The sequence below is a fragment of the Microcoleus sp. A2-C3 genome, from assembly GCF_036706065.1.
GTDB lineage: Bacteria > Cyanobacteriota > Cyanobacteriia > Cyanobacteriales > Microcoleaceae > Microcoleus.
This window is the reverse complement of record NZ_JAUBVX010000056.1, coordinates 1-42,074: the sequence shown is the minus strand read 5'-3', so window position 1 is coordinate 42,074 and position 42,074 is coordinate 1. Positions and strand designations below refer to the sequence as shown.

Below are 42,074 nucleotides of genomic sequence, written 5' to 3'. Positions count from 1 at the left end.
GGCATAGGGCATAGGGCATAGGGCATAGGGCATAGGGCATAGGGCATAGGGCATAGGGCATAGGGCATAGGGCATAGGGCATAGGGCATAGGGCATAGGGCATAGGGCATAGGGCATAGGGCATAGGGCATAGGGCATAGGGCATAGGGCATAGGGCATAGGGCATAGGGCATAGGGCATACCTCATCTTTCTGAGAACCGCTATATGTCGGCGTCAATAACCTAACAAAAGATATCGAAGACGGAGTACATTTGGTGTTGGATTAGATGGAAAAAAATGGGTTAATTATCTCGAACAATATTCATGATTAGGTGGAAGACTCAATGACTGTAGTTTAGACTAAAAAATGAGTGCAGCTAAAAATAGCGGCCTTTGAATATCCGGCAAGCTGTTACTCAAAAATTCACAAGGTAGAAGATTAAACAGCTAATCTTGAAGACTTTTTGCGCCCTTGAAACCAGTTTTTTCACAGTGGGATAGCACGGTGCCTTAGTACGTACCTTTCCTTTTTCCCAGCCGGGGGATTTTCCCCTATGTTTAGGGATTTTCGTAGGAGTACCAATGTCAACTAAAAGCGACAACATTGCTTAGAGGGAGCAATTTTTTCTTGATTGCCCAAGCCCAACAAGCCTGCATCATGGCGATTCTTTCACGCACTGTCACAGGAGGTTCGAGGCGATCGCTCAACCATCCCCGAAACTTTTCTGCCATCGTTTCGGAAACATCAGGAACAGATTTGTTTCGGAAAAACTCAGAAATATTGTTCTTTGTTGCTGTGTACTTAGCAAAAGTTTGAGGGCTGAGATTACGCTGTTTGTAGGCACAGAAGCGATGGCTTCGCCCCGGCTGACGCCTACGAACAGTTCAGTGACGGCTAAATTGGCCTGTTTTTCTGGTTTATATTTTGCCAGAGTTGCATCAAAATTGTTGCTGGCCATGTCAAGCTCAATCTGCCGAGCCTTGATTTCGGCAGCTTTGCAGTTGATTTGGGTGTAGGGCAAGTTCATGGAAAGCTAAAACCGCTTACCTTGCCAGCGCCAAGCCAGTCTCAACCGATCCTGAAAATTCTCAATCCTGACAGTTCCCGCCACTGGTTTCTCCTTTAAAGCAAACCTCATTTTCAGAGGTTAAAAAGCTGTAACCCGCTTCGCTGACTATCATCGCTGTTTCATCGCTAATCTTGTCAGAGCTTGTCATATTCTGTCACCCTTAATTGAGAATGTCGAATGCAAGCAAATAACTGTAGAAACAACAAAACCTTCTCGTTTGAGAAGGTTTTATCACGATCGGAGCGGCGGGATTTGAACCCACGACCCCTACTACCCCAAAGTAGTGCGCTACCAAGCTGCGCTACGCCCCGACAGCTTTAACAGCTTAGCATGGAATTCCCAAAAAAGTCAAAAAACTTTTAAAACTTTTGCAGCCTGCACCAAACTTGGAACCGCAGCCGGCGGCCAAAAACCCTCGCAGCGACGGCCAGCATTCAAGATCAACTGCACGCTGTAAGCTGCCGGATAGCCTTCTACCTGCACCCAAACCAAATCGCTTTCGGCTTCAATGGCGATTTTTTCCTCGTCCATCAACTCAGAGGCCATTTGACTCATTGTGGCTGCCAATTGTCCCAACAATCGGCAAAAATCGTTTAACTCGGCCTCCGTGAGTTCGATCGCCCAACCCTCCCCAGCCACCAAACCCTGAAACTCCTGGGCCTCTGGGTTCCATCCCAAACGCCAGCCAACACCAGTCTTAATTACACGTTCCATCGATCGATTTTAAATTTTTGATTTGGGATTGATTGGGTGATTTTAGGACTTATCCGCTGCTGTTGAGAAACCGGGTTTTTCTCGCGTTTACTTCGTACCAGGCAGCCGCCGCCCAAAAACTCGGTTTCTAGGCCTCGTCCAAGCTTACGGTGTCAGCAACTTTGCATCTCCCGGCTGCGGCTGCGGTGTTTCGGGGGAAGTCTCGCGCCCTTCGGGTTTTTGGCCCGCCGCCGGTGCGCGCGATGACCCGGAATTTTCCGTAAAAACATCCACCAAAGCTTGAACCAAAGCATCCCGCTGTTTTCTATTTAAACTTTGAATAGCAGTGCGATCGCGTTCCATCGGATTCGATCGCAAAACGTCTTTTCCCGGATACACGCCTTCCACCAAATAATCGGGAGTCGCCCCCAGATAGTCAGCTAAACTCAACTTCCAATCAAAACGGTAATTCGGCGGCCGTCCTTTGACAAACACGTGATATCGAATCAAGCGCCCGACTAAAGTATTGTTGGGATCGACTTTTCCAGTTTCCTTAGAAATGTAGTTATTCTCGATCGGGAAATCGGGCAATTTTTCATATACAAATTTCCAAGCATCTTGCACCCTCAATTGCTGTGGTGCAGATTGTTGAGCAACCAACCGCACAGACGCAGAACTCGCCAACAGCGAAGGTTCCACAGCCGACACACTTAATTTACCCGATTCCAATACCCCACTCAAAAGCGTGAGAATCGCCACACTCAAAGTAACTAACAGAAAACTTAAGCCCAGCTTGAATTTCTTTTTCACGGTTTTGACAATTTCAAAAATAGAATAATTTCATAAACTTACCTACCAGCAGATCTTCTAATTTTTTAGTTGAGAATTTTACGAAAATTAACCCAATTTAGAGCATCCCGATTTGGTAAAGATAGTTTTTATAGTTTTTTCGGAGTGCGAGGCGGAGACTCACTTTTCTGTATCTTTCTACCTCTATTCGGTAGATCAAATAAACCGGATTTTTTGCCCATCCACGCCAGTCTAGTTCAAGAAAGTTTTGAGTTTTGAGTTAACAAAAATTGCTGGCAATTCAACACTCAAAACCCAAAACTGCCGAAGTCTAGATGTCTCCGATAATTTCCGGCTGAGTCAGTTCATCCGACATCTCAAATATCGCCCGCATCACAGGCTTCATCATTTGAGTGTCATCCATATTCTCGAAATCTTCATAGCGGCGGCGTTTGGCGCGATTCGCCACCTGCACCGTGATCCGATAGCGGTTGGATGCAGCACCGATCAACTCTTCCGCCCGACGGGTTAGCTGAGTTGAATCGAAGGTTGGACGCTTAACCATGAGATTACCTACTTTATCTAATGTTACATTCTAGTCTAGTATGTCAAGATTCAAAATTACTAACTGAGTATCATTGCTTATGCAGGCAACAACAGCCTATTCCTTTGGTCACTTGCATCGGGTAAATTCTCATCCCCTCAAATTGGTTGCTTTCGGCGACAGCTTAATCTACGGTTTTGGCGACGGTGTAGGCGGTGGTTGGGTGGAAAGATTGCGGCGCCAGTGGATGTTAACGGAGAGCGCAGGACACGTTTTATACAATTTGGGCGTTCGGGGCGATCGCACCTATCAAGTCGCCCAGCGCCTCGAAAACGAGTTTCGGCACCGGGGCGAGCTCAGAAACCGCGTCCCCGATGCGATTATTCTTTCCGTAGGCCTCAACGATTCGGCGAGGGTGCAGTCGCCTACCGGGCGCAGTTATACTGATTTTGAACATTTTAAAACTGTTTTGGATAATTTGTTAAACCTGTCCCAACAACTTTGTCCGGTGATATTTGTCGGGATGGTGCCGGTGGATGAAAGTAAAATGCCTTTTCAAGATTGTTTGTATTACAGTCATGCTGACCAATATCGGTATAAAGAAGCCACAAAGTTAGCTTGTTTGGAACGGGAAATTCCCTATTTAGATATTTTTGATAAATGGATCGATCGTGGTAATATTTGGTGGCGTTCTTGTCTAACTTCGGATGGTCTTCATCCCAATGCAGCGGGCTATCAATCTTTATTTGAAGATGTGACAAGTTGGGAACCGCTACTCGCGATCGGTCATTAGTCATTGGTCATTGGTCATCAGGGCTAACTTTCCCGGCATTCTGAATGGGCGCTTAGCCTCTAGATTGAGCGAAATTGACCTGAATTGCACCGCTCAAGCGGAAGATTATCAAGCGAAAACTCAAGAAATACTAAAAAGTAACAATCGGTACTTAAAATGGCAAAATCATCCAAAAATTCCCCAGTTAGTCTAGATGCACTTATTCCCCGAGAAGCATTTGAAATTAAAGATCAGTCCGAACGCAATATGGGAAGAAGTATCCTCACTATAGGTATTCGCGATCTAGAACAAAGTTCTTTTTTCTATCCGTTTTTGCGAAAACCGGATTTTCAAAGAGAAACTAATGAATGGGATGCAGCAAAAATTTGCGAGTTTATTGAAAGTTTTTTAGATGGAGATTTAATTCCTGCAGTTATTCTTTGGCGAGGTAGTAGCCACTATTTTGTTGTTGATGGTTCTCATCGACTGAGTTCGTTACTTGCTTGGATTAATGATGATTATGGGGATGGTAAGATTTCTAAACAATTTTATGACGGCAACGTCACAGACGAACAAAAAGAGGCAGCCAAAGAAACTCGCAAACTAATTAAAGAGAAAATAGGAGCTTACAAAGATTATCAATCATTGACTTCACAAGCAGGTCAAGTTAATCCTAAAATGCTGGAAAGAACCAGGAACTTAGGAGCATCAGCGATTTCACTTCAATGGGTTGAAGGCGATGCTAGGAAAGCGGAGGAATCTTTTTTCAAAATCAACCAGAAAGCAGCCCCGATTAGCGAGACTGAGATGAGGTTGCTACAAGCACGTAAAACACCTAATGGTGTGGCTGCGCGTGCGATCGTGAGAAGTGGTAATGGCCATAAATATTGGTCGAGTTTCTCTGAAGATAAACAGGATGAGATTGAAGCAGTAGCCCAAGAAATACACCAACTTATATTTCAGCCCAAACTGTCAAATCCAATTAAAACATTAGACGTACCCATTGTGGGGAATCTTTCATCTTCGGATAAGCTGGAATTGATTTTAGAATTTATAAATATTGTCAATAACATATTAGACGATAATCAGTTGGGAGAAGATTCAACAGGCGAGCAAACTATTGAGCTACTAAAGAAGTGCAAAAAAGTCGCTCAAAGAATTAATAGCGGCGATCCTTCATCTCTCGGTTTACATCCACTTGTATACTTTTACACTCAACAAGGAAAACCCAAAATTGGTTCATTCTATGGGATCGTCAGTTTAATTTTACATTTACAAGAGACTAAATCATGGTCTAAATTGATAAAGGTCAGAAAAGACTTTGAATGGGTAATTTGGAATTATGATATGGTTCCACAACTTGTTGCAAAGAAGAGTGACGCATTACAAGCTAGAGAACTCGTCAGAGACTTCTACTTACAAGTGATTAATAAGTTGTCAGAAGGTAGAGATAAAAAAAATATTATCACAGAAATAAAATCTGGCGATAAAAAATTTGCCACTCTGAAAATTCCAAAGAAAGCCGACAATGGTGAAATTCAAAGTAAAGAATTTTCTCGCGAAACCAAGGCATCTGCTTTTATCAGACAGGCTCTACCGGGCTGCCCAGATTGTAAAATTTGTGGAGGATATCTTCCTACCCGATTTAACAGTATCGACCATATCAAAAGAAAAGCTGAGGGGGGTTTAGGAACTTTAAAGAACGCACAATTAACTCACCCATACTGCAATACTACCTATAAAAATTGAAAAAAATGTGTGTTCGATTTAATCTCTAGCCAAGATATTGTGATCGCCGATACTTAAATTTTAGCGAGAGGCTATTACTTTTTTGTTAAATCAATCTCATGCCATTTGGTATGCACTCACGAGCGCATATCAAGCGGCTTTATCCGTAAATCCTGTTAATTGCAGACACAAGGTAGATAAGGGAGATAAGGAACATAAGGCTTTTAAGGAGTTTAAGCATTTTTAAATCTACACATCGGCTTCAAAATATTTATTTTAAAAGACCCTATCTTCCCCTCGCCACAAATAAAAGCATTCCATAATAGTTACATAACTGAGGAAAAGAGTAAGTTAGGCAGAAATCAATCAGCCTAAAATAAGCTTACTTATCCTTAATAAAAAATTTGTGTAAACTGGAGAATCAAAAAATGTCTGTTTTTCAACGCATCAAATTCGGCACATCTGTTTTATTAACATTGGGAACCGTTGCTGGAACCGTAGCGCCTATCCTAAATCCCGCGCCTGCTTTTGCTCAAACAGCTTTTTCGGATGTTAATAATAACTATTGGGCAAAAGACTTTATTCAAGATTTGTCAGAAAGAGGAATTATCAAAGGATTTCCCGATCGCACTTTCCGCCCGGATGCACTGGTAACACGGGCTGAATTCGCGGCAATGATCCGTTCTGTGAAAAAGGCGAAAACTCGCGGTGCTGTAGGGTTTGCCGATGTTCCGTCTAATTTTTGGGCAAGCGGGGCGATCGCAGAAGCTTATGAAATGGGATGGATGTCTGGCTATCCCGGCAATGTGTTCAGGCCAATGCAGCAAATTCCTCGCGTGCAAGTTGTAGTCGCTTTAAATAACGGACTTGGGTATGAGCCTACTTGCAATTTTCAAGATGTTCTTAGCTACTATAATGATGCGGGTGAGATTCAAAGTTATGCTGTCAAAAGTGTGGCTGCTGCTACTGAAAAACAGTTGGTTGTCAGCTATCCCAATCCTAAATCTCTGAAACCAAATCAGTCATCCACGCGGGCGGAAGTAGCTGCTTTTATCTATCAAACATTAGTCAGTACCAATCAAGCAAAAGCAATTAATTCTCCTTATATTGCTAAGATTAATGTTAGCGATTCTGTGGCTGTGAAAATTCCTAGTGGGGTGACTATTCCTATCGAATACGCCAAAGGCAAGATTTTGCTCGCCCCCAATGACAAGTCTCCGATTACTCTGACTGTGGCTGCGGATATCGCAGGGAGTAATGGCAAAGTGCTGATACCCGAAGGCTCGAAAATTAGCGGCGAATTGCGATCGACTGCTGCGGGCGTTCAGTTTGTGGCCCAAGAATTAAGTATCATCAACGGTAGCAGAGTGCCTCTGAATGCTACTTCGCAAGTGATTACTCGGAAAGAAAGTGTGACTAAGGGCGTGAATGTTGGTAATCTGATTAAGAATACGGCTTTGGGTGCAGCAGCGGCGGCGGCGATTGCAGGAGTTACGGGCGATCGGGCGATCGCAACTGAAGAGGTACTAGGTGGCGCGGGAGTCGGGACTTTAGTCGGAGTCTTTTTGGGGCGAGATAAAGTTGATTTATATGCTGTTAATCCTGATACTGATTTAAATTTGCTGTTGAATTCTGACTTGGTATTTGGCACTGCAAACACAGGCATTTGTAGCACTCGATAGAAGGAAGTTCGGCAGCGGATTTTGTAACGGATGTAACGGATGTAAAGATCAGTGACGCACGCTGATCTCAGAAACCGGGTTTCTTTGTGGATTTATTGTTACTAAACCAAAAAACTCGTAGAAACCCGGTTTCTAGCCCCTGGCGCTATCTCAGAAACCGGGTTTCTTTGTGGATTTATTGTTACTAAACCAAAAAACTCGTAGAAACCCGGTTTCTAGCCTCTCGTACATAATTCCTGTAACTTTAAATTTCTACGGACATCCTAAACTTTCTCGCGTAGAAACTCCCGTCACGGGATTGACACCATCTGCTTTTTCGCACATCATTGTTACTTGATAAGCGTCGATAATCGCGTCTGTAAAATCAGCGCCGGAAATTGCCGCATCAAAAAACCGAGTTCGAGTCATAATTGCTTCGGTGAAATTAGCATTCGTCAAATTAGCGCCATCAAATGTAATTCTATCTGCCAAAGCACCGGAGAGATTCGCACCTGACAAGTTGGCCTTCCACAAAACTCCCTTAGTCAAAATCGCATTGGTTAAATCTGCGCCTTGAAAGTTGGTTCCCCGCATCTCAGCAGCGACGAATGTTCCGCCCGCTAAGTCAGAATTGGAGAAATCGCGATCGGACAAATTAATATTTGTATAATTAATAATTTTTTTCGGTAGCGCAAATGCCGGAGTAGCACTCAGCATTACCCATCCAAAGGCTAACGCTACACTTAAAATTAGGCTCAGCAAAACTCGGAATACACTTTTCATAGATTTTTTACTCATGGTATTTTACTAATGATTAAGTTACAAATAGACATTACATGAGAGGGCGGGTTTTGCATTGATTAACTCGCTTTTACCAGAGATTCTACGCTTAACCCGCCCCTACAATTTACCGCGAAATAAATATTTTTTTGCGTTTACCTACTTAATGACTAATGACTAATGACTAATGACTAATGACTAATGACTAATTAAAATCGCTTTACTAAATCTTCGCCGACGCGAAGTGTCAAGTCAGACTCGATTTCACCAGTAGAAGATGCTTCAATTTTACCGTCGCCTAGCGCTTTTTGCAGGAGATTTGCTGCTTCTAAATCGCCTTGCTGTACAATAATTTGACTTTGACGCTGCTTGTCGGGCCAATCCTTGACTACAGATACACTAGAAAAGCCCTTTTTTCTGAGAAATTCAGCGACTTTTTTGGCGGTTTTCGGGTTGCTAGAAGCGTTTTGGACGGCGATTTTGAGGTTGCTGGGCAAAATGGACTGGCTGGGATTGCGAAATCGCCCTTGGGCAAAATCGGGTACGCTTTGCTTGAAATATTGTGTCATAATCCGATCGCGCCCAGCAACATCTAAAATCCAATAACTCCTCAAATCCCCTTGTGCTGAACTCGAACGTCCGGGCAACATCACCATTTTAAAATTATCTCGCTCCAATTGCAAACCGAAATTTGCGATCGTCAATATTTCCTCAAAATTTAGGTTTGTATCCACATATTGTTGCATCAATCGCACAATTTGTGGCAAGCGCACCCATACTGATGGACTGGCGAGGCGGTTCCGAATAGCTTGAATTAAAGATTGCTGCCGCTGAATACGGCCGATATCTCCCAAACCGTCGTTGCGAAATCGAGCAAATTGTTCTGCTTGTTCTCCGTTGAGAGTTTGCCATCCCTGTGCTAAGTTTATTTTTAACTTTTGGGCGGTATCTGTATAGGACATCGCGCGAGGTACAAATACCTCAAGGCCGCCCAACAAATCGACTAATTCCCGAAACGCACCGCTGCTGACTCGCACGTATCTTTCTATTGTCACATTGTTCAAGATAATGCTAACCAATCGCGTCGCCAAAGCCGCTCCTCCTCTAGCATTAGCTTCGTTAATTTTGCTGAATCGAACTCCGGGGATTTGGACTTTAGTATCTCGCGGAACTGAAATCAAACTAATAGATTTATCTCTAGGATCGATGCGAAATAAGAGTATTGTATCGCTGCGACCTTCAAAAATTTTAGGGGAATTTGCAGCGGTTTCTGGTACGCGATCAATGCCCAGAATCAAGATATTCACAGGCCGCAACAGGCGGTATCCAGAAGAGTTGGATGAGTTGTAGTTAAAGCCCGCAGCGTCTAGGACTTTACTAATAAATTGCGGTTCCACGGGGGCGAAGAGGGCGGTAATTGCTCCGATTCCTGCGGAGATGGCTGCCGTGAAAATCAGCAAAAATGTCCAAAATACATACAGGACTATTTTAGGCTTTTTTCGAGTTTCGCGATCGACTGGTTTAAGAAAGTTTCTTTTAAAGATTGACAAGTTTTTCATTGACTTGCTATTGATTATTACATTTTTTCAGCTTTGCAGTAAAACTTGGGCGGTGCTTCTGCAAAGTATTTGAACAAAGCTGGACACAGCCAGCCTTCCATATTTTGGGTTTCCCACCGATACCAGTTACCGCCGTATTCTGCTTTAAACCACAGCATTTCTGCTGGATATCCGGGAAATGGATTTGCTGAAAATAAAAGTCGGAAACCTCGATCGGCATTCGGAATGTCTGCGACAAGCACTTCAATCATTTAGGGTACTGAACAAATGGTTCTCGGACAAGTCCGACTCGCTCGTCGTCAAAAACCCAGGTGTACTGTTCGCGATCGGGGTAAATTACCATCATGGCATTTGACATCGTATTCTCCTCTTTTCATTCCGTTTATTTGGGCTGGGAAATGTGATTCTGAATACATTATATTCTCCAAACTGTTTCGTAGTCAGGACTTTAGTCATTATTTATTGATGGGAGAAGACTGAAATCCTCACTACGAACCTCTGAATGTTTGTAGTTGAGTGTTATGTTTTTTGAATGGAATCTCCCGCTGAAATTCCCGTAAGCTCAACTAGCGCCTTAGCCAAATATTCATACTGTGGCAAAGTATTGTAAAACTGAGCTGAAATTCTCACCAATCGCTTGCTAGAATCCGGCCAAGGAATCACCGGTACTTCAATTCTAAAAATCTGCCACAGCGCCTCTTGTAAAGGTGGAATTCCTCCGGTTCCAGCCGCATCATAATTTTCATCTAGCAGCGGTACAACAGCCATTGAACCCACCATTTCATCGGGACAAGGTAGGGGCAAATCTAATTTATCTGCTAATATCTGTCTGCCAGCTAATGCTAAAGCATGATTTTTTGCCATCAATTCTGGCCACCCACCGCTCAACAAAGAACCCATAAAATTAATAGCTACAGGTACGCACAAATAAGGGCTTGGATCGACTGTTCCCATCCAGTCAAATTCTAGTTGAAAGCGCGATTTGTCAGCGCGCGGTGAGTTGGCTCCGTGACTGATGGTAGTTGGCCGAATGCCATCTTGTTTGTCGCGCCGCACGTACAAAAAAGCCGCACCTTTCGGGGCGCACAGCCATTTGTGACAATTTCCTGTATAGTAAGCGGCACCAATTTCTTCTAAATTCAGTGCTACCATTCCCGGCGCGTGAGCTCCGTCTACTAATACATCTACGCCGCGATCAGCTAATTCGCTGACTAACTGTTTGATGGGAAAAATTAAACCTGTTTGGCTGACAATGTGGTCTAGTAAGGCTAATTTTGTTTGCGGGGAAACGCATTTAATTATGGCTGCAATAATTTGTTCTGGTGATTCAATTGGAAATGGTATTTCGGCGACTATCACTTTAGCGCCTGTGCGCTCTGCTATGAAATCAAGTGTGTTGCGGCAGGCGTTGTATTCCTGATTTGTGGTTAGCAATTCGTCGCCGGGAGCAAAAATTAGCGATCGCAAAACTGCATTTATTCCCGTTGTAGCATTCGGCACAAAGGCTAAATCTTCCTCACCCGCGCCGATAAATGCGGCTAACTGATTTCTGGCATTATCTAACAGCGGTTCAAATTCCCGCATTAAAAAGCGCAATGGTTCTCTTTCTAGTTGTTCTCGAAAACTGGTTTGGGCTTCCAGTACGGGAATCGGACAGGCCCCAAAGGAGCCGTGGTTGAGGAATGTTATTTCGCGATCGAGTAACCAGTGTTCGTTAATCATTAGGAAGAAGGAAGAAGGAAGAAGGAAGAAGGAAGAAGGAAGAAGGAAGAAGGAAGAAGGAAGAGGAAAGAAGGAAGAGGGAAGAGGGAAGAGGAAAATAAATATTACCAATTACCCATTACCAATTACCCATTACTAATTACAGATTTTAATTTGTCAAACTCTTCTAAGGTATTGCAATTTGATAACATGATTGATTCCCGTTCCCCTACGGGTAGAGGTTTTGCCGGGATTTGATTTAACCACTGTTGAAATGAACGTCCCCCTCGGTCAATAAAACTTTGTAAACTGGGGAGAGATTGTTGGCGGTAGAAGCCGCACAATGGCTCCCAGCGCGAATTCTGATAGGGCACAACTGCTAAGGTAGATGGGGGAAACGCTGTTAGCTGACTAGCCCAATTCTGAATAATCTGGGCATCTAACAAGGGCAAATCGCAAGCTAGTAGTAAAATCCAGTCGGCGGCAATTGCTGTTAATCCCTGAGTTAATGCGACTAAGGGCCCGGAGCCCGGATTGTACTCTAGCAGAAATTGGGATTGTTGGGTTAAGGTCGATCGATAGCGATCGGGCCAAGCAGTCAGAACATACACTTGTGGCGTTACAACTGCGGCAACCTCACACGCCCGCTGCAATAGGCTTTCACCCTCAATTTCCAGCAGAGCTTTATCTCTACCCATCCGCGAACTTTGACCGCCTGCGAGCACAATTACTGCAATTTTATGGTTAGTCATTGGTCATTGGTCATTGGTCATTGGGCATTGGGCATTGGGCATTGGGCATTGGGCATTGGGCATTGGGCATTGGGCATTGGTGATTGGTCATTGGTCATTGGTCATTAGTGCTATCCCCGCTCGCGAACCTTATCATTAGTCACAAAGAAGAAATTTTTATCATTGTATTGTGTACAATACGCACCCAACCTGATTATTTATTCTCAATTTAAAGCACTAACTGCTTTGCTAACTTCCTCAAGTTTTTGCACGACTTGACCGCTGCTTAATAACGTTTCTGCCTCAATCAAACCAGAGTTTATATCCAAACAAACTCCGCTGCGCCACAGATAAAATCCACCGTTCCAGATAGCCGACTGCATCAATTCTGAGGGTTTTCCTAGCAAAACTTCCTGCATTTGTTTGAATAACTCAGATGCTGATTCAAAGGCGGGATTTGTGCTGCTAAAACCGTAATCTCCGTGGGCTAAAAGCATTCGCTCGAACTCCGCACCCGGTTTAGCAATGCCGATAATTGCAGTCCGATCGCGCGGCAAGTCGCAACTGCCCTCCAATCCCTTGACTGTGGTATAATTTTTGACTCCCCGCAACTCAAAGGCTGTTTGAAACATACCTTCTGTCGGCGGGTGCACGTAGCCGGAGATGACATTAACGTCGCCGGCGCAGGGACACCACATCAACTCCATTGTCGAAAAAGGTGGCCGTTTGCCGATTTCGCGGCGGTAGGGAACTAAACTCGCGGCTTGAGGAAAATGCTTGGGAAGGTAAACAAAACCTAAACCGGTACTGTCAAAAACTTGCTGGACTTTTTCTAAACTAAGTTTTCTCCAGTCAACTCCCAAACCACGCCAAATTTCAATCAGGGGAATACCTTCTTTGGTTGGCGTGATATCCCCTCCGTGCATGACGGTTGGGACGCCAGAGGCGGCTAATATTAGGGCGGTTAAAGGGCTAATTGGAGCGGTGCGCGATCGCCCGTCGTAGGCAACGCCAAACACTGCCACGCTAGATACGGCAAACCCTTTTTCTCGGTTGGGAGGGGCCAGCATCGGCCCCAATTCTTCATACGCATCGAGCATTCCGGCTAATTCTTCGCCGGTGGGCCGTTTGATGCGGTGGGAAATCATGAAAGCTCCGATTTGAGCTGGTGTGGCTTCTCCCAGTAGCATCATCCGCGTGGCTGCTGCTGCTTGCGATCGAGTTAAGTTTTCTCCTGTGTGTACTCCGCTGCCAATTTTTCGCAGCAATTCTCTAAATGCGTCACTCATAATTCTTGAAGTTGGTAATTGGGCATTGGGCATTGGGCATTGGGCATTGGGCATTGGGCATTAGTCATTGGGCATTGGGCATTAGTAATTGGGCATTGGGCATTGGGCATTGGGCATTAGTCATTGGGCATTAGTCATTGGGCATTGGGCATTGGGCATTGGGCATTGGGAATTGGGCATTGGGCATTAGTCATTGGGCATTAGTCATTGGGCATTAGTCAACCCTTCTCTTTCGCAAGCTGTCAACTGTCAACTGTCATTAGTCATTAGTCATTAGTCATTAGTCAACCCTTCTCTTTCGCAAGCTGTCAACTGTCAACTGTCAACTGTCAACTGTCAACCCTTCTCTTTCGCAAGCTGTCAACTGTCAACTGTCAACTGTCAACTGTCAACTGTCAACTGTCATTGGTAACGTCCTAAAATCTCAAATCTCAAATCTCAAATCTCAAATTTCAAATGGTATTAATTCCCGGATTTTCCTACCTTGATTGCATCAACTGGTGGCACAAATTCGCGTACTAGATTCCAGAAATGGGCGATCGGCGGAATTTGCATTCGATCGCGTGTTGTCACTAACACGACTTCGCGAGTCCAAGTCGGATCGATCGCCGATTGTCCGTTAGCGAAGCCCTCGAAGAGGATCGCCGAAACCTTTAAATTTGCACTTTCTTGGGCGATCGGCCGAATTGCTAAAGTGCGATCGTCCCTAGCGTCTAGCAAAGCTGAATGTGGCAGCAAAGCAATCAATTCTCCCTGGCGCACCACACCTCGAAAAGCATCGAGAGTGTTGAGTTCCAAAACAGCATGAAGTTTAGCACCGATGCGTCCGAATTGTTCTTGCACCATGCGCTGCATTCCGTACCCGTCCTTAAATACCACTTGCGGGTAACAAATCAATTCCGGCCAAGGTACTCGATCGTACTGGGCGAGGGGATGAGCCGCTGCCATCAATACCTCGATCGGCTCATTGTAGAGCACCTCAACCAACATTTCCGGGGCTTGAGTAAAATAGCGGTTGTTCATCACCACCGCGATGTCCACCAAACCGTCTTTGAGAACTTTCAAAGCTCGATCGCTCCCCAGCGATGTCACCCGCAACTGCACGTTAGGATAATCGTGGCAAAACCTTTGCAGCACAGGCGGCAAATAAGCAGCGCAAACCGAGTGAATCGCAGCCACGCAAAGTTCCGGCTGTTTTCCCGCCAACAAGTCTCCCAATTCGACCGCAGCATTTCGCCAAGTCTGACAGATTTTGCGAGCGTGAGGTAACAGGAGTTCCCCTCCCACAGTCAGCTTGGCGTAGGCGGTGCGGTGAAACAGAGATAAACCCACTTCTGCTTCTAGTCCTTGCACTTGACGGCTAATAGTCGATTGGGTAACGCCGCATTTCCGGGCTGCTTGCTGAAAGCTACCGGTTTCAGCAACTGAAAGAAATGCTTGAAGCTGCTCTAAGCGCATGGATGTTTAATTGGAGATGGTTTCAGAAATTTGACTCGGAGATCATCAGAGAGATTAACCGATTTAGTAGAAGAATTTAGTACACCTTGATACAGGTACAGATTAGTAGACAGGATTGCATAAATCTTTGATTAATACAGGAACCGCAGATGGACACAGATGCAACCCAGATAATTTCAAGATAATTTGTAAATGAGTGCAAGAGGTCTAGTTTTGATTGTGGTGCCAGAGGCGCGGATGCTTGGCTCTACGAATTAACTTGATCGGGCAGAATTTATTCAGCCCAATTAGATTTCGATTCTCTAATTGTCCAATTTTTAATCCATTTATGAGTTGGTAAATTTATCAAAAAAGCGATTTTATTAAGCTTGCTCGAAATCTTTAAATTTGTAGCTAAACAGCTTTAATGAACTGCACAGTCAAATTCGCTTCATTAATTGTGCTAACTAACTTATTTGTTGGGAAGGTTAAAACTTAAGAAATAGCATTTCTTATGGGACATCTTTGACTCTTATAGTACCTCGCTATTCCTATTGTTGTCAATAAGTGTCCGAATATTGCCGCCTGAATGAAACCTCCGATGAACTTTCATCCTCTACCTAAAATCACTGTTATTTTCTGTTGGTTTTTGTATAAACTAGGAATTGGCGGGTCAGCAAGACAAGTGCAAGTAGGATCGATCGCACAGGAAAGGCGAAATGCTGCAATTATCTCTAAAGATTATGTCATTTAACTACAAATTTATTCCCCAAGATGGATTGGAAGAGTGGCAACCTCAGCTAATGGGACTGCACGCGGTCAGCGATTTGTTAATTGCCTTGTCCTATTATTCAATTCCAGCGATGCTGATATACTACTTTGCCCGGAAGCAGCATGATGTGCTTTTGAGCAAAGGGTTTATCCTATTGGGAGCGTGGTTTTTCTGCGGCGGGACAACTCACCTGATGCAAGTTTGGATGCTGGTGCATCCCAGCTACTTGCTCTCAAGTTCGATCGCCGCCATTACCGCTATCATCTCTTTGTGGGCTGTCGCGGAACTGATGCCATCGCTTTCTCAAGTGTTGGCTGCGGCTGGGGCGACACAATTAGCAGCAAATACAGCGCTGGGAAGTGCAAAGGTCGATCGACCGCAAGCCAACTCTACCATTAAAAATCCCGCCGCCTCCCCCACCACCGAACTCCAGCAAATTAACCAGCAATTGCTCGCAGAAATAGCGCAGCGCCAGCGAGTCGAGGAATTATCACTTGAAACTGCCCGAAAGCTGCAATCAAGCGAAGAACGCTTTCGGGCTTTTCAGGAATTATCTCTAGACGGATTTAACGTGTTCCGCAGCATTCGCGACGGCTCCACAATTGTGGATTTTGAATGGGAATACGTCAATCCCGCAGCGGCAAAAATTCAGCAGAGCACTCCTGAAGAATTAACCGGCAACCGATTGCTGCAAGTGCTGCCTGGTCATCAAGAGAGCGGTTTGTTCGATCGTTACGTGCAAGTTGTAGAAACAGGAATTCCCCTCGATACCGAGATTTCTTACAACAGCGAAGGCATTGTCGGCTGGTTTCGGATTATGACTGTTAAATTGGGCGACGGTATTGCTATTTCTTTTAGCGATATTACTAGGCGCAAGCAAGTAGAAGCATCCCTGCGCGACGCGCTACAAAAACTGACTTCTCATTTTGAAAATACGCCTTTAGCAGTGATAGAGTGGGATGAAAATTTTCGACTCAGCGGGTGGTCTCCGGCTGCCGAGAAGATTTTTGGCTGGAAGGCGACAGAAGTTTTAGGCAAGCATTTTAGCGAATGGAACTTTATTTCAAACGGCGATGTTGAAGATGTACAATTGGCAATTGATAGTTTAAAAAACCAACAGGCTCCGTGCAATGTTGTTCACAATAGCAATTATGATAAGTCGGGTGCGCTGGTGCATTGCGAGTGGTACAATTCGGCTTTTTACAGCGATTCTGGACAGTTAATATCGATGCTGTGTCTGGTTTTGGACGTGACGGAACACTTTAAGTTTATGGAAGTGCTGCGACAGTCTGAAGAGCGGTTTAGGATTGCTGCTGAAAGTGCCAGCGATTTGATTTACGAATGGGATATCGAGACTGGTATTGTGCTGTGGTTCGGTCACGTAGATGAACATTTGGAGTACGAAAAAGGTGGATTTCCCAGGACGAGAGCAGCTTGGAACAGTATCTTGCATTCGGAAGATCGCGATCGAGTCGAGGCTGCGGTCGATCGCTATTTAAGCGCGTCAAACCGTTCTGCTACCCCATTTTTTCAGGAATACCGCGTGCAGTGCCAGGGCGGCGGCTTGCTCCACTGGATCGATCGGGGAAAAGCAGTGCTTGACAAACAAGGCCATCCCTGGAAATGGATCGGTGTGATTAGCGACATCAGCGATCGCAAACTAGCCGAAGAACAGCGGAATCTAGCCTTAGCGCGGGAACAAACCGCCCGCCGCGAAGCCGAAGCCAGCGAACATCTTTACCGCGTCCTCGCTGAAGCCATCCCGCAAATAGTTTGGACTGCTTTGCCCGACGGCTGGGTTGACTACTATAACCAACGCTGGTTTGAATACACGGCCTTGACACTAGAGGAAACTCAAGGCTGGGGGTGGCAGCCAGTTTTGCATCCAGATGACCTGGAAAATTGCCTAGAACGCTGGAATTACTCGGTGCAGACCGGGGGGACTTATGAGGTGGAATACCGCTTTAAACGGTCATCTGACGGGGCTTACCGCTGGCATCTGGGTCGGGCAGTGCCGGTGCGGGACGCTCTTGGGAACATCGTCAAGTGGTTCGGGACTTGTACAGATATTGACGATCGCCAGCGATCGGCCCAAACAGCCGATTTCCGCGCCCGATCCTTAGCTTTACTGTCCTCGGCTTCCCTCGATTACCAGGAAGCGCTGCAAGGTTTGGCAGATTTAGCAGTGCCAGGGCTGGGAGATTGGTGCTGCGTGCACTTAATCGAAGCTGACGGCTCGATCCGCTTGCAAGCAGTTGCTCACAGTGATCCGAGCAAAGTGGCTCTATTGTGGCAAATCGACCGCCGAATGCCCGTAGACCCCGATGGACGACACGGAGTAGCCAAGGTGCTGCGGACTGGCGAGTCGAAGCTTTACTCAGAAATACCGGATTGGGCGATCGAGGCCATTGTACCAGACAGGGATCTGCTGTTCGTGCTGCGATCGCAAGCCCCGCTATCAGCAATCTGCGTGCCACTGATCGCTCGCGGGCGGACTCTGGGAGCGATTTCGCTGCTGTGCGGAGAGTCCGGCCGCCGCTGCGAGCACGGCGATTTGGTTTTGCTCTCGGATTTGGCGCGGGATGTGGCGGTGGCGATCGATAATGCGCTGCTTTACCGGGAAGTGGCGGAAGCCAATCGGATTAAAGACGAGTTTTTGGCAACGCTTTCTCACGAGTTGCGGACACCTTTGAACGCGATTTTGGGCTGGGCCCAAATACTGCGGCAGCGCCAGTTGAGTGCCGAAAAAATGGCTGTGGGTTTGGAGACTATTGAGCGAAACGCGCGGTTGCAGACTCAGATGATTGAGGATTTGCTGGACGTTTCCCGGATTGTGAGCGGTAAAGTGTGTTTGAAGCTGCGCCCGGTGGATTTGGTGCCGATTCTAGAAACGGCAGTGAAGACGCTGAGTCCTGATGCTGAAGCTGGTGGAGTTGAATTGGTGAGTTTTTACGGCGAAGGGGTGAGAATTTTGAGGGGCGATGCTATTCGTTTGCAGCAGGTGGTGTGGAATTTGCTCTCGAATGCGATTAAGTTTACGCCGCCGGGGGGGCGCGTGGAAATCAGGCTCTCGGAAGAGGGGGAACCGCGATCGCCCGATAGCGCTATGTTGTCTATGTCTCCGGTTCACTCTCTGGCGATCGCCTTTAGCGATACGGGAATTGGCATCAGCAAGGAGTTTTTGCCGTTTGTGTTCGATCGCTTCCGCCAAGCTGACAGCAGTTCTACGCGCCATTACGGCGGGCTGGGACTCGGATTGGCGATCGTCCGCCATCTCGTGGAACTCCACGGTGGAACTGTCTGGGCAGAAAGTCCCGGCCCTGGACTCGGCTCGACTTTCGGGGTGCGATTGCCAATTGAGCAAAGGTGAAGTTGACATAAACGAAGATCAGACGGCGAATGGAATTCGCGTCTACAAATACAAAACCCGCCGACGCGGGTTGAAGAGTTTCCGGTTGAAATTACCAGAAAAAATTGGTTTAAAGCCGGAAACATTTGAGGGAGAAATTAAAATCAGACTATTCATTGCTTCAATCCTCGGACTTTTTTTGTCAACTTTTTTGTCAACTGTCAACTGTTAACTGTCAACTTTTTTGTCAACTGTCAACTGTCAACTGTCAACTGTTAACTGTTAACTGTCAACTGTCAACTGTTAACTGTCAACTGTCAACTGTCAACTGTCAACTGCCATTCTTGCAGGGCGATCGCAATTCCCTGTTTCAATCCCGGTTCGAGACTCTCTTGCTTAACTAAACCGGCTAATTTCTGCCTAACTTTACCAGTATCTAGCTGTTTGAGAGCTGATAAACTATGCAGCCTGACGCTGTTGTCAGCATCTGCCAACAGTTGAATTAGCACATCTAGCGCTCTCATATCTCCTAATTGCCCTAACGCTAAAGCTAAAGATTGTTTAATTTCCACGGACTGCACGGCGGGATGATTACTTTCAAGTAAATCGATCGCAATTTCAGCAGCTTTGGCTTTTAATTCCGGCTTTTCTACTCGCCCTAAAACAGTGACAACCTCTTGACAAACAGCAGATTCAATGTTATAGTTTTGTAGATTTTCGTCAGTAGTTAACAATTGATTGGTATTTGTCAATTCGCCAAAATTTGCGTTAATAGCCGATCGCCCAATCAGCGCAGTTTGCAAATATCCTAAACTGGCTGGCGTTTCAATCCAGCCTAGGGCGCGCACAGTTTCGATTTGCAATTGCACCGGAGTTGTGGGCGATCGCAGCAATTCAAATAAAGCAGCCGCTGCTGCATCGGTTTTCAGCCGCCCGATCGCGATCGCCGCTTCCTGACAAACTTCTAATCGAATATCCCAAAGCAAAGGTTTAAGCAACTTAACTAAATCCAATTCTGCATCTAAATAAGCACGAACTCCCAGAGCTCGCACCGCTTCTTTTCGGACTGATGTCGCCACATCTGTGAGCGCACCTACCAGTATCGGCGGAATGCGGGAGTCGTGAAAACTACTCAGCGCCTCGATTGCAGCCACCCGCACCGCAACTTGAGAATCTTTGACGACACTCAACAACGGTGCGATAATTTCGGGGCGGCGAATTTGGGCGAGGGCTGCTGTGGCAAACTGTCGCGAGTCTTCCTGCTGTAAGAGAGTTGCTAGGGATTCTATGGCTGTCGTGCCGAAATTCGCGAGGGTTTCCGCCGCAATTTGGCTCAATTCTTCATCGGAATTTTCGATTAATTTTACTAAAGCTGGTATCACTTCCGGGCGATCGAACTTTCCGAGGATGCGGGCGGCAAACCACCGGGGCTCGGTGTCTGCGTCTTCGTCTTCGAGCAGGGCGATTAAAGGTGCGATCGCGCCATTTCCCAGATTAGGCAATACTTTAGCAATTTCCCAGCGGTCTTGAAAATCCCCCAATTCTAAGGCTGCGATTGCTAAACTGACAGCTTGCTCTAAAATATGTTGTTCCGGCTGTTGGCTGCCCTTGGCTGTCACTTGCTGCAAGCATTCGACTAAAAGAGGCCAGTTTTGGCGATCGGCAGCAGCTTGCGCTTGTTCTACAATATTAGACATAATTTTAATTTAGCTTCAAGAAGGTAGATGACAGCTAGCTGAGAATGAAAAATACTTTTCAGCTATATTCTGCTAAAATTATCCATTTTTTGACATTTTTGTCAATCCATCATAACTGGCAAAATGGAAATCAAGCATTAATTTCATACAGTTAAGCAATCAAGCTATACTTTTCGTAATTTAAAACGCTCAATATCCCCAATTTGAAATTACCAGATGAAAAAAGCTCTACTTTTAGTAAACCAGCACTCCCGAAAAGGGCAAAAATCATTATCTCAAGCCACTATAAAATTACAATCACTAGGCTTTGAGTTAATTGTAGAATCTACCAACCACCCCGACGAACTTTCCGACACAATTCGGCGCTACAAAAATCAAGTCGAATTAGTCATCATCGGCGGTGGCGACGGCACACTAAACTGCGCCATCGAAGGTTTAATCGACACTAAATTGCCCCTCGGTATTTTGCCAATGGGAACTGCTAACGATTTAGCCCGCACTCTCGAAATCCCTACAGATTTATCCGCAGCTTGCCAAGTAATTGCCAGAGGTAAAGTTCGCCTCATAGACTTAGGTTGGGTAAACGGACAGCATTTTTTTAATGTGGCAAGTTTGGGATTGAGCGTGCAAATTACCCAGCGGTTGACTAAAGATGTGAAGCAGCGCTGGGGGATTTTAGCTTATGCGATTACTGCTTTACAAACAATTTTGAAATCGCGACCATTCAGAGCAGAAATTAAGGTAAATAACCAATGTTTTTATGTTAAAACAATTCAGATTGCCATTGGCAACGGTCGCTATTACGGCGGTGGCATGACAGTTGCCGAAGATGCCACAATCGACGACAGACGACTAGATTTGTACAGTTTAGAAACACAACATTGGTGGGAAATCATTGCTTTGCTGCCAGCGATGAGACAAGGAAATCATAGCAGTTGGCCAAACGTTCGCGCCTTGCACGCTCAAGAAATCGAGATTAATACTAGCAAGCGCCGTCGGATTAATACCGACGGTGAAATCACAACTCACACACCTGCAAAATTCCGAGTAATTCCCCAAGCTTTAGCAGTTATCGCTCCTGCATAACTCACAACAGCTTATTAGGGACGGGCAAGATGCCCGTTCCACAAAAAATTAATTTTCTTGTGGAATAAGCCGTTCACTTAACGCTTTTTTGTCCGAAGAGAACGTCCGCGTGTTAGCAATCGCAGTATATATTTTTCACATGGTTTGATAGACCCAACAGTCTTAAGTGAACCGTATTGAATTTTAACCGCCGCTTCTTCAACCCGCGCACCATCCGGGTTTTGTCTGTATAGACGCGGTTTCAACCGCCCAGTCTTCTAAAAATCAAATTACTGAGAATTAATAATCCCCTCCAGCGCCGTATTCCCACGCTTCAACTAATCGGTGAAAATAATATTGCTGTTCCACACCTAAATTTTTCACCTGCGGTTCTACCGCTTTCCCCAAAGGCTGCAATCCCGTATAAATCCCTAGATTAACATAATGAACCATCCAATCAAGTAAATTAGCTATTCCCACCTGCGGGATAATTTTCAAAACTAATTCAGGATGGCTAATTGCTGTTTTAAACAAAGTTTTTGACAAAGCCGGAAACAGCACGATATCCTGAAGAAATGGTTTGAGCACTGGTTCTCCCAACTCTTCCATTACCTGAAAGACAGTAGCCAAAAGTTGATTGATTTGATTGGGATCTATTTTTTGATTCATCGCAGCACTCATCGAACGCTGAAACAACCAGGTGACAGATAAATTCGGCTGGTACGGTTGCAAAAGTGCCAGGGAATTTTTGTCAAGACTTTCGCTTTTCAAAGCTTCGTCAATTCCGAAAGTTAATCGTTTGAGGTGGCGCACCATTGCCCCGAAACCACCGAAGCTGAGGGGCGATTGGCTACCACTGCTATCTCCAACTGGAAGTATCCGATTCCAAGGCATTTTTAGAGGGCTTTGGCGGTAGCAGGGAAAGAATCCGTAGAGTGCTCTTTGGAATTTTAACTGTTCGAGTTCGACGTTTTGATATTCGGGAAGCAAGCGCAAATATTCTTCAAATAATGTTTCTAAACTGAATCTTTCTGTGTCAGCGTCTATGTAGGTAAATAAGTAAGTAGTCCGCCCATCTCTGGCGGGAAATGCTTCCCAAAAGTATTGGCATTGATTTTGCATTGGGGTGAAGGATGCAAATATGTCGCCAGTCTCATTGTTGGGGTATCCTTGGGCGCAACTGCCGACTACTAAACATACTGCGTCGGGTTTTTTGCCTTGTCGGGCTTGGCGGACAATGGGCGAAAAATGTCCCATTGCATCTAATAATAATCGAGTTGCAAATAAATTGTTTTCGGTATTTTCAGATTCTACGAGAACTCCGTTGGGGTGAATTGTTGCTATTTTAAATGGTGTATTTTCAAATAGTTTGCCTCCGGCTTGGATAAATTTTTGTTTGAGGGTTTCGAGGAGGTAAACTGGATCGATTCCGATGTTGAGTACGTCGCGCACCCAGATGTCGGGGGTGTTGGTAAAGCTGATTCGGGCTGGGTTGTATTCGGTGGCTATTGCTTTATCTATCTCAGCAGCCGTCAGCAAATTTAGTTCGAGGAATGCGTCTAATTCTTTGCGAGAAATGTTCCATTCTTGTTCGCGCCCTCGCAGGATGCCGCGTTCGAGTAAGGCGACTCGCCAACCCCGCACGGCTAAGGCTGTACCGATTAATATTCCTAGGGTTCCGCCGCTGATAACTATGTCGAAATCGAGGGTTTCTAGGGGTTGTTGGCTGTGTTTGACGGCTTGGGGTGCTGGTGCGGTGTTTTGTTTGAGGTTTTCCCAGAGTCGATCGACCTTTCGCAGGCCTCCAAGGGCATCTCCCGGCACTTGGGAGAGGATTTTTTCGGTGAGGGACATCAGGTTTTAGTATTAAACAGTGGTGGATTTTATATAATTTAACTTAGATCAACATTTCGGACAGTCTCAGGGCTGATGCGCATGGGGCAAGAAACCCGGTTTCTACGAGTTTTGGGCTTCGTAACGAGAAATAGACGAAGAAACCGGGTTTCTGAGGTGTGCGTGCAAGATTAAGTTTTTATCATCACACCCAAAAACCCGGTTTCTGAAAAAAAACCGGGTTTCTACCTCTCGTTGGTAAGTCTGGGAAATTATCTTCAATCAGCCGTGCTTAATTCTTCAACTCGCAGCCGATCGCACAAAATTCGCTCGCACACAATAGCACCCGTCTCCGCACACCTGCAAACTTCTAACTGAGCTTCTGGTAATGCTTCAAACAAAAAACGTTCCCCCGGAAATACCGTCCGCTCAAAATACCAATTAGGTATATTTGTGATCCGAGCAATTTGTACTTTGCTGGTATTATTCAGATACCAACACAAAATGCGCGTATCACCTTCGCAAATTACCTCATTTAGTGTCAAATTCATATTTTTAAGTTGTTTGTGAAATTGTGCGATCGATCGGCGACGAACCTAGAATAAATATAGCATATTCCCAGTTAAAACACAATTTTTTATACATTTTTTTTTTACATTGTTTGGGTTAATTAATCAATTTCGCCGTGGAAATATCAGCGCCTTCCACGTATTCCCAAGAAGGTGCAAAAGCAGGCATTGCTAAAGTGCAAGATTTCCATCCTCCCCTCACAGGTGCGTTCAACAATTGACAGTGACCGACTGAACCTCTTGCCTGTTGGTAGTGACCGCAAAAATTACACTTGGAAGCCAGATTGCCAACGCGATCGCTAATTACAAGGCAGGGCTGGTTTTGGGTTTGGTTGCGCTCGATAGTTAAAGTGTTCATTAAATTACTTTTTAAATGTTCAGTCTTAAGTATGACGGCTGGAGTGCAGTCGTGGCCTCTATCTCAAGGCTTAGTTCGCCTTTAAGTTTTGTGTAGGGATCGATAGAAAATATATTATTTTTGACAGGATCAAGCTAGGGAGCAATTGAATTTCCTTTCGGTGGTATTGGCGGCCCCGGCTTTAGGGCCGATCGCGCTTGCTGGGGATATACTTCCTCAGACAGAGCTAATTATCCTCACCTAACTTGCTGAACAAATCGGCTAAAATTGTATTAGAAAATAAAAAACCTTCGGGATCGCTCAACCTCAAATTGCCCGAAAGTGGCAGTTTCCCGGCCTCGCCTAAAATTGCGTGAAGCGGATCTATCCCGTAGGGAATCGCCCCATCCACCGTCACAATTTCCACCCATCCTTGTCGCCAATAGGGCTGCAAACAACGCCAAATTTTATCAACCGTTTGCTGAGTAAACTTTTCAGTCAGCGCCGACAGGCTAACTCCTGCTGCTAAACGCAAACCTAGCATCAGCGTTTCCAACAAAATGTCATTTTCTGAGACTTGAAAATTTTGCTCAATTTCTCGCTTAATATCTGGCTGGGTTTCCCCACTAAGTTTTGGGGTAGCTGGAGAATTGACGGCAGAGATCGATCGCACCCACTGATAATATTCTTGAGTTTTGCGAGGCCTTGTCACCCTGCGGCCTTGTACGTAACTAGCCGCCCCCATTCCCAAACCGTAATAAGGGCGATTTTCCCAATAAACGCGGTTGTGGCGACACTGATAACCGGGCTTAGCGTAATTAGAAATTTCGTAATGTTCGTAGCCAGCCCCAGTCAAAATTGAGCGCGCCAAACGGTACATTTCAGCAGCGGTTTCATCTGCTGGTAACGGCTGCGCGCCTGCTTCAAAGTACCGCCCGAAAGCTGTTCCCTGTTCCACAATTAAGTCGTAACTCGACAGATGAGTCGGGCAAATTTCTACTGCCGATTTTAGGGAAGTTTCCCACTGTTCTAAAGTTTGGTGCGGCAATCCCGAAATTAGGTCTAAACTGAAATTAACAATCCCAGCCGATCGCACTATTTCTACTGCTTCAAAAATTTCGGCCACCGAGTGCGATCGCCCGCAAGCTTGCAGCAATTCATCCTGAAAAGCTTGCACTCCCAAACTAATTCGATTTACTCCCGCCGCTGCATATCCCCGCAACTGTTCTAAAGTAAAAGTACCAGGGTCTATTTCTATAGAAATTTCCGCCCCAGCATCAATCCCAAATTTTTCGTCGAGAGTCTCTAAAATCTGGCTCAATTGACCAACAGAAAGCAGTGAAGGCGTGCCGCCACCAAAAAAAACTGTCTTCAGAGACGCGCCGAAATTTTCAGTTTCTTGAATTTCTTGACACAGTGCGGCAACGTATTGCACGATTGTGCCGGAATTTTCGCCATTTTTGCGATCGCCCACCACAAAAACCGGAAAATCGCAGTAGTAACAGCGACGGCGACAAAAAGGTATGTGCAGGTAAGCCGAACTGGGAGTCCCCCAATTTACTGCTTGCACACTTTTTTTAAATTCAAATGTTAAATAATCTGTGGTATTGTCCATTACTTTTTAGCCCAACTTGCCAGTTCAAATCTAAAATTTTAATTAAACTGTCATAAATAATTATGTATATTATGACGAATTTTTAATAAAAGCACAATGTCACGGATGAGCTTTTCCAGTTTAACCGCAATCGGTTTTGAGTAGCAGTAATTCCCGAATTGACCGCTCTCTGGGCCGTTGGTACCAATTTATCAGAGCTAATCGGGCGCGCTGAATGCCCGAAGGCTCTATCGCAGATCCCTCAAATGGTACAAGCGCGAAATATAAATTAATGAAAATCTCTAAGTAAATATAGCGATATCCGATCGCAACTAGGAAAAAACTATCAGCACTGTAAAGATATAATGTAAACAAATTCATTAACCTAGAACTAATGCTAGACGCAATCATAATTATCTCATTCATAATCGCAGGCGGAGGCATCGGCTATTACGGAGTCGAACTCCTGCCGAGCAATCTGCTGGAGCAAGTTACAAATATACAAGGTTTAAGTTCTGTACTAGGTTCGTTTGGAGCATTAATCGGCTTCGTGATGGGATTAGTGGCTCAAACAACCTATCGACGCTTGGAAAAACAAGTCCGCGATATGCCGGTGGAGATGCTGCTGACGCGGGCGATCGGCTTAATCATCGGACTGCTAGTCGCGAACTTAATGCTGGCTCCGCTGTTCCTGCTGCCAATCCCCCGCGAATTCGGCTTCATCAAACCTCTAGTCGCAGTCTTGGGAAGCGTCATGTTCGGCTTCACAGGTGTTAGCTTAACCGACACTCACGGCCGCGCTTTCTTGCGACTGATCAACCCCAAAAGCTTAGACACGGTGTTGGTAGCCGAAGGCACTTTCAAACCAGCCGCTGCCAAAGTTGTCGATACAAGCTGCATTATTGATGGTCGGATTGAAAACCTACTAGAAACAGGTTTCCTTGAAGGTCAAATTATTATCCCACAGTTCGTCCTGCAAGAATTGCAACTGGTAGCTGATTCTGCCAACGATCAAAAGCGAGTGCGCGGGCGACGCGGGTTAGATATTCTCAACCGCATCAAAGAAACATATCCAGAACGGATTCAAATTCACTCGGCTGACTACGAAGATATAGCCACAGTCGATGCTAAATTAGTCCGCTTCGCTTTGGAGATAGACGGCGTTTTGCTCACCAACGATTACAACTTATCGAAAGTAGCTACCGTCCAAAAACTACCGGTTTTGAATATCAACGATTTGACTCATGCGGTTCGCCCGACTTATTTGCCCGGAGATACGATCGAACTAAAAATCCGCAAAGAAGGCAAAGAACCCTCTCAGGGCATCGGTTACTTGGATGATGGCACAATGGTTGTCGTAGAAGCAGGTAGCAGTTACGTCGGTGCCGAAGCACGAGTGGTAGTCACCAGCGCCCTGCAAACCAGCGCAGGCCGCATGATTTTCGCCCGCCCTCAAGAGTCCGCTATTGCTTGAAACTCGCAGACAATGGCTAGGGAAATTAGGATTAAATTTTGCGATCGTTCCAATCTGCCTCGACTCTCTACCGCGCCCGGTATGACGAGTCGGGGCAGTGTTTTTTTTGTGTCTTAACTGTTGGGAATCGGTAAGTAAAAACAATCCTTTTTACTTCTACGGCGGCACTTGGAAAGCCAGCAAGGAAAAATAATCAGCTTCTTCTTTTTCTTCTTTTCTCTTGCTTCGCGTGCTTCGCGTCTTCGCGGTTCAATAATATCAATATTTAGAAACGAGGAAGCACCCATAGCCTATCTGTATTTCGGCAAAAACACTATTAACTCTTTCTTGATTAACACATAAATTACGTTCTCTTCCTGAGTCCCTCCCTCGGACATCATTTCACCCTTGGGCGGTTTCCACCGCAGTCCGCTCTTTTAAAAATGTTACCGAACATTCTGATCACGATCGATAGCAATTCTCAATCAATCGTAAAGTTTTATACTTTTCGATCTGACCCTGCACGTTCGCGTCTTTGCGGTTTGTTACGAAAAAAAATGTTCCGATCATTGACAACTGGTATCTCTCTAGATACGATTCATTTAGCGATCGCTAAAATTTCAAATTTCAAAAAATGTTGTTTAACTCCACATTATTTTTGGTCTTTTTGGTCGTGGTGGTGTATGTCTATTACTTGCTGACACCGCAATACCGACGTTGGTTTTTGTTATTGGCTAGCTACTGCTTTTATTGGGTGTGGAGCGTACCGTACTCACTGCTAATGGTTGGCTATACCCTGCTAGCCTATATAACAGCTCGCATTATCGACTCATCAACTAAAAATAGAGACAGAACTACTGCGTTAATTAGTTTTCTAGTTGTAGTTTTAAGCACTCTGTGTTTGTTCAAGTACGCAAACTTCTTTTCGGATTCGGCTTACTCCCTGTTAGGATTTCATCCTTGGCCTCAACTGAATCTGCTATTGCCTCTGGGCATTTCTTTTTACACCTTCGAGACGATCAGCTACGTAGTCGATGTTTACAAGCGCATTACACCGGCTGACAAGTCACTTCTGGACATAGCACTGTACGTTATTTTTTTCCCTCATCTTGTGGCTGGGCCGATCATTCGTGCAGACGATCTCGTTCCGCAGTTGGCGTGTCGGGCATCGATAGATTGGGTTCGGATTCGCAGCGGCATTGCCCAAATCATCTGGGGGATGCTGAAAAAAGTTTTTATAGCTGACCCGATGGCACCCATTGCCAGCGAGGCTTTTAGCGCGCCTGAAAGTGTTTCCGGGCTGGGGCTGTTATTGGGTACCTTCGCCTTTGCAGTTCAAGTCTACTGCGACTTTTCTGGTTATTCAGATATTGCGATCGGGTCTTCTCGCCTATTGGGAATTGAACTGCCACCAAATTTTGACAGACCTTATTTGGCCTACAGCATTACTGATTTCTGGCGCCGCTGGCACATTTCACTGTCAACTTGGCTGCGCGATTACCTTTACATTCCCCTCGGTGGCAACCGGCAGGGCAAACTCCGTACTTATGTCAACCTGACGATCACAATGCTGCTGGGAGGTCTCTGGCACGGTGCTGGATGGAACTGGGTTGTTTGGGGGGGTTTGCAAGGGGCAATGCTCTCAATGGAACGAGTGTTTGGACTCGCGTCGGCGCCCAAGTCGAAAGCGAGTTATTTAATTCGCTGGCTGTTTACCTTTTGTCTAATTTCTATTTCTTGGGTACTCTTCCGATCGCCTGATTTGAACAGTGCTGGTGCGGTATTGGGGCGGATATTTACCTTTGCTGACGGCCGGATACCTATTGACTATCGCCCGCTGTTATACCTGGGCTTAGTTTTGCTAGTTGAATGGGCGGATGTGAAGCAACGGTGGATGAGCTGGGCTCAGATGCACCCAAATTTGCTCAAGTGGATTGCTTGGGCGATCGCAATTGCGCTGATGTTTACCTTCGCGGGTGCCTCAAGTTCAAATTTCATTTACTTCCAGTTCTAATTCGGATTGATAAGTTATGCTCCAGATATTTAATGACCAGGCACTTTCTCATGTAAAAACCGCATTTCGCCGCACTTCAATAGACTTGTCAAAGCTATTGTTAGCAGCTTTATTATTGGAAGGAGTTCTGCAAGTTATTGCTCCTGAGTACGCGAATAACGTGTTCGATCGCGAATTTACAGGCGGCCATCCCATCGCCATGAGCAGTGCGGGAAATCGCGGCCCGCTGCTGCCCATCCAGAAAGCTCCCGGCGAAGTGCGAATTCTCGGCATGGGGGATTCCACAACATTTGGGACTGGGATTGCAGCAGAAGATACTTGGCCAGCTCAACTAGCAACTGTTTTCCAGAAAAATGGTGCCAAGGCAACCTATCTCAACAGCGCGATAGAAGGTGTTACCCTCAAAGAAATTAACTATGTTTATCGCAACCAGTGGTCTGCCTACAAACCAGATGTAGTAGTGCTAGCAGTAGACAACAACATGGTATCGATGACGTGGTTTCGCCGGGAGGACAAAGCTGTACCGAAAAACCCCTATCTAGAGCCTGCCCCTGAATCCAAACTGGAAAATTTGAAAAACGGATTAAAACAAGTTACTCGCGTCTTAGCTTCTCCTTCCTGGCTCAGAATCAACTCCCAAAAAGGCTTGTATTTGTTGGGTTTATCCAATAACAACATCAAGCCGGAAGTTCCTTTGGGCGCAACGCTAGCCTCTGGCTGGAAGCAGGCTAATCTGCCTCCAGATCTCCCTGAACGCGCTTGGAAGCAGTTTGAAACAGATTTGAGTGTACTCCGGGACTCGATTGCTGCTGACGGTCGATCGTTGGTTGTACTTTATTTGCCGGCTCGTTTTATGGCTTTTGACGGGTTTTCTGACAATGAGCAGCAAGTGCCCAAAAATCGGTTGACTATTGACGCGGGGAAGCGACTGGGGGAAATTAGTCAGTCACTGGGTGTGCGCTATCTCGATGCTACTGAACCAGTCCGCCGCGGTAGGGCGGAAATTGCCCAAAAAGAAGGTCGTTCTGCTCCGATGTACATTAAGTTTGATAGTGTCCACCTTGACAAAGACGGCAATCAAGCTGTTGCAGAAGACTTGTTCGGGCTCCTTAGCAAATCTGAAAAAGCTCGATAAAATCTGTCTTTAGTGTTGATATCATGTCCGGTCGATCGCTATAACAAAAATGATTTGTAGTGCGGACTTTAGTCCGCTTTCATGTTGCGGACTGAAGTCCGCACTACGAACCCTAGTTTTAGCGTCGGCGCGGGGTCGGAAGCCGAATATCGCTCTTTTGCGGTTGCGGTTTTTCTTGCAGCTTCATGGTCAAACTAACCCGCTTTAACTTCTCATTAACCTCCAAAACCCGCACTTTCACAACTTGTCCGACTTTGACAATCTGGTTTGGATCGTCCACGAAGCGATCGGCTAATTGAGAAACATGAACCAAACCATCTTGGTGGACTCCCACATCAACAAACGCTCCAAAGTTAGCTACATTAGTGATGATGCCTTCCAATTCCATCCCAACTAGCAAGTCAGAGATTTCGTTAATTCCGGCTTGGAAAGTGGCATATTTAAACTCAGCCCGCGGGTCTCTTCCCGGCTTTTCTAGTTCCGAAATAATGTCTCGGAGTGTCGGTTCTCCGACTTTTTCTGTCACATATTTTTTAATATCTACAGTCTTGACTTTTTCCGATATTTGTGTTATTTCGGTCAGCGGCAAACTTAAATCTTTGGCGATCGCCTGCACAACCGGATAACTTTCGGGATGAACTGCTGTATTGTCCAGGGGGTTTTCGCCGCCACGAATGCGGAGAAATCCGGCTGCTTGTTCAAAAGCTTTCGGGCCGAGTTTTGGAACTTTTAGCAGTTGGCGACGATTTTTAAACGCGCCGTTTTCGTTGCGGTAATTAACAATATTTTTGGCAACTGTTGCTGTCATTCCCGATACAAAAGTCAGCAGTTCTTTCGAGGCTGTGTTTAAGTCAACTCCGACATAGTTAACGCAGCTTTCGACTGTTTCGTCGAGTTTCTTTTTGAGCAGTTTTTGGTCAACGTCGTGCTGGTATTGACCGACTCCGATGGATTTCGGGTCAATTTTCACAAGTTCGGCTAAAGGGTCTTGCAAGCGCCGTCCGATGCTGACTGCGCCGCGGACGGTGATGTCGAGGTCTGGAAATTCGGCGATCGCCACATCACTCGCTGAATAAATCGATGCGCCGGATTCGTTCACCATGACTTTAATCGGTTTTCTGTCCATATCTGCTAAAACTTCCGACACAAACTCGTCTGTTTCGCGGGAAGCTGTACCGTTGCCGATCGCAATTAATTCAATTTTATATTTTTCCAGCAAATGCTTGACAATTTTACCAGCTTGCTGTCTTTGACCGACCGCCTGGTGCGGGAAAATTGCTTGATATTCCAAAAACTGCCCAGTTTCGTCGAGGGCGGAAACTTTGCACCCGGTGCGAAATCCCGGATCGATCGCCAATGTGGGTTTCATTCCCGCCGGCGCCGACAGCAGCAACTCGCGGAGGTTGGTTTCAAAGGTAGCGATGGACTCGATGTCAGCGATGGCTTTGTTGTGCGATCGCACTTCCGTAATCAGCGAAGTCTTCATCAGTCGGTTGAAAGCATCCTTCAAGGTCGATCGATAAAACTCCTTAACTGCTGCTATCTTAGTTCTAATTTCCTGAGACTCCAAATAAGCCATCACCGCCGACTCATCAAAGGCTAAATCTAAATCTAAAACCCCCTCCGTTTCCCCGCGAAACAGCGCTAACATATTGTGCGACTGAACATTTTTCGCAGCAACTTGGTAATTGCGGTACATTTCAAATTTAGTGCTTCCTTCCGGGAAATCCTCTTTAATTTTCGAGACAAAAACCCCAGTTTTCATCAAAAAATCTCGCAAATAAGCTCGGTATTCAGCTTGTTCTGAAACCGCCTCCGCCAAAATATCCCCAGCACCTTTAAGAGCCTCTTCAGCAGTTTTTACGCCCTTTTCTTCCGATACATATTTGTTAGCTTCCGCTGCGATATCGGCAGGTTGAGCCGTTGGCAAGTTCAGACACTTAATAAAAATTGCCAGCGGTTCCAAACCTTTTTCTCTAGCAATTGTCGCCCGCGTCCGCCGCTTCGGTTTGTAAGGCAGATAAAGGTCTTCGAGTTCATTTTTTTGCAAGCAAGACTCAATTTTCGCTTGCAATTCTGCCGTGAGTTTGTCCTGGGAGGCGATCGTATCTAAAATTGACTTTTTGCGGTCTTCGATTTCCGTCAAATAGGTAAAGCGATCGGAGATATCCCGCAAATGAATTTCGTTTAGTGAATCGGTACGTTCTTTGCGGTAGCGGGCAATAAACGGAATAGTTGCGCCCTCGGCGAAAAGTTCCAGAGCATTATTGACTTGGGAGAGATTGATGGAAAGTTCTTGAGCAATCAGTTGAGGAATGTTGAGCATAGTGCAAATTTTAGAGTCAATTGCTGGCGGTTACTCAATTATTTATGAGTTGCGCTAATTAAGAGGGAAATGAACCGCAGAGGCGCAGAGGACACAGAGGAGGAAATGAGATGAATAAGACTTTGAGAGAGAGTTTTATCTGTGATCATAGCACTGTTACAATGATGTTAGCATAAATGCAGTCTTTTCTCAATATTATATGTTGCCTTTTAGATATCCAGTGCCGCAAAGCGATCCGCCGCGATCGCCCAGAGAAACGCTACCGACAATGTACGATTTGCCTAGCGAAGACCCGGAGGAACCTGGTTTGCCTGACGAATTTCACGATTTGCAGCCGCAGTTATTAACCCTGGCGTTTCGCCCTCCGAATTATCAGGCTTCGGAGATATTTAGCGGCACCGACATGAACCTGTATTATGACGTGCAGCACACTCTGTGGCACAAGCGCCCGGATTGGTTTGGAGTGGTGGGAGTTCCCCGACTTTACAATCGATCCGAACTACGGATGAGTTACGTTACTTGGCAGGAAGGCGTGAATCCTTTTGTAATCGTGGAACTGCTTTCGCCGGGAACAGAAAAAGAAGATTTAGGTGCAAATATCGATGAGGAAAGGTTGCCAACCCAGTCGAATGTTACCACTAACGGGCAAGTTTTACAGCCTGAAATAAATGATAAACCGCCGAGTAAATGGGAGGTTTACGAGCAAATTTTGCGGGTTCCTGTTTATGCTGTTTTCAGCCGCTATACTAACAGGTTGCGAGTGTTTGCATTGAATGCCGGACGCTATCAAGAATTAGAATTGTCTGACTCGCGAGTGTGGATTGCTGACCTAAGTTTGGGGTTGGGTTTGTGGCAAGGGGAGTTTCAGGGAATCGATCGCCTGTGGTTACGCTGGTATGATGTTGATGGCAATTGGATTCTGACTGAGGCGGAACAGCAACGGCAGCGGGCCGAGTCAGCGGAATCTAGGGCTGAGTCAGCGGAATCTCAATTGCAGTCTGTAATTCAGCGGCTGCGGGAATCTGGCATCGATCCCGATCGATTTTTAAACAGACAAGACGGCGGTTGAAACCGCGTCTACACAAACGAAGTCCACCTCCGTGGACTGAAGAAGATAACGTAATTTTAACCCGCGAAGGTGGGTTTTGTGTGTATAGCAGCGGTTTCAACCGCCCGGTTTTCTTGTTTATTACTGGCACTATTTGCGGTCAATTCGTCCGCATAAGGCGACTGATGCAAATAAGCTTTACCCGCAGAACCAAAAAGTTGTAGTTTGCCAGAAATCACCGATCGCATAGCATCGATCGCCTTTTGCATCACTTCCAACAAATCCGGGTCAGACAAAGAACTGCTAGTTTTCAAAACATCCATATAAGCATCGCGAACTTCCGTATTTACATTAAACTTAGACACACCTAATTTAATAGATTGATTAATCATTGATTCCGGCAAACCGCTAGCACCGTGCAACACTAACGGCACCGAAACTGAAGCACGAATTTTTGCCAAACGCGGAAAATCGAGTTTTGGTTCGCTGAAATATTTACCGTGAACGTTGCCAATTGTTACCGCTAAAAAATCCACCTTAGTTGCTGCAATAAACTCTACAGCTTCAACTGGATCGGTCATCTTTGCGGCTTTTTCTTCAATTGTCAAACCATCCTCCGTGCCGCTAATTCTGCCGATTTCCGCTTCAACTACCGCACCGTTAGCGTGCGATAATGTAGTCATTTCGCGCGTAAATATTAAGTTTTGTTCGTAGGACAAAGGAGAACCGTCTGCCATGATTGACTTGATGCCGGCGGCGAGGGCGAGGTGAATGTCCTTTTCTGAGGTGCTGTGATCTAAGTGTACTGCGATCGGCACTAAAGACTTCCGTGCTGCTTCCATGCAAAGCGCGACTAAAGGCGATTTTCCGTACTTAAGCGCGCTGGGGTGAAGTTGCAGCATCGCAGGACTTTGCAGCGCTTCAGCGGCATCAATCACGGCTTTTACTCCTTCGAGGTTGTACACATTAAAAGCGCCGATCGCATAAGCATTTCTCCGGGCCGTGTTCAGCAATTCGCTAGTTGAGGCGAGCATAAGTACCTGGCATAAAAAATTTTCAGAAGGAAGAAGGAAGAAGGAAGAAGGAAGAAGAAAGAAGGAAGAAGGAAGAAGGAAGAAGGAAGAAGGAAGAAGGAAGAAGGAAGAAGGAAGAAGGAAGAAGGAAGAAGGAATCCGTAGGGTGCGTCGCTATCGACAATCCCTAAACAAACATCGACAATCTCACAGCGACGCACCTTATACAATAGTTATTGTTGGGTGCGTCAGGGCTGAATAACTTGACAAAAAACCAATAATTCTCCCCCTGACGCATCCTACATTTAGCTACACTTTGTATGCGAATTCTTTGGTAATGTGCGCGCTGCACACCTACGAATTCATTTACTATTTTTGTGCATTACCAGCGTGCAAACCGCACTCTTTCATTGTCGATTCTTCCCACCACCAACGACCTTCGCGTTCGTGTTGGTTTGGCAATACTGGTTTCGTACAAGGTTCGCAACCAATGCTGACAAAACCGCGTTCATGCAGCTTGTTGTAAGGCACATCCAAAGCGCGAATGTAATCCCAAACCTCTGCCGAAGACCAGTTTGCCAAGGGGTTAAATTTAATTAACTCATGATCCGGAGTTGAGAATCCACCGTCAACTTCAATCACCGGAATACCGTTGCGGGTACTGGGACTTTGGTCTTTGCGCTGACCGGTAATCCAAGCATCGAGAGTATTCAGTTTGCGGCGAAGCGGCTTGACTTTTCGCACACCACAGCATTCTTTGTGACCGTCTTGATAAAAACTAAACAATCCCTTTTCTTCTACTAGGGCTTGTACTTCTGCTGCATCGGGAAACATTACTTCTAGTTTAATGCCGTAATGTTTTCTGACTTGATCCAAAAACTGATAGGTTTCTGAGTGCAATCGTCCGGTGTCTAGCGTAAAAACGCGGAAGTTTTTCGTAATTTTTGATGCCATATCAATCAGAACTACATCTTCGGCACCGCTGAAAGAAATTGAGATATTGTCAAAATTGTCTAGGGCAAATTTGATAATTTCTCGCGGTGTTTTTTGACTGTATTCTGCTTCTAGGGTGGCAATGTTGAGATTTCTCTGGATGGCAACCATATTTTCGCGCGATCGGTGTTCTTTTCTCTAACCCTCGATTATAGCCGATCGCAGTATCTATCTCACAGATGAATTTTACTGCATCTTGCGACAGTCTTTTCGGCTGGGCCCACGATCGAACTCAAGAATGGCGATCGCCCGTTTGTCGCAATTTGGGTCAACCCAAAACTCCTCTACCGGGGAAAATTGGACTAAGCTGTTCTACATTTAAATTGTGTGTGAAAAATCAATCAAACACTCTTGTGGTACGTTGCTCCGACGCCGTACCGAATATGTAATTTAAATGCGCGACAGCTTACCCATTTAAACCGACTGCTACATCAACATTGAATTCTGAGCCGGAGAAAAAACCTACTTGAAAATTAAATTGGCGCCTGACTTCTAATAAAATAGGTGCGATAATTAATTCGGCGCGAGCCTTTTCGGTATTAATTGCAGTGGCTAAAGACACATTTTCATTTAAGGTTGTTTGCAAATAGGAACTTGCCGGCAATTCTGGGATATCCGCAAACAAATTTAAGGGTTCCTCTACTGTTAAATTAAACGATTTTCTAACTTTGGCTATGGTTGTGAAATTACTGTATGCCATAGGTTATACCATTTGAAATTGTCGATTTGGGAATGACTTATGACATAAGGGTTAGGAGCTTTCCTGGGGTTGCATTTTTTTTTTGAAATGCTATAATTTCCTCTATTATTATTGCACGAATTAATCGGTTTTTTTTGACAAAAATCTCTCGCGAGTGCGCGATCGCTCATAATTGAAAAACCAGGTTGATTCGATCGCCCGCGCATAGCTCCTGTGATTGTAATATTTTACACAATTTTCGATTTGAAGGGAAGGCACCACTGGGAAAACTAGCTGGCGTTGCGTGTTATTCTCTCTTTCGGCAGAAGTCAATTCAGCTTGTCCGTGCCGTAGTAGCTAGCGCGCTTTCAAAAGCGAAGGACAAAAGGGCGATCGCCCGACCTGACAATCTCCCTCCCAGGTAGCATAGACTAAATTGGTAAATTGTTATTAAATTTAATTGTACGCGACAACAACTCGAAAATGAAGAGACATTGCCAACACTACCTACGGCAACAACCCTGTCTCGCGTAGCAAATTTTACAGTAGATAAAACTAGAAGGTTTGTGATGAGAATTGCCCAAATTGCCCCCCTATTCGAGCGAGTTCCGCCCCCAGCTTACGGAGGAATTGAACTGGTGGTCAGCCTCTTGACTGAAGAATTAGTCAGAAGGGGACATGAAGTCACCTTATTTGCCTCCGGCGATTCAATTACTTCGGCTAATTTAGAATCAGTTCACCCCAGAGCGTTGCGTCTAGATTCCACTGTTAAAGAATACGGCATTTACGATATGATGCAACTGAGCAAAGTATATGGAAAAGCCGGAGAATTCGACATCATTCACTCCCACGTAGGCTGCGCAGCTTTGTCTTACTCGCACTTAGTAAAAACGCCCACAGTTCACACCCTCCACGGCATTTTTACCCCAGACAACGAGAAGATGTTTAGCTTGGCCCGCACTCAGCCCTATGTAAGCATTTCCAACTCTCAGCGAGAAGATAGATTAAATCTAAACTGCGTCGCCACAGTCTATAACGGCATCGATCCGGGAACCTACGAATTTCACCCGCAGCCGGACAATCCTCCTTATTTAGCTTTTCTCGGTCGAATTTCATCGGAAAAAGGGGCGCATTTAGCCATACAAATTGCTAAGGCTTCCGGCTGGCATTTAAAGATGGCAGGCAAAGTTGATGTTGTCGATCGCGAATATTTCGAGCAAGAAATCAAGCCGCACATCGACGGCGAACAAATAGAATATTTAGGCGAAGCCAACCACGCTCAAAAAAGCGTGCTGATGGGCGGTGCAGTAGCGACATTATTTCCCATTACTTGGCGCGAACCTTTCGGGTTAGTTATGATTGAGTCAATGGTAACGGGAACGCCCGTGATTGCCATGAAATTAGGCTCGACTCCAGAAGTAATTGTTCACGGAAAAACAGGTTTTCTGTGCGAAAGCGTGGCAGAATGTATAGCTGCTATCGAACCTTCCCGGCAACTAGATCGCAGCGCTTGCCGCCAACACGCAGTCGATCACTTCAGCGTTAAAACAATGGTCGATGGCTATGAAGCAGTTTACCGACAAATTTTAAAAGAGCGCTTTTCCCAAAACGGTCATGCGCATCATTTGACAGAATTAGAACTGCACAGCAGATAGCTGCGCGAGGACAAGTTAAACGCACGGCGGCTTTAGTCATTCAAAATTTACGTACAACATTTAAAAAGCTGGGTTTTTTACTAAAAAGCCCGGTTTTTACCTGAGTTTAATTGTGATTTTAGTTGTGGTAAAGCCAGGATCAAACTCTCAGCAGCAGTAATAAGTACATGGCAGTGGCGTGTCCATACAGAATTTCATTTGATTGAAAACAGCAATATTAGTTGAGTAGATATTCTGCTGATTTTCTCCTAATCGCTTCAATTTTTGGGGGGATTAGGAGAAAAATTAAATTTATTTGATTAATTTAACTGTTAGTTGGCAGCAGGCGAAAAAAATGGTATGATGCCAAGAGTGAAGTATTACATCAGGGCGGTTCATATTTAAATGTAATGTCAAAAGTCAAGAGTCAAAAGATCTAGAAAGTTAAACTTTTGAAAAGATGGGAAGCCACTTTTAGTAACAATGATTGATACATATGAACTAGAAGGAAAAATATTTGTCGCCGCTGCCGAGGCACCTATAACTGAGTGGCCTTGCGCGATCGCCGATCGACCTCAACCAACACTCACCCTCAAAGACGACGATTTATTTCTGATTACCGACACCCTCGGCAACATCTCAGGCTGCTTAAAAGACGACAGCGTGGCCAGCCTCGGATTGTTTTGCCACGACACGCGCTTCCTCAGCCGCCTAGAATTGCAAATCGAAGGGCGATCGCCAATTTTGCTCAGCAGCAATACCGAAAAAGGCTACCTGCAAACAGTGTTGTGTTCAAATCCCTGCATTGACGATCGCATCCGCGCCGAAACCATAGGCATCAAGCGAGAAATGGTGCTCAACGGCGGTTTGTTTGAAGAAATAGAAATCACCAACTTCACCACAAAACCAGTAAGCTTTGAAATCAGTCTCAGCTTCAACTCAGATTTCTTAGACTTATTTGAAGTCCGGGGTTACGGGCGCTCCAAGCGCGGCACAATCCTGCGCCCGGTACTCGAAAAAACCAACGGATTATCCCAGGGTTCTACAGCCGAAAAACCAGCCCTTCTCGCTAACGAGAACGCCAATAGCGACGAAAATCAGGCAGCCGAAAACCCAAATTTGCCAATTTCGGCATCAGAAACAAACCCGATCGATCGATCGGCGATCGCCCAATATCCATCCTGCCACCTCCAAGACAATTTAACCCTTGCCTACCAAGGTTTAGACGGTTTGGTGATGGAATCTCGCATCGAGTTTTACAGCCAACCGCCAGCAATGCTTCAGGGAAACACAGCAGTGTGGGGCATCTCCCTAGAATCCCACCAAACAATCAAATTGGGATATCGGCTCAAAATGCTGATAGACGGCAAATCCATCTCCCAAGTCAGCACTCCCGCAACTTTAACTCAAGCCAAAGCAGCAGAACTTTTAGAAGAGCGAGAATGGCTGAGCGAAATTACCCGAATCAAATCGGGGGAAAACACCTTTAACCGACTTCTCAAATGTGCCGAACAAGACATTTATTCCCTGCGGCAAACCTTTGGTAAAGGCAAAGCAATTTCAGCCGGAGTTCCCTGGTTTTCAACATTATTCGGCCGCGACTCGATCATCGCTGCTTCTCAGATCTTAATTCTCGATCCAACTTTAGCCCGAGAAACCCTGACAACTTTAGCTCACTATCAAGGCAAAAATGACGATGATTGGCGCGACGAAGAACCGGGCAAAATATTGCACGAAATTCGCATGGGAGAAATGGCTCGCTGTCAGGAAATCCCCCACACTCCCTATTATGGAACAGTGGATGCAACGCCGCTGTGGTTGATGCTTTACGCTGAATATTATGCCTGGACTTACGACAGCCAAACTTTAGATCTTTTGTGGCCAAATGCCTTGGCAGCGATGGAATGGATCGATCGCAAATGTGCCGCAACAGGCTACCTTAGCTATTACAAAAAATCCCAGCGCGGCTTAGCAAATCAAGGCTGGAAAGATTCAGGGGATTGCATCGTCAACCGCGACGGCGTAATGGCAGAAGGATCGATCGCCCTTTGCGAAGTCCAAGCCTATGTTTACGCTGCCAAAACCAGGCTGGCAGGGATTGCCCGCATCAAGAAACGCATCGATTTAGTCGATCGCTGGGAAGAAGAAGCAAAAGACCTGAAAACCCGATTCAACCGTGATTTTTGGATCGAAGACTTAGGTTATTGCGCCCTAGCATTAGACGGCGAAGGCAAACCCGCAGACAGCATTTCATCTAATCCCGGACACTGTTTGCACCTCGGCATTTTGTCGCGAGAAAAAGCTCGCAGCGTAGCAGAAAGATTGCAAGCTCCAGATATGTTTAGCGGTTGGGGAATTCGCACCCTATCCTCAAAATCTCCCGCCTACAACCCCATCGGCTACCACACAGGCTCAGTCTGGCCACACGACAACGCTTTAACAGCTATGGGATTGCGATCGCTAGGCCGCGTCGAACAAGCCCTAGAAGTAGCTCAAGGCTTATTTGACATGACATTGCTGCAACCCTACGAGCGTCCCCCCGAACTTTTTTGCGGCTACGAGCGCAACAGCGAGAGCGATCGCCCCGTGCAGTATCCTGTAGCTTGCTCGCCCCAAGCTTGGGCAACCGGCAGTATTTTTCAACTCTTGCAAATGATGTTAAATCTAGTTCCTGATGCCCCTAACAACCAACTGCGAATTATCGATCCAGCCTTGCCAGAATCCATTAATAAATTGTCGCTAAACAACTTAAGGATCGGCTCAACTTTGCTGGATCTGGAATTTGAGCGATCGGGTTCTTCAACCGCTTGTCGGGTGATGAAAAAACGCGGTAATTTACGAGTAATTATCGAAGCTTAAATTGAAGAAATTGGGAATTAGAAATTCCCAATTTTCAATCTCCTCAAAATCGGCTAATATCAATTTAATGTGAAGTTGCACATATCTCGATCCCCCTAAATCCCCCTTAAAAAGGGGGACTTTGATCGCAATCTTGTCCCCCCCTTATTAAGCTATGCTAGGGGGGATCTAATTCTATGCACCCTCATAAAAAATCGGCTAAATCCGTTATACAATCCGTTGTCTAACTTCCCTCTTCCCTTGGGCCATGCGATCGGCTATATTATATTTAGAAGTGCATTTATTTGTTTGCTGGCGTGGCGCAGTCAAACAGCCGTAGGGAAGCGGGGCAAAAGCCATCGCACCACAAGCTTCTGAATCAAGATTGTCAGCAGTCAATAACAGCAAGGAAGTGTGGAATTATGTCAAAAATTTTAGTAGTGGACGACGTTCCCAGCGAACTGGAAATCATCTGCCGCATTCTTCAAAATGCTGGAATGCAGGTGATCCGGGCTGGCGACGGCGAAGAAGCGATCGCCCTGATCCGAAAAGTGCCCCCGGCTCTGGTCGTTTTAGACGTAGTGATGCCACGTATGAACGGATTTGAAGTGATCAGAGAATTGCGGGGCGATCGCGCAACTGCACACTTACCAGTAGTATTTTGTACTCATAAAAACACTGATATCGACAAAGCCTGGGGAACCGATTTAGGCGCAGATGCTTACGTCAGCAAACCCTTTGAACCTCAGCAACTCGTCAATATCGTACAGCGCTTGCTTTCAGCGTAAACAAAATATATCTCTTCTCAAGAGTGGGAATTGGGAATTGGGAATTGGGAATTGGGAATTGGGAATTGGGAATTGGGAATTGGGAATTGGGAATTGGGAATTGGGAATTGGGAATTGGGAATTGGGAATTGGGAATTGGGAATTGGGAATTGGGAATTGGGAATTGGGAATTGGGAATTGGGAATTGGGAATTGGGAATTGGG

At 45.6% G+C, this 42,074-nt stretch carries 37 protein-coding genes, 1 tRNA gene and 1 pseudogene; 16 read left to right on the top strand and 23 right to left on the bottom strand.

What is annotated here, in order from left to right:
- Positions 1-565 precede the first annotated feature (565 nt).
- From QUB66_RS24370 to QUB66_RS24345, 6 genes and pseudogenes are all read right to left on the bottom strand, one after another.
- Positions 566-769, bottom strand: a pseudogene (locus tag QUB66_RS24370) (hypothetical protein); the annotation flags it as partial.
- A complete protein-coding gene (locus QUB66_RS24365; protein WP_332970013.1) occupies positions 685-1,008 on the bottom strand; it encodes a hypothetical protein in 324 nt (107 codons plus the stop codon). The gene QUB66_RS24365 and the pseudogene QUB66_RS24370, both read right to left, overlap by 85 nt.
- A gap of 279 nt (positions 1,009-1,287) precedes the next feature.
- A tRNA-Pro gene (locus tag QUB66_RS24360) sits at positions 1,288-1,361 on the bottom strand.
- Between the two features lie 37 nt (positions 1,362-1,398).
- A complete protein-coding gene (locus QUB66_RS24355; RefSeq protein ID WP_332970012.1) occupies positions 1,399-1,764 on the bottom strand; it encodes a DUF1818 family protein in 366 nt (121 codons plus the stop codon).
- A gap of 144 nt (positions 1,765-1,908) precedes the next feature.
- Complete coding sequence (locus QUB66_RS24350) at positions 1,909-2,553, bottom strand: hypothetical protein (RefSeq protein ID WP_332970011.1); 645 nt, start codon at positions 2,551-2,553, stop codon at positions 1,909-1,911.
- A 310-nt stretch (positions 2,554-2,863) separates the two neighbouring features.
- Positions 2,864-3,097, bottom strand: a complete 234-nt coding sequence (locus tag QUB66_RS24345) for a DNA-directed RNA polymerase subunit omega (protein WP_106148190.1) — start codon at positions 3,095-3,097, stop codon at positions 2,864-2,866.
- A 79-nt stretch (positions 3,098-3,176) separates the two neighbouring features.
- Here QUB66_RS24345 and QUB66_RS24340 point away from each other — a divergent pair, with 79 nt between their 5' ends.
- The 3 genes from QUB66_RS24340 to QUB66_RS24330 all read left to right on the top strand — a co-directional run bounded on the left by QUB66_RS24340 (position 3,177) and on the right by QUB66_RS24330 (position 7,258).
- On the top strand, positions 3,177-3,869 hold the full coding sequence (locus tag QUB66_RS24340) for a GDSL-type esterase/lipase family protein (protein WP_332970010.1): 693 nt from the start codon (positions 3,177-3,179) through the stop codon (positions 3,867-3,869).
- Between the two features lie 156 nt (positions 3,870-4,025).
- Positions 4,026-5,597 carry an HNH endonuclease family protein gene (locus QUB66_RS24335; protein WP_332970009.1) on the top strand — a complete coding sequence of 524 codons (1,572 nt, stop codon included), beginning with the start codon at positions 4,026-4,028 and terminating at the stop codon, positions 5,595-5,597.
- 407 nt (positions 5,598-6,004) lie between these two features.
- Complete coding sequence (locus QUB66_RS24330; RefSeq protein WP_332970008.1) at positions 6,005-7,258, top strand: S-layer homology domain-containing protein; 1,254 nt, start codon at positions 6,005-6,007, stop codon at positions 7,256-7,258.
- Between the two features lie 252 nt (positions 7,259-7,510).
- On the opposite strand, the gene QUB66_RS24325 is transcribed toward QUB66_RS24330, so the two are convergent.
- The 4 genes from QUB66_RS24325 to QUB66_RS24310 all read right to left on the bottom strand — a co-directional run bounded on the left by QUB66_RS24325 (position 7,511) and on the right by QUB66_RS24310 (position 11,298).
- Positions 7,511-8,035 (bottom strand): pentapeptide repeat-containing protein, encoded by a 525-nt coding sequence (locus QUB66_RS24325; RefSeq protein ID WP_442923320.1) that lies wholly within the window; start codon positions 8,033-8,035, stop codon positions 7,511-7,513.
- Between the two features lie 191 nt (positions 8,036-8,226).
- Positions 8,227-9,576 (bottom strand): LCP family protein, encoded by a 1,350-nt coding sequence (locus QUB66_RS24320; RefSeq protein ID WP_332970007.1) that lies wholly within the window; start codon positions 9,574-9,576, stop codon positions 8,227-8,229.
- Between the two features lie 17 nt (positions 9,577-9,593).
- Positions 9,594-9,827: a DUF6717 family protein gene (locus QUB66_RS24315; RefSeq protein WP_332970006.1), complete on the bottom strand. Its 234-nt coding sequence runs from the start codon at positions 9,825-9,827 to the stop codon at positions 9,594-9,596.
- 268 nt (positions 9,828-10,095) lie between these two features.
- The gene (locus tag QUB66_RS24310; RefSeq protein WP_332970005.1) at positions 10,096-11,298 is read right to left on the bottom strand and encodes an aminotransferase class V-fold PLP-dependent enzyme; all 1,203 of its coding nucleotides are present in this window, start codon (positions 11,296-11,298) and stop codon (positions 10,096-10,098) included.
- On the opposite strand from QUB66_RS24310, the gene QUB66_RS24305 reads away from it, so the two are divergent.
- On the top strand, positions 11,252-11,437 hold the full coding sequence (locus tag QUB66_RS24305) for a hypothetical protein (RefSeq protein WP_332970004.1): 186 nt from the start codon (positions 11,252-11,254) through the stop codon (positions 11,435-11,437). The two genes, QUB66_RS24310 and QUB66_RS24305, sit on opposite strands and share 47 nt — an antisense overlap.
- Here the strand turns inward: QUB66_RS24305 and QUB66_RS24300 are convergent.
- The 3 genes from QUB66_RS24300 to QUB66_RS24290 form a co-directional block, all read right to left on the bottom strand.
- On the bottom strand, positions 11,424-12,029 hold the full coding sequence (locus QUB66_RS24300) for a molybdenum cofactor guanylyltransferase (protein WP_332970003.1): 606 nt from the start codon (positions 12,027-12,029) through the stop codon (positions 11,424-11,426). The two genes, QUB66_RS24305 and QUB66_RS24300, sit on opposite strands and share 14 nt — an antisense overlap.
- Positions 12,030-12,232: 203 nt before the next feature.
- Positions 12,233-13,297, bottom strand: a complete 1,065-nt coding sequence (locus QUB66_RS24295; RefSeq protein ID WP_332970002.1) for an anthranilate phosphoribosyltransferase family protein — start codon at positions 13,295-13,297, stop codon at positions 12,233-12,235.
- Between the two features lie 462 nt (positions 13,298-13,759).
- Positions 13,760-14,755: a LysR family transcriptional regulator gene (locus QUB66_RS24290; RefSeq protein ID WP_332970001.1), complete on the bottom strand. Its 996-nt coding sequence runs from the start codon at positions 14,753-14,755 to the stop codon at positions 13,760-13,762.
- Between the two features lie 722 nt (positions 14,756-15,477).
- Here QUB66_RS24290 and QUB66_RS24285 point away from each other — a divergent pair.
- Entirely contained in the window at positions 15,478-18,876 is a 3,399-nt protein-coding gene (locus QUB66_RS24285; protein ID WP_332970000.1) for a sensor histidine kinase, read from the top strand.
- A 296-nt stretch (positions 18,877-19,172) separates the two neighbouring features.
- Here QUB66_RS24285 and QUB66_RS24280 read toward each other — a convergent pair whose 3' ends face one another.
- A complete protein-coding gene (locus QUB66_RS24280; RefSeq protein WP_332969999.1) occupies positions 19,173-20,552 on the bottom strand; it encodes a HEAT repeat domain-containing protein in 1,380 nt (459 codons plus the stop codon).
- A gap of 216 nt (positions 20,553-20,768) precedes the next feature.
- On the opposite strand from QUB66_RS24280, the gene QUB66_RS24275 reads away from it, so the two are divergent.
- On the top strand, positions 20,769-21,638 hold the full coding sequence (locus QUB66_RS24275) for a lipid kinase (RefSeq protein WP_265234613.1): 870 nt from the start codon (positions 20,769-20,771) through the stop codon (positions 21,636-21,638).
- A gap of 279 nt (positions 21,639-21,917) precedes the next feature.
- Here the strand turns inward: QUB66_RS24275 and QUB66_RS24270 are convergent, their stop codons facing one another.
- The 4 genes from QUB66_RS24270 to hemW all read right to left on the bottom strand — a co-directional run bounded on the left by QUB66_RS24270 (position 21,918) and on the right by hemW (position 25,971).
- The gene (locus QUB66_RS24270) at positions 21,918-23,471 is read right to left on the bottom strand and encodes an FAD-binding oxidoreductase (protein ID WP_332969998.1); all 1,554 of its coding nucleotides are present in this window, start codon (positions 23,469-23,471) and stop codon (positions 21,918-21,920) included.
- 257 nt (positions 23,472-23,728) lie between these two features.
- Positions 23,729-24,001, bottom strand: a complete 273-nt coding sequence (locus QUB66_RS24265; protein WP_332969997.1) for a DUF1830 domain-containing protein — start codon at positions 23,999-24,001, stop codon at positions 23,729-23,731.
- A 115-nt stretch (positions 24,002-24,116) separates the two neighbouring features.
- Complete coding sequence (locus QUB66_RS24260) at positions 24,117-24,377, bottom strand: hypothetical protein (protein WP_265234616.1); 261 nt, start codon at positions 24,375-24,377, stop codon at positions 24,117-24,119.
- Between the two features lie 226 nt (positions 24,378-24,603).
- Entirely contained in the window at positions 24,604-25,971 is a 1,368-nt protein-coding gene (hemW, locus tag QUB66_RS24255) for a radical SAM family heme chaperone HemW (protein ID WP_265234618.1), read from the bottom strand.
- Between the two features lie 373 nt (positions 25,972-26,344).
- Between hemW and QUB66_RS24250 the strand changes: the two genes are divergently transcribed.
- From QUB66_RS24250 to QUB66_RS24240, 3 genes are all read left to right on the top strand, one after another.
- On the top strand, positions 26,345-27,424 hold the full coding sequence (locus tag QUB66_RS24250; RefSeq protein ID WP_265234619.1) for a PIN/TRAM domain-containing protein: 1,080 nt from the start codon (positions 26,345-26,347) through the stop codon (positions 27,422-27,424).
- A gap of 613 nt (positions 27,425-28,037) precedes the next feature.
- Positions 28,038-29,417, top strand: coding sequence for an MBOAT family O-acyltransferase (locus QUB66_RS24245; protein WP_332969996.1), 1,380 nt, complete (start codon positions 28,038-28,040; stop codon positions 29,415-29,417).
- A 16-nt stretch (positions 29,418-29,433) separates the two neighbouring features.
- Positions 29,434-30,552 carry an SGNH/GDSL hydrolase family protein gene (locus tag QUB66_RS24240; protein ID WP_265234621.1) on the top strand — a complete coding sequence of 373 codons (1,119 nt, stop codon included), beginning with the start codon at positions 29,434-29,436 and terminating at the stop codon, positions 30,550-30,552.
- A 118-nt stretch (positions 30,553-30,670) separates the two neighbouring features.
- On the opposite strand, the gene QUB66_RS24235 is transcribed toward QUB66_RS24240, so the two are convergent.
- Positions 30,671-32,878, bottom strand: a complete 2,208-nt coding sequence (locus QUB66_RS24235; protein ID WP_332969995.1) for a Tex family protein — start codon at positions 32,876-32,878, stop codon at positions 30,671-30,673.
- 199 nt (positions 32,879-33,077) lie between these two features.
- On the opposite strand from QUB66_RS24235, the gene QUB66_RS24230 reads away from it, so the two are divergent.
- Complete coding sequence (locus QUB66_RS24230; protein WP_332969994.1) at positions 33,078-33,947, top strand: Uma2 family endonuclease; 870 nt, start codon at positions 33,078-33,080, stop codon at positions 33,945-33,947.
- Positions 33,948-34,003: 56 nt separating this feature from the next.
- Here the strand turns inward: QUB66_RS24230 and QUB66_RS24225 are convergent, their stop codons facing one another.
- The gene (locus QUB66_RS24225) at positions 34,004-34,960 is read right to left on the bottom strand and encodes a class II fructose-bisphosphate aldolase (protein ID WP_265234623.1); all 957 of its coding nucleotides are present in this window, start codon (positions 34,958-34,960) and stop codon (positions 34,004-34,006) included.
- Here QUB66_RS24225 and QUB66_RS24220 point away from each other — a divergent pair.
- Positions 34,929-35,201 carry a hypothetical protein gene (locus tag QUB66_RS24220; protein WP_265234624.1) on the top strand — a complete coding sequence of 91 codons (273 nt, stop codon included), beginning with the start codon at positions 34,929-34,931 and terminating at the stop codon, positions 35,199-35,201. The genes QUB66_RS24225 and QUB66_RS24220 overlap by 32 nt on opposite strands.
- Positions 35,202-35,308: 107 nt before the next feature.
- On the opposite strand, the gene QUB66_RS24215 is transcribed toward QUB66_RS24220, so the two are convergent.
- Positions 35,309-36,043 (bottom strand): phosphoadenylyl-sulfate reductase, encoded by a 735-nt coding sequence (locus QUB66_RS24215; RefSeq protein WP_265234625.1) that lies wholly within the window; start codon positions 36,041-36,043, stop codon positions 35,309-35,311.
- Between the two features lie 68 nt (positions 36,044-36,111).
- Here QUB66_RS24215 and QUB66_RS24210 point away from each other — a divergent pair, with 68 nt between their 5' ends.
- On the top strand, positions 36,112-36,321 hold the full coding sequence (locus QUB66_RS24210; protein WP_265234626.1) for a hypothetical protein: 210 nt from the start codon (positions 36,112-36,114) through the stop codon (positions 36,319-36,321).
- 17 nt (positions 36,322-36,338) lie between these two features.
- Here QUB66_RS24210 and QUB66_RS24205 read toward each other — a convergent pair whose 3' ends face one another.
- Positions 36,339-36,632 carry a hypothetical protein gene (locus QUB66_RS24205; protein WP_332969993.1) on the bottom strand — a complete coding sequence of 98 codons (294 nt, stop codon included), beginning with the start codon at positions 36,630-36,632 and terminating at the stop codon, positions 36,339-36,341.
- Between the two features lie 473 nt (positions 36,633-37,105).
- On the opposite strand from QUB66_RS24205, the gene QUB66_RS24200 reads away from it, so the two are divergent.
- Together QUB66_RS24200 and QUB66_RS24195 are read left to right on the top strand one after the other, a co-directional pair.
- Positions 37,106-38,266, top strand: coding sequence for a glycosyltransferase family 4 protein (locus QUB66_RS24200; RefSeq protein WP_321161584.1), 1,161 nt, complete (start codon positions 37,106-37,108; stop codon positions 38,264-38,266).
- Positions 38,267-38,728: 462 nt separating this feature from the next.
- On the top strand, positions 38,729-41,104 hold the full coding sequence (locus QUB66_RS24195) for an amylo-alpha-1,6-glucosidase (RefSeq protein WP_265234628.1): 2,376 nt from the start codon (positions 38,729-38,731) through the stop codon (positions 41,102-41,104).
- A gap of 207 nt (positions 41,105-41,311) precedes the next feature.
- On the opposite strand, the gene QUB66_RS24190 is transcribed toward QUB66_RS24195, so the two are convergent.
- Complete coding sequence (locus QUB66_RS24190) at positions 41,312-41,491, bottom strand: hypothetical protein (protein ID WP_332969992.1); 180 nt, start codon at positions 41,489-41,491, stop codon at positions 41,312-41,314.
- A 14-nt stretch (positions 41,492-41,505) separates the two neighbouring features.
- Here QUB66_RS24190 and QUB66_RS24185 point away from each other — a divergent pair, with 14 nt between their 5' ends.
- Both QUB66_RS24185 and QUB66_RS24180 read left to right on the top strand, forming a co-directional pair.
- Positions 41,506-41,871 carry a response regulator transcription factor gene (locus QUB66_RS24185; RefSeq protein WP_265234630.1) on the top strand — a complete coding sequence of 122 codons (366 nt, stop codon included), beginning with the start codon at positions 41,506-41,508 and terminating at the stop codon, positions 41,869-41,871.
- A 23-nt stretch (positions 41,872-41,894) separates the two neighbouring features.
- Positions 41,895-42,074: hypothetical protein (locus QUB66_RS24180; protein WP_442923479.1), on the top strand; the 180-nt coding region annotated here is incomplete at its 3' end.

What these genes read in the sequence shown, in the direction of transcription:
- QUB66_RS24365 (WP_332970013.1), bottom strand. Translation starts at nt 1,008, where the DNA reads ATGAACTTGCCCTACACCCAAATCAACTGCAAAGCTGCCGAAATCAAG.
- QUB66_RS24355 (WP_332970012.1), bottom strand. Translation starts at nt 1,764, where the DNA reads ATGGAACGTGTAATTAAGACTGGTGTTGGCTGGCGTTTGGGATGGAAC.
- QUB66_RS24345 (WP_106148190.1), bottom strand. Translation starts at nt 3,097, where the DNA reads ATGGTTAAGCGTCCAACCTTCGATTCAACTCAGCTAACCCGTCGGGCG.
- QUB66_RS24340 (WP_332970010.1), top strand. Translation starts at nt 3,177, where the DNA reads ATGCAGGCAACAACAGCCTATTCCTTTGGTCACTTGCATCGGGTAAAT.
- QUB66_RS24335 (WP_332970009.1), top strand. Translation starts at nt 4,026, where the DNA reads ATGGCAAAATCATCCAAAAATTCCCCAGTTAGTCTAGATGCACTTATT.
- QUB66_RS24330 (WP_332970008.1), top strand. Translation starts at nt 6,005, where the DNA reads ATGTCTGTTTTTCAACGCATCAAATTCGGCACATCTGTTTTATTAACA.
- QUB66_RS24325 (WP_442923320.1), bottom strand. Translation starts at nt 8,035, where the DNA reads ATGAGTAAAAAATCTATGAAAAGTGTATTCCGAGTTTTGCTGAGCCTA.
- QUB66_RS24320 (WP_332970007.1), bottom strand. Translation starts at nt 9,576, where the DNA reads ATGAAAAACTTGTCAATCTTTAAAAGAAACTTTCTTAAACCAGTCGAT.
- QUB66_RS24315 (WP_332970006.1), bottom strand. Translation starts at nt 9,827, where the DNA reads ATGATTGAAGTGCTTGTCGCAGACATTCCGAATGCCGATCGAGGTTTC.
- QUB66_RS24310 (WP_332970005.1), bottom strand. Translation starts at nt 11,298, where the DNA reads ATGATTAACGAACACTGGTTACTCGATCGCGAAATAACATTCCTCAAC.
- QUB66_RS24300 (WP_332970003.1), bottom strand. Translation starts at nt 12,029, where the DNA reads ATGACTAACCATAAAATTGCAGTAATTGTGCTCGCAGGCGGTCAAAGT.
- QUB66_RS24295 (WP_332970002.1), bottom strand. Translation starts at nt 13,297, where the DNA reads ATGAGTGACGCATTTAGAGAATTGCTGCGAAAAATTGGCAGCGGAGTA.
- QUB66_RS24290 (WP_332970001.1), bottom strand. Translation starts at nt 14,755, where the DNA reads ATGCGCTTAGAGCAGCTTCAAGCATTTCTTTCAGTTGCTGAAACCGGT.
- QUB66_RS24285 (WP_332970000.1), top strand. Translation starts at nt 15,478, where the DNA reads ATGTCATTTAACTACAAATTTATTCCCCAAGATGGATTGGAAGAGTGG.
- QUB66_RS24280 (WP_332969999.1), bottom strand. Translation starts at nt 20,552, where the DNA reads ATGTCTAATATTGTAGAACAAGCGCAAGCTGCTGCCGATCGCCAAAAC.
- QUB66_RS24275 (WP_265234613.1), top strand. Translation starts at nt 20,769, where the DNA reads ATGAAAAAAGCTCTACTTTTAGTAAACCAGCACTCCCGAAAAGGGCAA.
- QUB66_RS24270 (WP_332969998.1), bottom strand. Translation starts at nt 23,471, where the DNA reads ATGTCCCTCACCGAAAAAATCCTCTCCCAAGTGCCGGGAGATGCCCTT.
- QUB66_RS24265 (WP_332969997.1), bottom strand. Translation starts at nt 24,001, where the DNA reads ATGAATTTGACACTAAATGAGGTAATTTGCGAAGGTGATACGCGCATT.
- QUB66_RS24260 (WP_265234616.1), bottom strand. Translation starts at nt 24,377, where the DNA reads ATGAACACTTTAACTATCGAGCGCAACCAAACCCAAAACCAGCCCTGC.
- hemW (WP_265234618.1), bottom strand. Translation starts at nt 25,971, where the DNA reads ATGGACAATACCACAGATTATTTAACATTTGAATTTAAAAAAAGTGTG.
- QUB66_RS24250 (WP_265234619.1), top strand. Translation starts at nt 26,345, where the DNA reads ATGCTAGACGCAATCATAATTATCTCATTCATAATCGCAGGCGGAGGC.
- QUB66_RS24245 (WP_332969996.1), top strand. Translation starts at nt 28,038, where the DNA reads ATGTTGTTTAACTCCACATTATTTTTGGTCTTTTTGGTCGTGGTGGTG.
- QUB66_RS24240 (WP_265234621.1), top strand. Translation starts at nt 29,434, where the DNA reads ATGCTCCAGATATTTAATGACCAGGCACTTTCTCATGTAAAAACCGCA.
- QUB66_RS24235 (WP_332969995.1), bottom strand. Translation starts at nt 32,878, where the DNA reads ATGCTCAACATTCCTCAACTGATTGCTCAAGAACTTTCCATCAATCTC.
- QUB66_RS24230 (WP_332969994.1), top strand. Translation starts at nt 33,078, where the DNA reads ATGTTGCCTTTTAGATATCCAGTGCCGCAAAGCGATCCGCCGCGATCG.
- QUB66_RS24225 (WP_265234623.1), bottom strand. Translation starts at nt 34,960, where the DNA reads ATGCTCGCCTCAACTAGCGAATTGCTGAACACGGCCCGGAGAAATGCT.
- QUB66_RS24215 (WP_265234625.1), bottom strand. Translation starts at nt 36,043, where the DNA reads ATGGTTGCCATCCAGAGAAATCTCAACATTGCCACCCTAGAAGCAGAA.
- QUB66_RS24210 (WP_265234626.1), top strand. Translation starts at nt 36,112, where the DNA reads ATGAATTTTACTGCATCTTGCGACAGTCTTTTCGGCTGGGCCCACGAT.
- QUB66_RS24205 (WP_332969993.1), bottom strand. Translation starts at nt 36,632, where the DNA reads ATGGCATACAGTAATTTCACAACCATAGCCAAAGTTAGAAAATCGTTT.
- QUB66_RS24195 (WP_265234628.1), top strand. Translation starts at nt 38,729, where the DNA reads ATGATTGATACATATGAACTAGAAGGAAAAATATTTGTCGCCGCTGCC.
- QUB66_RS24185 (WP_265234630.1), top strand. Translation starts at nt 41,506, where the DNA reads ATGTCAAAAATTTTAGTAGTGGACGACGTTCCCAGCGAACTGGAAATC.